We start from the raw sequence: 57,190 nt of genomic DNA, 5'->3' as shown, positions 1-57,190 counted from the left end.
CTCATCACCCTTGGCCGCGAAGCCTTCCTCTGGTTCGGCATCGGCCAATCCAAGGAAGAACGCGCCCGCCTGGAAGCCTTCTGGAAGAGTGAAGAGCGTTTCGAAAGCAACATCGAGGTCACCCTGGAAACGGAGGAGGGCATCCGCAAGACGCTAACGCTCTATCCGCTGCCGCATCCGTCGCCGTTGAATCAGACGTGGTATACGAGGTTTCCGGGGTTGTTGGAAGACAGAGTGAAGTTTTTGCTAAGTTAATCTGTGTCTATAGCATAAGAAAACTCTTCTCTTTGTAGAATTTCAAAAGCAAGAGAGGAAATGCTAGTTTCAGAGTTTTCACATTTTATATGAGCAATTCTTTTTCTGTTTGCATAAACAGCAATGCCGGCTGTTTGTACGGGGTCTAATGAAGCGGTGTCTTGCTGGGTTTTTGTAATATCGTATATGAAATAGCTATATATGCCATTGGTGAATGTAATTCTATTTTCTCCGCCTCCTGGGTAAGGGGTGGTACTTAGCTTAAATCTGTACTCGTTGCTTTTTGGAATTTGCGGGTAGGTGAAGTCCCTTTTAGCTTCTGTTCCAATACGGTATTGCATTCGGTTCTTTGTCTCGTTGAAACATAGTGAAGCATTTTTGCCCTTTAAATTGCAATTAAACAGGTTTATTTCATCTGCGCTACATAGGCCTTGATTGGGTGTTCCATTCGCATACGATATGCTATGAAAAAATAGTAGTGCCGTGATGCTGAATATTTTCATCTTTGAATATACAAATGGCTTTTTATTTTTTCTAAGCATTTTGCTCGATCCTTGAATCCGTTCAGGCCGCCATTGATAGCCTTGCTTAATGCAACCGTGTTGTCTGCATCGGCGAGCTTATTTGCATTAGCCATATCCCAATATACAAAAGCAGACTCGATACCGTATTGAAGCGAGTCGGTGATTAAGTCGGGCTGCTCCACAAAATCTCTAAAATCGTCAGGATTAGCCCGGTTATGGATTTCTGTGTAACGTCTGTAGGTATCTTTACCGGTCAGTTGTATAATGCCTCGTCCTCTATATTTATAGCCGTCTCCACTAGATTCATCGCCGTTCCCCATCCTTGAAGAGTAAACGAAATTCAGAAGCGCTTCGGCATTCATTACAAACTTTGATTCCTCTGACCAAAGCCTATCCCTTTGTCTTCCAAAACTACAGTCGTCATTCGCTTTGGAATAGTTCTTACTGCCACCCTTGCAGCCGAACATCTCTCTCATTCTCCTAGCGCTATAGCCTGCATTTTCTGATTTAACAATAAAGCCACTCTCATGGCCAGTCTGAGCTAGAAAATGAGCTATTCTAATTGGTGTGTTGACTTTGAATACTTTAGCGTACTTGTTTAGGTATGGAAGTACTTTTTCATAGTAGGCATTGTCACGTCTTGGGTTTATAATTTGTAACATGTCTAGCGTTATTAATTCTCTCTTTGTTTCGATAAAATGGTGAAAAAAGCTATCTGGGTTGAAGTACCAACATTTATCTGCATCCAGCCCTCTTATCTTTGCTGATGCAGCATTCCACCAAGACAGATTTTTTATAATTTCCTTTTGTAGTTTCCAGTGATTGTTTTTGTTGTCTCCGCCAAACATCAGGACATCTAAGGAATCCCATTTTTCCGCACTCCATGCCCACTCGATCTCATGCTGAATTACCAGCGCCCCTATTTTTTGAAATATCCAAGGATTTGTTAGGTTTTTGGTGAGGTCTGAGTTTCTCAAAGCTGTTGTAGGAGAAAGTATTCTAGATATTTTTGTAGTAAGCGAGCTTTGCTGGGCTTGTTGTATTTCAACTTCGAAGCGTGAGAGTTCTACTTTAGTAAGTTGGCGATTGGCGCAAAGGGAGTAGGCCAGTTTTGCCCTGTATGTAGTGGTCTCTTTAACTAGTTCGTAATCAGGGAAGTCCCAAGGACTATGCCGACTAGTAATAAAATCTCGCTCACAAAGCCATCCCTCTATCGGCTTCCCTTCACCATCCGCCAACAAACCCTTCAAATGCCACCAGCGCTGTTCCGGTGTACGAACGCCGCCTTCGTTACGCGCGGCGATCATGATCTTGTCGGCTGCAGGTAGAGCATCGAGTTGACCCTGGCTGAGAATCAGGTCTACCCCCACCTGAACGCCGGGATCGCTGATCCGTGGTGGATGGCTGCCGTCGATATCGGGCCTGTGAGTGATCAGCTTGCTCGCGCCGGCATGGATCTTCAGCAGGGTCTTGTCGCTTTCTGGTAGGCGGACGGCCCAGGCCCGGCTGCGCTCGATGAAGGCGGGAACGTCGTCGCAGCTGAAGGTTTCGAGGTGGATCTGCTGCCGACCTTCGTAGAGGCCTGGGTGGCCTAGCAGAGCGCCAGCCTTGATGGGGAAGGGCTGGTCCAGGACCACTACGATGTTCTGTGCCTTGGGTGCGGCTTCCGGCTTGAGGTAGCGGCGGGCGACGTAGCCCAGGCCGGGCTGGGTGTGCCCTGGGCGAAGGGTCAAGCCGTTGTCGAGGATCTCGATGATCTGGCACCAGTCGCCATCCCCGGCAATCCGTATCCGGCTACCGTTGTCGAGCTCGGCCTGGACTGGCGCATTACCGCGCGGCTCTTGGCGTACATTGAGCTTGCCGCCCTGGGTTTGCACGCGATAGCGATCATTGTCCCAGAAGGGCGGCCGGGGCAGGGTGGACGTGGCTTGGTAACTTGCCCAGTCCAGCAGGTGCATGTAGAGGCTGAAGAAGACCAGCGAAGGTGGCGTTTCGTTGCCGTTAGGCAACTGCGGAGCTTCCAGACGGTGGCGGATCAGGACGAAGCTGGTGGAGTAGGTCTTGCCTTCCGACGTCGAGTCCATGCCGGGGACGAAGCGATGAACCTTGTCGTCGATACGATAGGCGACCACCTCGCCGTCGGCGATGCAATGGATGCGGGACTGGTCCAGAAAGGCCGAGGTGCCTTCGTCGAAGTGCACGCCACCATGCCAGAGGCCATTGCTGCCCAGGAGATAGGTGCCACCTTGGGCATGGGCGAGCGCCTGTTGATAGAGCCAGGGATCGGTGACGTCCTGGCCGCCCTTCGCCTTGAAGGGATAGGCCCAGTTTTCCACCTTGGGTTGGGGTGCTGTGGGGTTGCTGGTCATGCTGCTGTCCTTCGCAGAGGCCGCGTCGCTGCGGTGGGTCCCTTGAGTGGCTGGATCAGACGGAAAAATTGAGCATCCGCTGACGTTTTGCCTCCTGATGCTGGGGTTCGTTGGTAAGCGCCAGCTGATTTGGATCGCCAGCCGTGCCTTGCTCGGTAGTCCCGGGTGGTCTTGGCAACTGCAGAGCGATGCCCGAACCTTGGCCTGGGGATCCGCCGGCATTGAGGCGGGCCAAGGGACCGACCAGGGTGATGCCGCTGGGGTCGAGCTTGATGAAGCTGCCGCCGGCGGTCAGGGTGAGTTCGCTACCGGCTTCGATGACGACACGATCGCCAGCCTTGATATGGATCTCCTGGCCGGCCTCGACGAACTGGCCGCTGCCCAGCTTGAGGTGCTGGCTACCGCTGATGAGCAGGTGATCGCTGGCCTTGACCTCGACCTTGCGCACGCCATGGACCAGACGGTGCTCTTCGGCATGTAGCTCGCTGTGGCTGTTGCCATGGATACGCTGATGACGCTCGTGACCGATCTCGCTGCGATGGTCGTGGCGGATGTGTTCGTCCCAATCGCGCTGGGCATGGATATGGATCTCCTCCTGTCCCTGGCGATCCTCGATACGCAGTTCGTTATAGCCATCACCGCCCGGGCTGCTCAGGCTTTTGAAGGCGCTCTGGGTCTTGCTGCCAGGCAGCTGCACAGGGGGCTGGTGCTCGGCGTGGTACAGGCAGCCGAGGACGAGGGGCTGGTCGGGATCCCCTTCGAGAAAGCCCACCAGGACCTCCATGCCGATCCGTGGCAGGGCCAGGGCGCCATGGCGATTGCCGGCCCAGCCACTGGCTACGCGCAACCAGCAACTGGTGCGTTCGTCCGCCTGTCCTTCGCGATCCCAATGAAATTGCACCTTGACCCGACCCAGGGCATCGCAATGAATCTCTTCTCCAGCCGGGCCGGTGACCACGGCGCTCTGCTGGCCGAGCAGGCGTGGTTTGGAGTGCCGGGGCAGGGGGCGGAAGGGCAGTTGCCAGGGGATGGCATGAAAGCGATTGCGATAGCCCTGGGTCCAACCCTCATCGCCTGGCAGCGTCAGCAGTGCAGGAGTGCCTAGGCCTTCTTCCAATACCTGGGGTTGGCGGCCCTGGTGATCGATGCGGGTGAGCAGCCACAGCTGGTTCCAGTCTGCGCGCGGATGCTCGGTCAGGCGTAAGAAATGACCGCTGGCCAGGCGTGGCTCATCGCCGTGGCCCTGGGCGACCTGGCTATCGACGCGCAAGGCTTCCAGGCCGCGGACACCGAGTTGCCTGCCGCGGCTGCGATCGCGGAAGCCGGCGGGAAAGCGGTAGCTTTCCAATGCCGGTTGCAGATCGAGGTCGCTGCGGGTCTCGAGGCGCAACCGCGGCTGCAAGGGATCCTGGTCACGCAGAGTCAACCGGGTACTGCGAGTCTGCAGTCCGACTTCGAATCCGTGAATGATCGGGTGATCGGCGACCTGACCGCTGCCCGGGTGGTAGGGCGTGGGGGCAAGGCGGGGAAAGCTGGTGGCGTCATCTCCGAACACCAGCAGGGCGCCGTCAGGCCGATGCTCGAAGTGGTAGTGGATACCTTCTTCTTCGCATAGCCGGTTCAGGAAATGCAGGTCACTCTCGCCGTACTGCACGCAGTAGTCGCGCACGGGATAGGGTGTCGGACCCAGCGCCACGCGATAGGCGCCTTCCAGGATTCCATGTTCTTCGAGCAGCTTGACGAGGATCTGGGGCACCGCGAGGTTCTGGAAGATTCTCGAGTTGGTGCGGTGGGCCAGATAGGCCAGGCGAGGAACCAGTTCGAGGCGATAGCGGGTCAAGCGCCGCCCTGAGTCGCCCTGAACGATGGCGCCCAGCAGCCCGTGCATACCGACGTCCGCCGGTCCCAGGCCGAGCCAGGCGGGACGATTGAGCAGGTCTTCCAGCACCCAGTCGGACTTTTCGCTGATCACCTCCACCTGGAGGCGATAGGGTTCATTTAGAGCCTCCTGTCCGTGGAACGCCAGCACCTGGAAATCATGGACCAGGCCCGGAAGGGTCAGGGTAAAGCGCGGAGCATTGGCAGGGCTGAACATGGGGTGTCTTCCTGACAGTGAGAGGTTTCACGTGGAACGCCTGAGCAGGCCCTGCCACCAGCGCTTTGGCGGCGCAGACGTCTGCCAGGCGGTGCGCCATTCACCAAGATCCTGTTGGCGTCGGGCGGGATCGATTTCCAGGGCCTTGCGAAGCACTTGCCAGGCCTCGGTAGGCATGACTAACGGCCGTTCGGGTTCGATCTGCAGGCTGCGCGCCTGCTTGGCGCTGAGGCGGCGATAGGGGTGCTTGCCGGTAGCCAGCTCGTAGAGCACGCAGGCGCAGGCATAGAGATCACCCGCCGGGGTCAGCCTTCCTTCCTCGAGCAACTCGAAAGCGGCATAGCGCACCGTCCAAGCATTGAAGCGTCCGCGACTCAACAGCGGCAGACCAGGTAGCAGGTGTTCGCGGGGCTGGCCGAGGCCGAAGTCGAACAGACGCAGACCGCTGTCGGTGAGGATCACGTTGCTGGGCTTGATATCGCCGTGCAGGACGCCGTTGCCGTGGGTGAATTGCAAGGCGTCCAGTAGCGGCAGAGCGACTTCCTGCAGCTCGGTCCAGTCGAGCCCCTCGGGACGATCGCAGAGCAGGGCGTCGAGCGTCGGGCCACGCAAGAGCTCCAGGGTGATGAAGGCGCGCTCGCTGGCGCGGTCGATCTCGAAGCCGTGCAGGCGGACGATATGCGGATGACGCAGCCGGACGGTCAAAGCGAACTCCCCATAGAGCAGGGCATTGGCATCGCTGTATTCGGCGAAATCGTCGTTGAGCACCTTGATCGCGACCTGGGGTGCCGGGTCGCCATACTGCTCGCGCAACAGGTCGCGGGCGCGGTAGACGGCGCCCATGCCGCCAACGCCCAGCAGACTTTCCAGTTGGTAGCGGCCGCCCAGCAGTTCGGGCAGCGGAGCCAAACGGCGGGTAACGGGCGTCGCGGTAGGCGTGGCAAAGGCGAAATGGGTGAGGCCGTTGGCGGTGGCTGGATCCTCAAGATTCATGCGGCCTCCTGAGGATGGATGACGATGGCCGTGAGATTGTCGCGCGCGGGCCCCTGCAGCACGCCATCGAGCAGGCGCTCCAGGGCCAGGGTCGGTGAAGGTAGGGACAGTGCCGCGCCCAGGGCGCGCTCTTCCAGAAAATCATGCAGGCCGTCACTGCTCAGCAGCAGGCGATCACCGGCCTGCAACTCGAAGCGGACGATGTCCAGGGCCAAGGCCTGCTGGGCGCCCAGCGCCTGGGTCAGGGCGCGAGCCCCAGGATGGCGGCCTGCCTGACGAGGACTAAGTCCCTCGATGTCGGTCAGGCGTTCCAGCAGGCGATGGTCGCGGGTCAACTGGTAGAGCCGGTCGCCACGCCAGAGATAGGCGCGACTGTCGCCCGCCCAGATGCAGGCCGCTGCGCCTTCGCCGATCAACAGCGTCACCACCGTGGTACCGATCAGGCGCTCGGGACCATCGGCCAGTACCGTAAGCTCCTGGGTGAGTCGTCGATTGACGTCGTGGAGCACCCGGCGTACCTGTTCCAGGCGCTGCTCGAGGCTACCGTTCAAGGGCGTTTCGGCCAGGCGCTCGACAACCAGGCGGCTGGCACGCGCGCCTTCCTGGTGACCACCCAGGCCATCGGCGACAGCCCATAAGCCATCGTTGGGACGCTCCAGCAAGGCATCCTCGTTGTGGGCGCGTACCTTGCCGGGATGGGTGCGGGCGATGCTCAGGGCCGTCACCATCAGAGTCGCTCCGGCAGTTTGAAGCCACGCAGGGTGCCCACGTCGAAGGGGTTGGGCGAACGCTGACTGGACAGCAGATAGCCGGCATGCCGGCCCTCCAGATCGGCCTGCACCAGCAGCACGTCACGGGCGCTGTGCTGTTGCAGCTTCATTTGGTCCAGCAGGCGGAACAGCGACCAGGCGCTACCGTCCTGCTCCAGGCCGACGCGGCGACCATCCAGCTCCTCCAGTACCAGCGTGGTCCTCAGCGCATCGCTTTGTGGCCAGCGGAAGGTGGCAGCGACGATGGGCCCGTGGCGATATTCCAGGCGCTCCTTGCCGATATTGAGGTCGGCGCGGGTCAGGCTTGGATCCAGCGAATAGGGCTCGAGCTTGAAGACGATGCCGGGCTCGGCCGGATTCTCGGCAAAGAAGCCGCGCCGGATCTGCTGGGTGCGGCTCATCTGGGCGAGGAAGTCCCGAGACAGCGGCAGGCTGTGGCCATCGATGCTGCGCGCGCGATAGGCGTCGCTCTCGCCGCGAACCACGAAGGGCTTTAGATAGGTCTCGAAAAAGCTGTCGGCGATACCCTGGGTCTTGAAGAATTCGCGGAAGTCGATTAAGGAGACATCGCTCTCGCTGTCGGCCTTGAACGGATAACGCTTGTCCAGGCCGTTGCGATAGCTCGCCAGCAATTCACTCTGGTAACGCCCATTGATGTAGTCGTAGGCGCCGGCCAGGATCAGATTCCAGCTGTCGTCGACCAGCAGGCCGAGCCAGCCGTTGACCGGGGTGGGCAGGCGACTGGAAGCGTTACGCAGGTTGCTCAGCGCATCGCGATTGCCGGCCATACGCGTCCTGGCCAGCTCGAAGGCCGCCTGCTCCGGTGCACTGGCATGAGCCAGACCTGCCAGTTGCTGCTGGAGATCGTTGAGTGCGGCCATGGCCGGGACGAGATCAGCCACCGCCGCGCCTTGGTCATCAAGTAGCCGGTGCAGATTCTCGAAGCGATTCTGCAGGCTCCTGCGCGCGGTGTCCGGCAGCGCTTCGCTCTGGTTGACCACGGCGCTGGCTGGCGCCGCGAGGCGGGTGTTGCTGCGCACTTCCGCCAAGAGTTGCAGCAGCGGCGAGTTGGCCGAGGTCAGCCCGGCGAGGAGAGTGGCGCCTTGGTTGGCGTCGCCCACGGGTTGCAGAGTGATCCGGGCGAGCGCATCACTCCACTGATTGGCGTAGTCGCGGAAGTAGAGCTGCTCGAGTTCCACCTGCAGATGGCGCAGGTCCATGCCGGTGATGCCATCGCCATCGCCCAGCACCCAGTTGTCGGCGGCCAGCGCTTGGATCACTGCCAGGCCTTGGGTGGAGAAGGTCTGCGCATAGCCCTGGCGGGTATAGAAACCAGGGATGGGGTAGTCCGCGCCTTCGAAGGCCGGTGCCTGGGTGCCCAGGTGCTGACTCAGCCGATAGATCGGCAAGCCACTGGCCTGGTCGCGCAGGATGCGATAGACCACGGCGGCGAGGGATTCGCTGCGTAGTACCTGGCGTGCCTGGGTCACCAGCTGGGTATCCACCGGATAGGCGCCAAAGCCTTGCTCCAGCAAGCGCGCCAGGTGGGTATCCAGGCTGTTCTGGGTAAGGGCGTCACCCGGATAGCGCTGGGACCAGTCGGCGGAAGCCCAATCGCGCAGGGTGCGGGCGTCGCGGCGTTCGGGCAGTTGCAGCATCAGGTAAGCCCGCAGGTGACCGATCAACCGCTCCCGGTCGCCGAGGCTGCCGCGGATGCGCTCTTCCAGCTGCGCCTTAAGCCGCGGCAGCAGATAGCGGTCGAGGGTCTGGTGATAGGCCGCCTCGGTGACCGGGCGTACGGCCTCTCCCTGATAGAGTCCGGTGCGTTCGCGTAGCGGCGTGGCCTCTGCGGCTGGAAAGACCTGGGTGCCTGCATAGGCGTTGTCCAGTACCGGCAGCACGGCACGGGCATCGGCGTTGACCTTGAGCTGGCTGCGGGCCTGTACTCCGTGCTGCACCAGCTCTTGCAAACGCTCCAGCCGCTCGTGATTGCCCGCAAAGCTACCGGTCCAGAGCGCTGCACCCAGGGCCAGGCAGGCCAGGGCCGCCGCATAGAGACCCCGCTGCCCCCAGCTCAGCCGGCGCAGTTCGCGCTGGTCGAGACCGGCCAGGGATGCCTCGGGAAAGATCACGCGACTGAACAACTGGCGGATGAAGCGTGGCTGGCCGTTGCGGTACTGGGGCAGCAGGCTGCTGGGTAGGCCGAGCTGGTCACCGATGCCCTGGGTCTGGGCGTCGAGCTGCTGGTTCAGTGCCGGGGTGCTGGTCAGGTAGAAGCCGCGCAACTGGGTCGCGCGCTGGTAGCGATTCCCGGAAGAGGCCAGTTCGACGAACAGGGTGAGGCCATCGCCCAGACGGCCCAGCTGATGGGGGAAATCGAGGATCTGGCCGCGGCGTTGGCCGTCGCGCTCCTGATGGAGACGCGGGATGACCTGGCTATTGAGACGGCGGAGCAGTTCCTCGAACTCCTGGCGTAGCACGCCGGGATCGGTACCGTTCTGGGCTTCACGGAAGGTAGTACCCAGTACCTGCTCGCCTTCCTCGCGAGAGAGGCCGTCGAAGAAGGCGTCGAAACCGGGTAGGCGATCAGCCTGGGTCAGCACCAGATAGACGGGCACCTCGACCTTGAGTTCGCGAGCGACCTCGTGCAGCCGGGCGCGCACCTGCCGCGCTAGGGTTTCCAGGGCCACCTCATTGCCACCGACCAATCGCTCCACCGGCAGGGCGACAAGGACGCCATTGAGCGGCCGGGTCCGTCGTTGGCGACGCAGCAATTGCAGCAGGGTCTGCCAGGCGCTGCCGTCCACCGGAGCGTCACCCTGGGTCAGGTAGCGGCCGGCGGTGTCCAGGAGCACACCCTGTTCGGCAAAGTACCAGTCGCAATGGCGGGTACCGCTTACATCGCGAGTCAGTCGCGAACGCTCCGCGTTGAGCGGAAATTCCAGACCGGAGAAGTCCAGCAGCGAAGTCTTGCCGGCCCCCTCCGGCCCCAGCAGGAGATAGTGCGGCAGCTCGCGCCGCCAGCGCTGACTGCGTCCCCGATAGAGACCGGCGCCATGCAGGGTGCGGTAGGCATCACGGGCGCGGGACTGCAGTTCGTGGGCCTCGTCGTCAATGCGCTCGGCGCGCAGCTGATCGTGCTGGCCCACTTCGGTGGCGAGACGCTGCCGCTGTTTGCGCTGCTGCCAGCCCTGCAGCAGCGCCATGACCAGGCCCCAGGCCAGGAACAGACTGCAGAGGGTGGCCAGGCGATGGGTAAACGAAGCCCAGGGGTTGTGGCCGGCAAAGGCCAGCAGGGGACCGAGGGTCCAGATGAGACCGCCCAGCCCCAGGGTCACCAGCAGGGTCCAGATCCAGGGACGGCGCAGCATGCGCCCGAGTGCAGTGATGAATCCTTTCATGAGTGCGCTTTCCGTATCAGGCGTGGGGTGGGGCGACCACTGGCGCGGTGCCCGCAGGACCACCGGGATAGCCTTGCAGCAGGCGGTCGCGCTGCTGTTCCAGCGCCAGACTGAAACCGCCATAGAGGCTGGCGAGGCAGATCAGGGTGAACAGCGCGACCAGCCACCAGGGCACCAGGCGAACCAGCCGCCGTGGCCGGGCATCCAGCCCCTGCCAGTGCGGCGACAACTCGCGCGGAACATCACCGCGCAGCTGGCGGAGTTGCCGATAGAGGCTGTCGCGGATGGCTTCCAGCTCGAGCATGCCGCGCGGCAGCACCCGGTACTTGCCTTCGAAGCCGAGCGCCAGACAGAGGTAGAGCAGCTCCAGCAGGGCGAGGTGCTTGGCCGGGTTGCGGCTGAGGCGTTCGAGAAGCAGAAAGAACTTCTCGCCGCCAAAGGTCTCGTTGTGAAAGCTGCTCAGCAGGCTGAATTGCGACCAGTCACCGGCGTTACCCCATGGAGTGGTGACCACCGCCTCGTCGACCGTGGTGCAGAGGGCATAGCGCGCGGCCATGACCTCACCGCTGTCGATCCCATCGGCCAGGGCGCGCTGTTCGAACAGCCGCAGGCTGGCTGCCAGGCGCTCCTTGAGCACATGCAGATCTTCCGCGGCGTAGCTCTGGCGCAGGCGCACCACCTCGGCCAGGAGTGGCGCGGCGGCGCCTATCATGGGGTTGATGCTCAGGTTCAGCGTCTCGCCCGGCCGCAGGCGTGCCGCCTGGATCATGCGTTCTTCCAACTGGGCGTAACGCGGCGGCTCGGCAAAGTCGGTGAGCGGGCTGCGAGGGGTGTCCGGGTCCATGGCATGGCGACTGAGCACCACGGTCCTGTCGTCCCGGCCAACGTCTTCTGCGGTCTGCATGCTTAGCTCCTGATCGCCCAGAAGGCGACGTCGAGGCCTGGAAAGGCCCCGGAGAGATGAAAGGCGAAGCCGCCGGATTGCTCGAGCTGGGCGATGTCGGTGGCGGTGAGTTCGAGGGCGAAATAGGCCTTGTCGGCATGGAAGGGCAGTTGCCGCGGCGCGACCGGCAGGGGTTTGAGGGCGAGACCTGGCAGGTGCAGGTTCACCAGCTGGCGGATGCGCTCCACCGGTCCCACCTTGAGGTGCGCCGGCAGGCGCTGACGCAATTCCTCGGTGCTGCATTCGGCTCCGACGATGAGCACGAAGCTGGCGGTGGCCAGGAGGCCATGATCCTGCAGGGGCGCGACCTGGATGCCATACTGACGCTGTTGCAGGGGCAGGTGCAGAGCATGCTGTTCGAGCACCATGGACAGTGCCTGACGCAGTGCCTGGAACAGCGGTGCGAAGCTGCCGGCCTGGTCGGCGTGGCGATAGTTCAGATTCAGACCAGGGCGCTTGTCGGCTGCCGCGAAGGTGGCTAATTCGCCGTGCAGGGCGAGCAGTTCGCGAAAGAGGCTGCGGGGATGCAATTGCTCGTAGTCCAGGCAGTGCCGCAGAACCGCTTCGTGACGATTGACCAGTTGCAGCAGCAGGAAGTCGCCGATCTCCGCGGTGCCCAGGCCGCCGGCCTGCCGCAGGCGCTGGGAGAGCACCTCGCCCCGATGGGCGAGCAGGGAGGCGACCTCCTTGAGACCTGCCAGCAGCGATTCGGCCGCCCGTACCTGGATGACACTGGGAGTAAAGGCGGTATCCAGCTCCAGGCTGCCGTCCGGCGCCACTTCCAGCAGTTGGCAGACTTGCAGGCGGACATAGGCGTCCAGCCGCGGATGCTCGTCGAGCAGCAGTCGAAAGTCGGGACGTCCGCAGGTGACCGCGCCCGGTTCCCCGAAGCCGGCATGGGAGTCGGCGATCTCGCTGTCGACGCTCAGGTAACGGGCGATGACGTCGTCCTGTTCCAGCGGACGGCTCTCCAGGCGCTGGCCGCTGGTGAGCGGTAGCGCCAGCCAGACCGCGCTGTCGCGCGTATCGGCCGGTACCTCGAGGGCCAGGGGCTCGCCGTCGGTGCCCAGCTCGAAAAGGGTGCCATCGGGCAGGATGCCACTGGCCTGGCTGACCACCACCTTGCCCATGGCGAGAAACTGGCGATCGAGGGTCAGTTCGAAAAAGCCCCAGGCCGGCTCGCCCAGGCGACAGGTGCGGGTCTGCAATTGCTGGGCGTGATAGCGGTCGTTCTGCTGGAAATGCTGCGGCCGGAGCAGCATGCCTTCCTGCCAGATCACCTTGAGTTGCTGCATGGCCTACTCCTTGATCGCTGGAGCGGCCTGGATGCCATCCGCCGCGAAATCCAGCCGGATCTGCGCCAGCGCCGCGGGTCTGAGCTGAATGACCTGCCGCCACTGGCTGCCACCCAGGTTGCGATAGGCACCATAGATGCCGACGTAGCGGCTGGCGTCCTGCACCCGGAGCTTGAGTTCGCGTGACTCGCCAGGTCGCAGCTCGACCTCTTCCTCGGCGACCCATTCGGGCGCCAGGGTCTGCTTGGCGTTCTCGTAGAGGGAGAAGAATTCGGCGTTTTCGAAGCCGACCGGATTCTTCAGTTCGATCAGGCGCACCACCAGCGGCGAGGGCCGGCCGTTGAGATCGGGGTTGAGGTCTTCGCCACCGTTCAAGGTCAGGTCGAGGCGGGTCAGATCAGGGGTTTTCTGGCTGGTGCAGGCGCCTAGCAGCAGGGTCAGGCCGAGGGCGCCAAGGCGCAGGAGAATGGTCATGTCAGCGTCCTTGCTGGCCAGGGTTGAGGGTGGCGATGAGGCGGACCTGATCGGTGTAGGCCTGAGCGAAGTGCTTGGCGAACAATCGGTCGCGCCAGTCATCATCCTGGCGCAACTCGCGATATTGGTGCTGCCAGGCGCGCCAGAGCTTGGCGTCGTGGCCCCAGCGCGGACGGCCACCCTCGCGTTCGAAGCGGGCCTCGCACTGGGTGGGTGCCAGCTGTTCGAGGGTGGCCAGCACCGCCTGACGGCTGGCGGCAACCAGGCCTACCTGGTGGGCCTGGAGTTCGCGGCAGGCGCGGAGCAGGGCCTGGTCCGCGGTGAGCTGGCCGGAGACACTGGGACGCAACAACTGGCCCAGCGCCGCGTCGCCGTCAGCCGCGAAGGCCAACGGGTTGTTACCGCTGCTCTGCACCGTGGTGAGCGGCAGCCGCAGTTCATTGCGCGTCTCGTTGCGGGTTCGCAGGCAGCCGTGCAGGCCCTGGATGGCGAGGCGTAGCAGGCGTGCAACCTCTAGTGCCAGGGCTTCGCGGGCCTTGTGGTCAAGGTCGGTGAGCTCCAGGCCCAAGACCTCGCCGAAGTCCTCCCAGAAAACCTGTATCTGCCGCTGCGGAGCGGCTGTCGGGCCCTCCACCGGTGCCGGGGCGGTGGCCTCTACCAGGGCAGGAATAGCCAAACTGTCCAGGTCGACCCGGGCGTAATCGCTGCGGGTGCTGTCGCTGGCGAAGACATCCAGGCCATCGAGTTCGTCGAGGCCATGGGGATCGCGACGCTCCAGCGCCTGTAATGGATCCAGCTCGAGAAAGGCGTCGTCCGGAATCAGTCCATGGCTGCGGGCTGGGACCCGGAAATCATCGGCGAACCCGGCCGGATCACGAATCAGCCGGGCGGCCAGGACAAAGCTGCCCAGGGCGAAGGTCTGACCATGCTGGATACGCCAGGGCTCACCTTTGAGCAGGCGCTGGCCATCGACGAGCTGGACACCATTGCTGCTCAGGTCGGTAAGGAAATAATCGCCCTCGCTATAGCTGATACGGGCGTGCTGCTGGGAGAGCACCCGCTGCGCATCCGGCAGATACCAGTCGCAGTCTTCGCTGCGGCCGATGAGGCCGCCGACGTGGCGAAAGGTCTTCTGGGTGAGCAATCCGGGTACGTGCGCTCGGCTACCGACCAGATCGAATACCAATTCCATGGTCTTGTCCTGTCCTAGGTGAGGCGGTGAGGTGTCTGGGGTTCGCCCAGGGGGCGATAGTCCTGCGGATCCCTGGGGGTCGAGGTGCAGGCCGCCAGGGCGAGCAACGTCAGTAGCAGCAGGGAGCGAAGTGGCGTGGGCATGAGGCGATCCTCTAGGAAAGTTGCAGATCGGCGCTGCGGATGCGCAGTCGTTGCAGGCGATAGAGCAGGGTGCGGCGGGGCAGTCCCAATTCCTGCGCAGCCTGGGTCTGGTTACCGCGGTTCTTGCGCAGGCAGTCCACCAGCAGGCCGCGTTCGAGCTGATCCAGGCGCTCGCGCAGCGTCAGGCCAGAGCTACTGGTGACCAGGGTGGTCGGGCGGATGGCAAGGTGCTCGGGCAACAGTTCGTTGCCATCGCACAAGAGAACCGCGCGCTCCACCAGGCCCTTGAGTTCGCGGACATTGCCGGGAAAGGCATAGCCAGCCAGCAGGTCCAGGGCTGCGCTGGACCAGCGGCAGCGCGAGCGTTGCAGGCAGGCGCAAGCCTGATCCGCGAAGTGTCGGGCCAGTAGTGGCAGATCCTCGCCGCGCTCACGCAGGGGCGGCAGCTGGATGGGAAAGTGCGTGAGGCGATAGTAGAGATCCTCACGAAAGGTACCTTGCTCGACCAGTCGCAACAGCTGGCGATGGGTCGCCGCGACGATGCGTACATCGACCCTGTGGGTTTCAGCACTACCCAACGGGCGGACCTCGCCCTCCTGCAGGACGCGCAACAGCTTGGCCTGCAAGGTCAGCGGCATGTCGCCAATCTCGTCGAGGAACAGGGTTCCGCCATCGGCTGCATCGAACAGACCGGCGCGATCGCGTTCGGCACCGGTAAAGGCACCCTTGCGATAGCCGAAGAGCTCGCTTTCCAGCAGATGCTCGGGCAGGGCCGCGCAGTTCTGCACCACGAAGGGTTGGGTCCGCCGCGAGCCCCGTTCATGGATGGCGCGCGCCACCAGCTCCTTGCCGGTGCCGGTTTCACCGGTCAGCAGCACGGTGATAGGGCTGTGCAGCACCTTGCCGATCAACCGATGGACCTGCCGTATGGCCCCGCCATCGCCGATCATGCCGAAGCCATCGACTGTGGCCGCGGTTCGCATCGCGGGCATCGTCGTCAGAGGGGCTGCCTGGGCGCGTTCCAGCAACTGGCTCTGCGCCAGGGTGAAGCGACCGAGCGCCATCAGTGGCTCAGCCTGGCCTTCCAGATCGCGCCTGACGCGACTGGCCTGCACCAGGAGCCCCTCGACCTGGCCACCGGGGCTGGTCAGGGGGATGCAGCCGAGACTGCGCCAGCCTTCGCCGGGCAGGAAGGCAGTGTCATGCAGCAGCGGATCCAGCTCGCGCAGATGCAGACGGCGATTCTGCGTCAGGCAGTACTGCAGCAGGCTTTCCCCTTCCAGGGATAGCGTTTCGCCATTCGGTACGGCGCAACCATCCAGCGCCTGGGCGAGTCGCACCAGCTGGGTGTGGGTGGCATCCAGACGGTAATACTGCACCAGATCTAGACGAGCCATTCGGCCCAGGCCGCCGACCAAAGCCAGCGCGAGCGCGGCGGGATCTTCACACTGCCCCAATTCGAGCAACAGCGGCAGGAGGACGTCGGGAGTGGTAGGCAGAGTCATGCCGCCACCTCGCAACTCAGTTCGCCTTCGGCATTGATGTCGAGGTGTAGTCGACGCAGGGTCCTGCCCATGGCCAGGGCCTCAAGCAGGTGATCGGTGAGCAGCGGCAGTACCCGCTGCTCCAGCAGCAGATCGATACGCCGGGCACCACTGTCGTCGTCCCGGCAACGTGCAGCCAGATCGTCCAGCAACGCCGGGGCATAGCTGAAGGCGACATGCCGCGCCAGCAGGCGCTGACTGACACATTCCAGTTTCTGCACCACCAGTTCGCGTAGCTGGTCGCTGTCCAGCGGGTAGTAGGGCACGACCCGCAGGCGGGCCAGCAGCGCGGGTTTGAAGTGTCGGGTCAGGATGGGGCGAATGGCTTCGACAAGGCTGGAGACAGCTGGTCTCGCCCCCCGGCACAGCCGCTGGATCTCGCTGCTGGCCAGGTTGGAGGTCAGCAGGAAGAGCACGTTGCGGAAGTCGATCGGCCGGCCCTCGCTGTCGGTGGCCTGGCCACGATCGAAGATCTGGTAGAAGAGGTTGAGCACCTCGGGATCGGCCTTTTCCACTTCATCCAGTAAGACCACCGCATAAGGCTGGCGGCGGACGGCTTCGGTGAGCAGACCTCCTTCGCCATGGCCGACATAGCCGGGTGGCGCGCCGATCAGGCGCGACACGCTGTGCTTCTCGGCGAATTCCGATAGGTTGAAGGTAGTGAGAAAGCGTTCGCCGCCATAGAGCAATTCCGCCAGCGCCCGGGCGGTCTCGGTCTTGCCGACCCCGCTGGGTCCGACCAGCAGGAAGACCCCGATCGGCGCCTCGGGTGCATTGAGGCCGACCGCGGCGGCGCGCAGGGCGCGATCCAGGGTGACCACCGCCTGCTCCTGACCACGCAGCCGTTCACGCAGATCGCTGGCGAAGCGGGCGAGGCGCTGGTCGTGGCGACGGGCGAGTTGGTCGACCGGAAGTCCGGTCCAGGCGCTAATCACCTCCGCCACCAGCTGAGGGCAGACTTCCGCGCTGACCAGGCGCTCGCCTTGGTCTTGCAGCCGCATGAGTTCGGTCTGGGTGGCAGCCAGTTCTTCACGGCTGGCCGTGGTGCGCAGCTCCAGGATGCGTTCGGCAAGGGCGCGCTGCTGTTGCCAGGCGTCCTGCAGGGCGGTCGCCGCCTGGCGATCAGCGACCAGACTGGAGGCCAGCTCATTCAGGGCCGCCGTCTCGACCGGTAGACCGTGGTCGGCATCGCGCTGGGCGGCGGTCAGAACGCTCTCGGTGGTGGCCAGGCGTTCGCGCAAGCCTTCCAGCGCGGCGGGCGGGCTGGCCAGGCTGATGCGCACCCGGGCGCAACAGGTGTCGAGTACGTCTACCGCCTTATCGGGCAGTTGGCGCCCGCTGAGATAGCGTGCGGCCAGTTCGGCGGCGGCGACCACGGCATCGTCGCGCAGATAGACGCCGTGGCTTTCGGCATAGGTCGGGGCCAGGCCGCGCAGCACGGTGATGGCTGTGGAGACGTCGAATTCGTCCAGCTTCACCGGCTGGAAGCGTCGCGCCAGGGCTGGGTCCTTCGCGAAGTATTTCTTGTACTCTCCCCAGGTGGTGGCGGCGATGGTGCGCAGCTCTCCGCGGGCCAACGCCGGTTTGAGCAGGTTGGCGGCATCGGAGCCGCCCGCCGGTGCTCCGGCGCCGATCAGGGTGTGGGCTTCGTCGATGAACAGGATGATGGGCTGGGGCGCTTGGCGCACCGCGTCGATCACGCCCTGCAGACGGCGCTCGAACTCGCCATTGACGCTCGCCCCGGCCTGCAACAGGCCGAGGTCGAGGGTACGTACCTCCACCCGGCGCAGGCTGTCTGGCACTTCCCCGGCGGCGATGCGCAATGCCAGGCCTTCGACCAGGGCGGTTTTGCCGACGCCAGCTTCGCCTACCACCAGGGGATTGTTCTTGCGCCGCCGCGATAGGATGTCCACCAGCTGACGAATTTCGGGGTCGCGGCCCAGTACGGGGTCTAACTGCCCGGCGCGAGCCTGGGCGCCGAGGTCATGGGTGAAGCGATTCAATGGCGAGTCGTTGGAAGCTACCGTGACTGCCGGCCGTCGGGCCTGGATGTCGTCCAGTAACCGGGCGGCATCCACCCGCTCCAGCAGGCTGCCGTAGCGGGTACCCAGGTGCCGTTCGGGATGGCGCAGCAGTGCCAGCAGCAGGGCAGCGCTATCGGTTTCCGGCTGCTCTAGCTCCAGACGTGCCAGCAGCACGGCGTCCTGCAACCACAACAGCAATTCCGCGCCGAACACCGGATCGCCACCTTCACCTTCACCTTCACCTTCACCTGCGTCTAGGCGCGGCTGCAGGGTGGCGGCGAAGGCCTGGTAGTCGACCTTGGCGGCGCTCAAGGCGCGGCCGAGCAAGCCATCAGGCGTGTCCAGCAGCATGGCGAGCAGGTCCTCGATGAGTATCTGCCGACCGCCGCGGCGGACGCAGCGCTGGGCAGCCTGTTCCAGGTCCTGGCGCGTCGTGGCGGACAGGCTGTTGATGAGGTGTTGCAGGTCCAGGGTGAGCATGTCGATCGTCCTTGATTAACGGTGGCAGGCCAGGGTGACCTGACCGTTGGCATGGTCTAGGCCTAGCCAGGTGGTCCAGCCCAGGCGGCAGGGGCTGGCGGCGCCGAGGCGCCATTCCCGCAACTCCTCCTGGCGCAGGTGCAGGCGCAGGTCGTAGTCCAGCTGGTCGCGCAGGGTGAATCGCAGCAGGGCACGCAGGGCGGCGTGCTGGGCACCGGCGGGCAGAAAAGCGTGGAAGGCATCCCAGTCCAGCTCCAAGAGGTGCAGCCGGAACTTGCCGCCACGATCCCGCACCTGCACCCCCAGCACCGCCGCCTGTCCAAGCCGGGCCGTACTCTGGCCCAGCCGTGACCGCTGGTCTGCGGGAATGGCGACGCGGCGTTCCAGGCATTGCTCGAGGCGCAGGGCAGGCTGTTCGAAGTAGTACCGCAGCACCGCCTCGATCAGTGGCGCCGAATGCACCTTGAGGCTGAGCAGACCGAGATAGGGCAGCAGACGCTTCCAGTTCAGCTCCGGCGCCTGGCGCAGACTGCTGTCGCCCAGGCCGATCAGGCTGAACAGCCGGGCGGACAACTCGTCACGCGCGCCTTCACGGAAGCGGACGTGATAGCGGTACTTGCGCCATATCGGCAGCAGCAGCCGATGCAGTCGGTGGTTGAACAGGTCGAGGAAGTCACGCGTGGTGCGGCCCTGCTCGCCATCGCTGAGCGCCTGTTCGCTGTAGAAGGCCGGCAGCGGTGAGCCACTGCCCATCAAGGCGCCCAGGTTGAGTTGCAGGCATGCCCGCAGGCCGTCGGTGCCCTCGACGAATTCCAGGCGCTCGATATCGCTACCGGGAAAAGCCAGGCTGGGGTTGGCATGGAACTCCAGCCGCTCATAGAGCTGCTCTTCGGAAAGGACCGGGGCCAGGCGATGCAATTGCAGGAGCACCTGTCCAATCCCCTGGAACAACGAGTACTCGCGAATTTCGCGGCACAGCGCCGAGCGATTCAGATCAACGGCTGCTGACCCATACGCGGTGTCCATAGATACACCTCTCCCTGCAGGCTGCGAACGCTGAGTTGATGGAAGGAATTCAGGCTGGCGTAGAGCGCGAAGAACTCGTTGAGTACGCTGGCGAACAGATAGAGCTCACCTTCGCTGCGAAAGCCGCTGGCATCCATGTCCAGCTGAGTGGCGATACCGCGGATTGGCAGGCCGCGATAGAGGCGATCCACCGGGCGGTGGCTGATGCCCTGCAAGGCGGCCAGGCGCTGGCGGCTGACGCGCTCAGCCTGGCGGTCGTGCTGGCGGGGCAGGTCGTAGCTGGCCAGTACCGTGCGCAGTGCCGCCACATCGGTGAGCGACAGATAGTTGAGCGACAGATTGGATACCAGCTGCCACAGCCGGTCGCCGGACAACACCGGCGCATGGCTGGCGGTCGGTGCGGCCAGATTGCGAAAGGCCAGGCCGCCTGGAGTGTTTTCGGTGGGCAGGCACAGATCGCCAGCGCGCAGGCGCTGGGGCAGGTTCTGGTTGGTGCAGGTCAGCTCGATGGAGAGGGTGTCCTGAGCGGTACCCGGATCGCCAAAGGCCAGATAGGTGTCGATGCCGCCGTGCAGCAAGGCGCTGCGCCGGCGTACGGCATAGTGCGGCCGGCGGCTCTGGCCGCCGAAGTTCAGGTCGTGGGCGAAGGACTCGAAGGGCAGATAGTCGCGATGGCCCAGGCCACCTGGTTGCCAGCCAGTCACCCGCTCCACGGCAAAGACACCCAGATGTTCGCGCCCGTGTCCGGCTGGAAACAGCGGATATTCATCGCGCTTGCCGTCGAGGCGGATCGGCAGGGCGTCATGGCCGAACAGATTGACCACCGGGACGCAGTGCAGGCGTAGGTTGTCGCGATCAGGCAGGCGCGGCTGCCGGGCGATCCGGGTGATGTCGAAGCGTAACTCGAGCCCGTGGGTCTGCCGGCGCACCCGCTCTCCCAATGCCTGCAGTCTCGTCAGTCCCTGAATCGAGACGAAGAGAAATTTCTCCGGAAAGGCAAAATATTCCTGCAGGTGGCGATAGCCGCGAAAGGCGTTGGACGGATAGGGCAGCAGCGCCTCGTCTTCGCCGAAACCCAGCGGTTGGATCTGGTCGCAGGTAAGAGATACCAGGTGTTCGCGGCCTTGGTCGTCAGTTAGCGGCTGGCAGCCGGCGTCTAGCGGCACCAGGCTTAGCCCGGCCAGGTTGTGCAGCAGCGCGAGGTAAAGATCCTGGCTGAGCGTGCGGTCGCCAGCCAGGTGCAGCGGCAGCTGACGCAGGTCCAGCGTGTCCAGGGTGCCATTGCCGGTGATCTTCAGGCGCAGTGTGAGGCGCGCCCCGCTTCCCTGCTGGGCGAGACTCAGCTCATCCACCCGTAGCGGCTGGATGTCAGTGGCGAAGCAGGTACGAAAGCGACAACTCACCTCGTCCAGCGGCCGGGACTCCATTTCCGTTCCACGTGGAACCTCGATCGCTGCACCTGGTGCAGGCAGGGGATCGAATTCGAGGATGGCGCAACTCGGCAGGGGCCGCAGATAGTGCGGCCAGAGCAGGTTGAGCAGCGAATGGGTCAACTCCGGCAATTCGTCATCGAGCTTCTGCCGCAGCCGACCGGTAAGGAAGGCAAAGCCTTCCAGCAGGCGTTCGACATCCGGATCCTGACCACTTTGACCGAGAAAGGGCGCCAGGGCGGGATTGCGTTCGGCGAAGCGCATGCCCAGTTGGCGCAACTCGGCCAGTTCGCTCTGATAGTAGTGATTGAAGGACATGCGCCTATCCTCGGCTGACCTTGACCTGACCGCTGCCATCCAGGCTGGCGGTGAATCTGATGGGGTGTCGCTGACCCTCGATCTCGAGCTGACCTTCCAGCGCGAAGGCCAGGGTCGTGCCCTCGCGTGGCAGCGGCAGCACCTTCACCCCGGACAAACGCGGCTCGTAGGTGGCGATGAAGCCCTCGATGGCCAGGCGCGCTCGCTGTAGCGAGTCGTGCAGCGACAGCCGCAAATCATTGAGATCGGGCAGTCCGTAGTCGGCCTGGATCGGGACGCTGCCGGCACGGGTGCTGAGCATCCTGGCCAGGTGCGCGGCCACCGAGGCGCTCAGGGTGTCGGCGGACGAGCTCCGCTTGAGTACGGTACCCGTGCTGGCCAGGCGTTCGAACAGACTGCCGTCGCTCATGATCCGTTACTCCTTGTCCAGCTTGCCGACCAGCGACAGGGTGAAATCGGCGCCCTGGTACTTGAAGTGCGGGCGTACGCTCAGGCCCACGCGGAACCAGCCCGGATTACCCTCGACATCACTGACGCGGATGCTGGCCGAGCGTAGCGGCCGGCGTCCGCGCACCTCGGCGCTGGGGTTCTCCTGATCGGCGACGAACTGGCGGATCCATTTGTTGAGCTCCAGTTCGAGGTCGGTGCGCTCCTTGGTGCCACCCAATTGCTCGCGCTGCAGCACCTTGAGGTAGTGCGCCAGGCGGCTGACGATGAACAGATAGGGCAGCTGGGTGCCGAGCTTGTAGTTCAGCTCGGCCGCCCGACCTTCTTCGCTGTTGCCGTAGAACTTGGGTTTCTGCGTCGAGCAGGCGGAAAAGAAGGCGGCGTTGTCGCTGCCCTTGCGCATGGTCAGGGCGATGAAGCCGGCATCGGCCAGTTCGTATTCGCGCCGATCGGAGATCAATACCTCGGTGGGAATCTTGGTCTCGATCTCGCCCATGCTTTCGAAGTGGTGCAGCGGCAGGTCTTCTACCGCACCACCGCTCTGCGGACCGACGATGTTCGGGCACCAGCGGTACTTGGCGAAGCTGTGGGTCAGCCGGGTGGCGAAGGCGTAGGCCGTGTTGCCCCAGAGGTAGTGGCCATGGCTCTGGCTGACGTTCTCGCGGTAGGCAAAGGTCTTGACCGGATTCTCTTCGGGATCGTAGGGGGTGCGCAGTAGAAAGCGCGGCAGGGTCAGGCCGATGTAGCGGGCATCTTCCTGTTCGCGAAAGCTCTGCCATTTGGCGAATTGCGGACCGTCGAAGTGATCCTTGAGGTCCTTGAGGTCGGGCAGGCCGGCGAAGCTTTCCAGGCCGAAGAAGCGCGGACCGGCGGCGGCGATAAAGGGAGCGTGGGCCATGGCAGAGACCGCTGCCACCTGTTGCAGGGTACGGATGTCCGGTGCGGTGGGATCGAAGTCGTAGTTGGCGATGATGGCGCCGACCGGCTCACCACCGAACTGACCGAATTCGGCGGTATATACATGTTTGTAGAGACCTGACTGGACGATGTCCGGCGAATCCTCGAAGTCTTCCAGCAGGTCCTGCTTGGAGACGTTGAGCATCTCGATCTTGTTGTTTTCGCGGAAATCGGTGCGTTCAACCAGCAGGCGCAGGCCGCGCCAGGCCGCCTCCAGAGACTGGAACTGGGCGTGGTGCAGGATCTCATCGACCTGCCGGCTGAGCTTGTCGTCGATCTCGGCGATCATGCGATCGACCAGCGCCTTCTTCACTGGTTGCTGGGCGTTGTGCGGCTTGAGCAACTCCTCGATGAGGGCGGAGATGCCACGCTTGGCCACACCATAGCCCTCGTCATGCGGCGCGAGGCGGGTCTCGGCGATGATGCGGTCGAGGATGCCAGGGTCTTCGACGATGTCGGCAGTCGGTTGCTGGAGCAGGGTAGCGGTCATGGTGGTCTTCCTGATCAGACGTCTTGATTGGGCAGGCCGAGTTCGCCGAGCACCGTGGCCCGAGCGACCGGATCGGCGAGCACCTGTTCGATCGCCTTGCGGAAGGCCGGGGCGTTGCCCAGCGGACCCTTGAGGGCCACCAGGGCATCACGCAGATCCATCAGCTGCTTGAGTTCGGGAACCTGCTGCACCAGCCGCGCCGGACTGAAATCGGCCATGGCCTTGAGGTCGAGCTGCACAGCCAGGTCGTCCTGGTTGCTGTCCTGCAGGCGATTGGGTACCGCCAGGGTCAGGCCCAGCTGCTGCTTGGCCATGACCTCGTCGAAATTGTCCTTGTCGACGGCCACCGGCTTGCGGTCTTCGAGCTTGCGGTCGTCGATGCGCTGGGTGAAGTCGCCCAGCACCATGAGCTTGAGGGGCAACTCGAGTTCTTCCTCGGTGCCGCCGCTGGCGGGTCGAACCGTGACGTTGATGCGTTCTTTCAGGGCAACCGAGCCTTCTTTGGCCATGTGTTTCTCCTTGGGTGCGAGGACGAGCCTCAGTCGAGAGCCGCTTCGAGGTCGAGGCGGCAGAGTCGTGGACGCAGCTGTTGCAACTGCGTCCGGCTGTCGGCGGTGGCGGGGAGGGCTTCCAGGCACTGGCGCCGGGCCTGGAGGATTTCCAGCGCCAGTCGTGGCTCCCAACGTCCCAGCAAGGCGCCGTGTTCGGCATCCAGCTCGACGAGCTGGAAGTGCGCCAGTTCGAATTGGCGGGCCTGGATGAGCAGCCGGACGCTGGCCAGGTCCCACAGCAGGCGCTGGCGTTCGCCCTGGGCGCTGCGGCGGCCCTGCTGCAGGTGGCGCACGGCGCTCTTGAGGCCGCTTGCGCGCAACGCCACCAGGGCTTCGGCCAGGGCGTCGTCCCAGGCATCCTGGCGCGCCTCGCTGGAGGCGGCGGCGGGTTGCGCCGCCTTTGTCTTCGTCAGGCCGGACAGCCAGAGTCGGGTCTGGGCATCGGCAAAGGGTTGGCCGTCGTGAAAGGCCAGGGCTTCGATGCCTGGCAGACGCTCCAGCAGCAGCTCCAGAGGCCACTCGATTTCCAGGCAGGCCGCCTCGACACCTAGGGTCTGCAGGCACTGCCAGGCCAGCCGCTGGCCATCCAGCCAGAAAGGTGCGCGTGTCAGACTGACCTCCAGCTCACCGAGTAGCAGGGCAAAGTCGCCAGCGGCCTCGCGCTCCTGGAAATATCTCAGGCGATCCGCCGGCAGGCCACGCAGGCCGGTGACGCCCTGGGCATCATGGGCGGGCAGGCTGTCGATGCCGCTCCACAACAAGGCCCGATTCAGCCGCAGGGCGCGGTGATCTCCGAGCCGCTGGCGTAGCCACCAGCTGCTCAGCGTGCGGGCGCCTTCCTGTAGCTGGCGCAGCAGGCGATGGGCCTCCTTGTCCGACTCCAGCGGGCCTTGGAGTGCCTGGGCGGTCGCGACCTGCGTGGGCGTGGGCGCCGTGGTGGCCGATTCCACCGGAGTAATGGACTGGACCTGGCGACGCCGTTGTTCGTCCAGGCGGCGCACCAACGGCAGCAGCAGCGGTGCGGCCTCATGCAGGCGTGGCTGGAGTAACGCTTCCAGCTGGCCGAGCTGGAGACTGAAGGTCTGCAGCCAGGACGCTTCCAGGGTAGTCAGGGTGGTGGTATCGAAGACACCTTCCAGGCGGAGCTGGAGCCACCCGAGCGCCGCCGCGCGGGTACGCTCCTTACGCGGGTGCAGATCCTCCCAGCGGGCCGTCAGTAGCCGCTCGAGTAGCGCCAAGCCTGCCTCCAGACCGGTCCAGCTCCGAGTGCAGTACAGGGCCCAGGTCAGCCAGGCGGCGACGCGCAGATCCTTGGAGTGCTCACGCAGAAAAATGGTCGCCTGCTCGGCCGTGGAGTCCCAGTCCGGCGTGACGTCGCGATGCAATGTCTGGGTGTTCTGGCAGACCGCTTCGAGTCGCTCGAACTCGAGACTATAGCGGCGATCTTCCCCGGCGAAGTTGTCCTCAGCAATAGGGTGATCGACGACCGCTATATAACTCTGGGCAAGTGAAGATACTAAAGTCATCCATGACCTCATTGGGTTTGAAGTTCATTCCTTGAACTTCCTGGGCGAAAATGGCTGGAGCAGTTTTCGTCCGATGCTGGGCAGCTAATGGCTCAGCCTGTCTGAGATGTGCATCCTAGAGCGGTTTAATTGGATTTGGTAGTAAAAATTTGTGACCGGAAGCTGATTTTTACTGCCGGATTTTGAATAAAAAATAAGCTTATTTTATGGGGTGACAAAAATTGTCAAATTCAAGCCCAAGCAACTGACGATCATCGTCAGTTTCAAGTGAGGGATAATTTGAGAATTATAAAGTTAGTCTTTAGGGTGGCTGGAAGTTGCTTGCTTGTGAAGGTATTAAAGCCACCCATATTCCGCCATCGACAGCGGCTCCCCATCCCCCACGATGAAATGATCCAGCACCCGCACATCGACCAGCGCCAGGGCGTCCTTGAGTCTCGTGGTGAGCAGGCGGTCGGCCTGGCTGGGTTCGGCGATGCCGGAAGGGTGGTTGTGGGTCAGGATGACGGCGGCGGCGTTGTGGGCGAGGGCGCGCTTGACCACCTGGCGTGGGTAGACGCTGGCGCCGTCGATGGTGCCGTGGAACAGGGCTTCGAAGGCCAGCACCCGGTGGCGGGTGTCGAGGAACAGGCAGCCGAAGATCTCGTGGGGTTCGTGGCGCAGGCGCGCCTTGAGATAGTCGCGGACCTGCTGGGGGCTTTCGAGGGCCGAGTCGCGCCTGAGGCCTTCGGCCAGGTGGCGGCGGCCCATTTCCAGCACGGCCTGCAATTGGCTGAACTTGGCCGGGCCGAGGCCGAGGTGGGCGCTGAAGGCGGCGAGGTCGGCTTCCAGCAGCGCCCTGAGGCTGCCGAATTCCCCGAGCAGCTGGCGGGCGAGGTCCACCGCGCTTTTGCCGGCCACGCCGGTGCGCAAAAAGATCGCCAGCAGTTCGGCGTCGGTGAGGGCCTGGGCGCCCCGTTCCAGCAGTTTCTCCCGCGGCCGTTCCTGGGCCGGCCAATCCTTGATGCTCATGGGGCGCTCCCTGTCTGGCGGGGCGCCTGCGTCCTGCAGGCGCTGTGCTATCTTAACCGGATCATTCGCGGGTGCGCGCAGGCCTCGATTGGCCGTGCGATGCCCGTTCTAGACGGTTCGAGAACGGAAAGGCTATATGCAGCGGCTCCATCGTAAACGCATCGTGCTGGGCGTCGGAGGTGGCATCGCCGCTTACAAGAGCGCCGAGCTGGTGCGCCGCCTCAAGGATCAGGGCGCCGAGGTGCGGGTGGTACTGACCCGCGGCGGGCGCGAATTCATCACGCCGCTGACCCTGCAGGCACTGTCGGGTCTGCCGGTGCATCTTGATCTGCTGGACCCGGCCGCCGAAGCGGCCATGGGGCATATCGAGCTGGCCCGCTGGGCCGATCTGGTCTTGGTCGCCCCGGCCACCGCCGATGTCATGGCGCGCCTGGCCCAGGGCGTGGCGGACGATCTGCTCACGACGATAGTGCTGGCCACCGATGCCCGGGTCGCCCTGGCACCGGCCATGAACCAGGCCATGTGGCGCGACCCGGCCACCCAGGCCAATGCCGAGCTCTTGCGCAGCCGTGGCATCAAGCTGTTCGGCCCGGCCAGCGGCAGCCAGGCCTGCGGCGACGTCGGCCCCGGCCGGATGCTGGAGGCCACCGACCTTGCCCAACTCGCCGCCGACTGCTTCCAGCGACTCGACCTGACCGGTCGCCACGTGGTCATCACCGCGGGCCCGACCCAGGAAAACATCGACCCGGTGCGCTACATCACCAACCACAGCTCCGGTCGCATGGGCTTCGCCCTGGCGGAAGCGGCGGCGGAGGCGGGCGCGCGCGTCAGCCTGGTGAGCGGCCCGGTGCACCTGCCGACCCCCGATCGCGTCGAGCGCATCGACGTTATCAGCGCCCGCGACATGCTGGCCGCCTGCGAGGCGCTGATGCCCTGCGACGTGCTCATCGCCTCGGCGGCAGTGGCGGACTATCGCCCCGAGGTCATCGCGCCGCACAAGCTGAAGAAGGACCCCACCCGCGGTGACGGTCTACTTTTGGAGCTGGTGCGCAACCCGGACATCCTCGCCACCCTGGCAGCGCGCCCGGATCGGCCCTTCAGCGTCGGCTTCGCCGCGGAAACCCAGAATCTGCTGGAGTACGCCCAGCGCAAGTTGCGCGACAAGAATCTCGACCTCATCGTCGCCAACGACGTGGCCAATCCGGCCATCGGCTTCAACAGCGAAGACAACGCGGTCACCGTGATCGACCGTGGCCTGCATGAGATCCGCTTCGAGCAGACCAGCAAGGGCAAGATCGCCCGCCAGCTCATCGCCCTGATTTCCACCCACCTGAAAGACACTGCCCAGAACCATGCATAGCCTTCAAGCCAAGATCCTCGACCCGCGCCTGGGGCGCGATTTCCCGTTGCCGTCCTACGCCACCCCCGGTTCGGCCGGCCTCGACCTGCGCGCCATGCTGCAGGAGGATCTGGTGCTGGAGCCGGGGCGGACCGTGCTGATTCCCACCGGGCTCGCCATCCATGTGGCCGATCCGTCGCTGGCGGCGCTGATCCTGCCGCGCTCGGGCCTGGGCCATAAGCACGGCATCGTGCTGGGCAACCTGGTCGGCCTGATCGACTCGGACTACCAGGGCGAACTGATGGTCTCCTGCTGGAATCGCGGCCAGACCACCTTCACCGTGAGCGTGGGCGAACGTATCGCCCAGCTGATGCTCGTACCTGTGGTCCAGGCGCACTTCGATATCGTCGAGAGCTTTACCGAGACCGAGCGGGGCGCTGGCGGCTTCGGGCACTCCGGTACCCGCTGACGCCGGACACGCAAGGCGCGCCGTGACATAAAGGAGAAGAACGGCATGGCAAGGGGCAAGAACGGCAAGGATGTGCGCAAGGCGGCCCCACGGGTCGCGGTTTTGCCCGGCCTGGGCGCGGGGCTGCTGCTGGCGCTCGCCGGCCTGCTGCTGGCCGCTCTGCTGCTGTGGTTCCTGGTGCTGCAGCCGCAGGGCGCGCGCAACCAGGAGCAGCAGGCGGACCAGGCGCTGCAGGCCCAGGCAGCCTCCCTCAATCAATTGCTGGTCGGCCTGACCCGTCGGCTGCAGGGCGTCGCTGGGGATGCCCTGGTGTTGCAGGCCCTGCAAGGCGATGACCCCGCGGCGCGTACGGCGGCCGAGCGCCAGCTGCGCGAGCGGCTCGGCGTGGTCGATGTGCTGGTGGTGCCGGCCGGCATGCGCCAGATCGAGGATGATCGCCCCGGTCCCCTCAACTATGCCGCCCTCGATCTGCTCAAGCGCCTGGAAAGCGGCCAGCGGACCCCGCCGGAAGCCTATCGCGTGGGGGATCGCTGGCTGGTCTACAGCGCCCAGCCCATCCGCCGCGGCGATCAGCTGCTCGGCAGCGCCGTGCTGGTGGAAGCGCTGCCGGACGTCTTGCAGAGCTTGGCCACACCACCGGTGAATGTTGGCCAGTGGCGCCTGCTGCAGCAATTCCCCGGCGGCAGTGCGCAGGTGCTGGCCAGTGGCGGCGCCCCGGGCGATCCGGCATTGATGCGCCGGCTCGCCACCGGCAGCCCGCTGTGGACACTGGAGCTGGCACCCGCCGCCGCGGCCGGTGCCGATACGCCCCTGGGCATTCCGCTGGTGGCGCTGCTGCTGGCGCTGTTTGGCGTGCTGACGGGCTTTTGGCTGTTTTCCCGGGAGCTGTCACGCCGGCTCCGTGACGACGTCCGCAGTCTGACGGCCTATGCCGAGGAACTTGAATCCAATCAGATAGCCAAAAGCCCGACTTTGCGCCTGGCGGTAATGGAACCCGTGGCCAAGTCGACGGCCCGATTGGCCAGCCGATCGGCCGGGTCGTCGCCGGACCTATATGCTGCGGCACCTAGCGATGCCGTGGCCAAGACCCTGGCGGAGTTTGCCGACAGAGGCCGCGCTCAGCAGAGCGAACCGCTGTTCCAGACCACCGACATCCTCGATATCAGTATCCTCGACGAAGACCAGGATCTCCTGGGATTGGAGAAACCCCCGATGAGCACTACCCCGCAAGCCCCCCAACTCAACGCCAGCATCTTCCGCGCCTACGACATCCGTGGCGTGGTGGGTGACTCCCTGACCGCCGAAGCCGCCTACTGGATCGGGCGCGCCATCGGCTCGGAGAGCCTGGCGCGTGGCGAGCCCAACGTGGCCGTCGGCCGTGACGGCCGCCTTTCCGGCCCCGAGCTGGTCGCCCAACTGATCAAGGGCGTGGCCGACAGCGGCGCCAATGTCAGCGATGTCGGCATGGTGCCGACCCCGGTGCTCTACTACGCAGCCAACGTGCTCGAAGGCAAGTCCGGCGTCATGCTGACCGGCAGCCACAACCCGCCGGACTACAACGGCTTCAAGATCGTCATCGCCGGCGAGACCCTGGCCAACGAATCCATCCAGCGTCTGCGCGAGCGCATCGAGACCGGCGACGTGGCCAGCGGCCAGGGCCAGATCAAGCAGGTCGACGTGCTCAAGAGCTACGCCGACTACATCCGCAACGACGTGGTGCTGGCCAAGAAGCTCAAGGTGGTAGTGGACGCCGGTAACGGCGTGGCGGCGGTCAATGCCCCCCAGCTGATCGAATCCCTGGGCTGCGAGGTCATCCCGCTGTTCTGCGAGGTGGACGGCAACTTCCCCAACCACCATCCGGATCCGGGCAAGCCCGAGAACCTGGAAGACCTGATCGCCAAGGTCAAGGAAACCGGTGCCGACCTGGGCCTGGCCTTTGACGGCGACGGCGACCGCGTCGGCGTGGTGACCAACGAAGGCAAGATCATCTATCCCGACCAGCTGCTGATGCTGTTCGCCAAGGACGTGGTCTCCCGTAACCCGGGCGCCGACATCATCTTCGACGTCAAATGCACCCGCCGCCTGAACAACCTCATCGCCGGCTACGGCGGTCGTCCCATCATGTGGAAGACCGGCCACTCGCTGATCAAGAAGAAGATGAAGGAAACCGGTGCCCTGCTGGCCGGCGAGATGAGCGGCCACGTGTTCTTCAAGGAGCGCTGGTTCGGCTTCGACGACGGCATCTACAGCGCCGTGCGCCTGCTGGAGATCCTCAGCCAGGAGAAGAACAGCGCCCAACAGGTGTTCGATACCTTCCCGGTAGACATCTCCACCCCGGAGATCAATATCCAGGTGACCGAAGAGAGCAAGTTCGGCATCATCGAGACCCTGCAGCGCGACGCCCAGTGGGGCGATGCCCAGATCACCACCCTGGACGGCGTTCGCGTCGATTACCAGAACGGTTGGGGTCTGGTGCGTGCGTCCAACACCACGCCGGTGCTGGTGCTGCGCTTCGAGGCGGAAACCCTCGAGGAGCTGGAGCGCATCAAGACGGTGTTCCGCAAGCAGCTGCTGGCGGTGGAGCCGGATCTGAATCTGCCGTTCTGACCTCGGGTCAGCGGTAGCACAGAGGGCGCCTAGGCGCCCTTTGTCTTTTCTTAGTCGACCTTGAGAGGTGAGCCATGACCCTGAGCCGCGAGGATGCCTCGCACGTCGCCGAGGTGCTGTCCGAGGCGCTGCCCTATATCCGCCGGTTCGTCGGCAAGACGCTGGTGATCAAGTACGGCGGCAACGCCATGGAGAGCGACGAGCTCAAGGCCGGCTTCGCCCGTGACATCGTGCTGATGAAGGCGGTGGGCATCAACCCGGTGGTGGTGCACGGCGGCGGTCCGCAGATCGGCGACCTGCTCAAGCGCCTGTCCATCGAGAGCCACTTCATCGACGGCATGCGCGTCACCGACGCCCAGACCATGGACGTGGTGGAGATGGTCCTGGGCGGCCAGGTCAACAAGGACATCGTCAACCTGATCAACCGCCATGGCGGCAAGGCCATCGGCCTGACCGGCAAGGACGCGGGCCTGATCCGTGCCACCAAGCTCAAGGTCAGCCGGCAGACGCCGGAGATGACCAAGCCGGAGATCATCGACATCGGCCACGTGGGCGAGGTCACCGGGGTCAACATCGACCTGATCAACATGCTGGTGCGCGGTGACTTCATCCCGGTCATCGCACCCATCGGCGTGGGTCCGGAGGGCGAGTCCTACAACATCAACGCCGACCTGGTGGCAGGCAAGGTGGCCGAGGCGCTCAAGGCCGAGAAGCTGATGCTGCTGACCAACATCGCCGGCCTGATGGACAAGCAGGGCCAGGTGCTCACGGGGCTTTCCACCGAGCAGGTCAATTCGCTGATCGCCGACGGCACCATCTACGGCGGCATGCTGCCGAAGATCCGCTGCGCGCTGGAAGCGGTGCAGGGCGGGGTGCAGAGCGCCCACATCATCGACGGCCGGGTGCCCAACGCGGTGCTGCTGGAAATCTTCACCGACGTCGGCGTCGGTACGCTGATTTCCAACCGCAAGCGCTAAGCGCTTTCGGTCGGACCAAAAAACGGCGCCCCAGGGCGCCGTTTTCATTGCTGGCCCGGACTCACTGCTCCCAGCTGGCCTTGGGCAACGTCAGGCCGTGCTGGCCGTTGTAGGCCGCCCGCTTGGGCGACTCCCAACCCTGCAGCAGCTCATCCTCGACCCGGTAGATCTCCACTCCTAGTGGACGGCAGACCTTGAGCGGGTCCTCGGCATCGGGCCCCCACATCGCCAGGGACAGGTCGCCGCCCGGGCAGGTGGACAGGGCGCAGAGCACGTCGATCTCGGCGAAGAACTCCAGGTAGTCGCCGGGCTTGGCCGGGCAGGCCTTCATGAAGTACAGGTCATCGTGGTTGAGACCGGTGCACTGGAAGATGTTCAGCACATCGTGGACATCGAATTCGGTGAGGCCGTGGGGCAGTACCGCGCGCGTCAGATTCGAATGGCAGTGGTGGTGGAAGTCCTCGCCGGTGAGCATCTTGTTGACGTAAGGGTCGCAGCGGGTGCCGAGCAGGTCATGCAGGCGACCACCGTGTTCGTCGATGCCATAGCCGGCCAGGCTGTCGTCGGTGATGGTCAGCAGCGGACGCAGGAAGGGCAGGTTGGACCAGAGACGGTCATGGGTGCTGACGTGGGCACCCTGCAGTTGCCGGGTGCGCGCGGCCCACATCCGTTCGCGCGGATCCTCGGCGTTCCAGACGTTGAAGTCGCCGACCTGAGGCCCGTGCGGGGTGGTGACGCGGAATAGATGGCCGGCGGGCACCTTCCAGGCGCGACCGGTACGGATCGGAATCTCGAATTGCTCGATCAGGGTGCGCCCGTCCTTGCGTTCGCGCAGCCGATCGTAGAAGGCCTGATCGACCTGCAGGGCGGAGCCCTGGGTGGACTGGTAGGCGGCGGGGTAGTCCTTGTACATGGGAGGTCTCCTCGGTCAGAGCGGCCTGGCTGCGCTGAGCAGGTCCAGCAGCCGGTTTTCGGAATCGTCGAGATAGCTGGCCATGGCCTCGCCCGCCACCTGGCGGTGCCCGGCGGCGAGCAGGTCGTGGAGCTGGCGGTCGCGGGCTATCCAGGGCCGCTGGAAGTGTTCCTCGTCGGGCGCGAGGGAAAACAGCAGGCGCATCTGGGCGGCGACGGTGGCGAAGAATTCATCGAACAGCGGACTGCGCAGCAGGCCGACGATGTGCTGATGGAAATGCAGGCTGTGGGTGCCAAGGGCGCGCCAGTCCTCGCGCGACTGCGCCAGTTCGGCCGCCTCCAGGGCATCCAGCATCCGATCGGACTGGTATTCGCGCAGCGGGCGGCTGGTGAGGATGGCCTGCAACTCCAGGGTGCGACGCACCTGGAAGATGTCGCGCACCTCGGCCAGGCCCAGACGCCGCACCATGACCCCCTTGTGGCGTACATAGGTGGCCAGGCCCTCGCGATCCAGCTGGTGCAGGGCTTCGCGGATGGAGTTACGCGAGGCGTTGTATGCCTTGACCAGCTCACCCTCGACCAGCGCCGTACCGGGCAGCAGGCGGCCGCCGATGATGTCCTCGCGCATCTCCAGGAGCAGCTGAGCCCCCAGGGACAGCGTGCCCGCTTCTTTGCCACCCATGAGGCTTCGCCATCCGATTGTTCAACAATGCGTTGCAAACGGGCTTGCATGGTACGTGCCAGAAACCTGCAGGCGAGTAAGCTAGTCGCCTGGGGCAAGGCGCCGGCTACTGGCAAGGGGAGGGGGCCTGATAGGCAGCCAGGTCTATGGCAGGTGTCAGGGGCAGGTCCGGGCGCTGCGCCCTAGCGGCTCAGCGATCCGCGTCGGGCGCGCCTTCCAGCCGCTGCATGCGCGCGCGATCGGCGTCGAAGGCGGCGCTAGTGCTGGTGCGCAATTCGGCGTAGCGCTGCAGATCGGCCTGCAGACGCACCTGATCGGCCGCCGCGGCGTCGAGTCGAGCCTGCAGATCCGCAGGGAGCGCCTGGCCATTGCGCTGCTGCACCGCCGCCTGCTCCATCAACTGGCTTTGCAGCTGGCACGTGGCCTCCAGGTTGGCCTTCTTGATCTGCATCAGGCCGTCGAGCTCCGTCAGCTTGCGCGCCTTGGCGCGGTCGACGTCCTCGACATTGCTGTAGAGCTTGCGCAACTGGCCATCGACCAGGGCCTGCTGGCGCTCGCGCGCCTGGCGATCGAGTTCCGCGGCGGGCAGCGCCGGAGCGACCTTACGGATCACCCGGCCCTGTTCGTTGAGCACGTCGTAGCCCTTGCCGGCGTACTCCGGCGGCACGCCCTGGCGATCGATGACCAGGGTGCCGTTACGGTCCAGATAGCGGTACAGCTCGGCCGCCTGGCTGGCCAGCGGCAAGGCGATGAGCAACAGGCTGGCAGCGGCGCGACGTACGACCATGGCCGTCTCTCCTGGGGCTGGCGGCTAGATGCCGTATTGGGCGCGATAGTCCTGGACGGCGGGCAGGTGACGCTTGAGCTCGGCATCCTCGGCCAAGTATTCGAGCACCTGATCCAAGGCGACGATGCTGAGGACCGGAATGCCGTAGTCACGCTCGACTTCCTGGATGGCCGACAACTCGCCGCGGCCACGCTCCTGGCGATTCAGGGCGATGAGCACCCCGGCCGCGCTGGCACCCTGGCCTTCGATGATCTGCATGACCTCGCGGATGGCGGTGCCGGCGGTGATGACGTCATCGATGATCAGCGCCCGACCGGTCAGGGGCGCGCCCACCAGCAGGCCGCCTTCGCCGTGATCCTTGGCTTCCTTGCGGTTGAAGCACCAGGGCACGTCGCGGCCATGGTGCTCGACCAGGGCCACCGCCGTGGCCGCGGCCAGGGGGATGCCCTTGTAGGCCGGGCCGAAGAGGACGTCGAACGGCAGGTTGGCCTGGACCAGCGCATCGGCGTAGCAACGGCCGAGCTGGGCCAGCGCCGAACCGCTGTGGAACAGGCCGGCGTTGAAGAAATAGGGGCTGATGCGACCCGATTTCAGGGTGAATTCACCAAAGCGCAGAACTCCGCGCTCGATGGCGAAACGAATGAAATTACGCTGATACGCCTGCATATAAGTCCTTGCGCGGCTTGTATTTAGCTAAACCGGTTTAGCTCGGGTATCATACATCCACGATTTTTTGGGGGCCATTTATGCGGATCATCAGCTTGAACGTCAATGGTATTCAGGACGCTGTGGAGCGGGGCCTGTTGCCTTGGCTCAAGGCGCAGAATGCCGACGTGATCTGCTTGCAGGATACCCGCGCCTCTTCTTACGACATGGACGACCCGGCCTATGCGCTGGAGGGGTACATCCTCTATGCCTGCGACGCCGAAGTGCCGTCCCAGGGCGGTGTCGCGCTCTATACGCGGGTCCAGCCGAAGGCGGTGATCAGCGGCCTGGGCTTCGAGTCCTGCGATCGTTTCGGTCGCTATCTGCAGGCGGACTTCGACAAGGTCAGCATCGCCACCCTGCTGCTGCCTTCGGGCAAGCGCGGCGATGAAGATCTGAACATGAAATTCAAGTTCATGGACGACTTCACCCACTACCTGAACAAGCAGCGCCGCAAGCGCCGCGAGTACATCTATTGTGGCTCGCTGTACGTGGCGCACCAGAAGCAGGACGTGAAGAACTGGCGCGACTGCCAGCAGATCCCCGGTTTCCTGGCGCCCGAGCGGGCCTGGATGGACGAGGTGATCGGCAACATGGGCTATGTGGATGCCCTGCGCGAAGTGAGCCGCGAAGGCGACCAGTTCAGCTGGTGGCCGGACAGCGACCAGGCCGAGCACCTGAATCTGGGCTGGCGCTTCGACTACAACATCCTCACCCCGGGTCTGCGCCGCTTCGTCCGCTCGGCGCGCCTGCCGCGGCAACCGCGCTTCTCCGAGCACGCGCCGCTGATCATCGACTACGACTGGACCCTGAGCATCTGATCCGCTCGGTGCCTTGAAACGAAAAACCAGCCCGCGGGCTGGTTTTTTGTTGGGCGGTTATTTCACCAGGATCACCGGCAGCGGCACCTGATGGACCACGCGGTGCGCCACCGAGCCGAGCAGCAGGCCGCTGAGCGACCCCAGGCCGCGGGTGCCCATCACCACGGTGTCCACTGCCAGGCGCCGCGCCGTCTCGCCGATGGTCTCGGCGATGCCGCCGAAGCCGACGTGGGTCTGGGCCTCGATCCCGGCTTCGAGCAGGGCAGGGCGCGCCCGCACCAGGATGTCCTCGGCCTTGTCCTGCAGGCTGCCGCGCCATTCGCGCAGGATGCGGTCATCGAAGGGCGCGCCATAGATCTCCGGCTCGTTCTGCACGTTGAGCAGGTGCAGGTCCAGCGTCAGGCCGGCCTTCACCAGGTCGAGGACATAGCGCAGGGCGTTGTCGGCGCTGGGGGAACCGTCGTAGGCGACCAGGACAGTGTGCATGGGGCATCTCCACGAGAGGGGTATGCCTTCATGCTAGACCCTGGCTACCAGGGTCGCTTGATCCCGATCAAGTACGCGGCCTCAATGCCCCACCCAGTTGCGCGCACCCTTGGGAATCACCTCGGATTCGTCCAGCTTGCTGGCGAACATGCTCACGGCTTCCACGGCGTCGCTGGCGCCGTCGCGGATCTGCACGATCACCGCGCCGGCCTGGTCCGCCAGCTCGACGCCCTTGACCGCGCGCCCCTGGGTGCTCTCCATGCTGGCGACCGCCTGCTGGGTTTCGTTGAGAATCCGCCCGATCATCTCGGCAATCTCTGCCGTGGCGCTGCTGGTGCGTCCCGCCAGCTGACGAACCTCGTCGGCGACCACGGCGAAGCCACGGCCCTGGTCTCCGGCGCGGGCCGCTTCGATGGCGGCGTTGAGCGCCAGCAGGTTGGTCTGGTCGGCGATGCCGCGGATGGTGTTGACGATGGCGGTGATCTGCTCGGAACGCTGGCCCAGCTGGCCGATCACCTCGGCGGAGGCGCTGACGTTGTGCGCGATCTCGCGCATCTCGCCCGCGGCGGCCTGGATGATCCGGGTGCCGTGCTCGGCGACCTTCTCGGTCTCGGCGGAGATGTGATAGGCCCGCGAGGCGCTGCGGCCGTCGCTTTCGTGCTTTTCCACCCGCTCGCTGATGTCGCTGGCGTACTTGACCACCTTGTACAGCCGGCCGGTGGCGTCGTACACCGGGTTGTAGCTCGCTTCCAGCCAGATCACCCGGCCATGCTTGCCCAGGCGCTTGAACTGGCCGCGAAAGAACTCGCCGGCGTTGAGGCGGCGCCAGAAGTCGGCGTATTCGCTGCTGTTGACCAGGACGGGCTCGCAGAACAGCCGATGCTGCTGGCCCTGGATCTCCTTCAGGCTGTAACCCAGGGTGGCCAGGAAGTTGTCGTTGGCGTCCAGGATGCGTCCGTCCAGGTCGAACTCGATGCGCGCCAGGGCGCGGTCCAGCGCCTTGAGCTTGCTCTGGGCTTCGCTGTCGCGTTCGACCTGGGCGGTGACGTCGAGGGCGTACTTCACCACCTTGGCGATCTTGCCGCTGCTGTCGGGCAGCGGGTTGTAGCTGGCTTCCAGCCAGAGCGTACGGCCCTGGGCGTCCAGGCGCTGAAAGGTGCCGGAGACGAAACCGCCACGCTTCAGGCGTGTCCAGAAATCGCCATAGTCTCGACCCTGGACCACGCTGGCGGGGCAGAGACGGCGATGGTGCTGGCCGACCAGGGCGTCGGCGCGGTAGCCGGTCAGGCGGAGGAAGTTGTCGTTGGCGCGCAGGATGGTGCCGTCGAGATCGAACTCGATCACCGCCATGGAACGCTCCAGGGCCTGGGTCAGGCCCTGATTGGCATGCTGCTCGGCCTCCAGCCGAGCGATGGTCTTCTTTAGATGCGCATTGAACATGGCAGAACTCGCTGGCTGGGACAAAGACGTAACCAGCCTATCGGCGCCAACGGAGCCGACTTGATAGGGCCCGGCGAACGGCAGAACTCGCCCGTTGAGTGGCTGTCGCAAACGCGCCGGCCCGGGGCGTAAACAGGCATCTTGGGGTCTGGGGCGGGGCCTACCATCGCGGCAAGGGGGTGGTTTTCACCGCCACAGACTTTAGGAGCGCCGCGATGTTCAGCAAGCAGGACCAAATCCAGGGCTACGATGATGCGCTGTTCGCCGCCATGGGCGAGGAAGCGCGGCGCCAGGAGCATCACCTGGAACTGATCGCCTCCGAAAACTACACCAGCCAGCGCGTCATGGAAGCCCAGGGCAGCGTGCTGACCAACAAGTACGCCGAAGGCTATCCGGGCAAGCGCTACTACGGTGGCTGCGAGCATGTCGACAAGGTCGAGCAACTGGCCATCGAGCGCGCCAAGCAGCTGTTCGGCGCCGACTACGCCAACGTCCAGCCGCACTCCGGTTCCCAGGCCAACTCGGCGGTCTACCTGGCGCTGCTGCAGCCCGGCGACACCCTTCTCGGCATGAGCCTGGCCCACGGCGGTCACCTGACCCACGGCGCCAAGGTCAGCTCCTCCGGCAAGCTCTACAACGCCGTGCAGTACGGCATCAACACCGACACCGGGCTGATCGACTACGACGAGGTCGAGCGCCTGGCCCAGGAGCACAAGCCCAAGATGATCGTGGCGGGCTTCTCCGCCTACTCCAAGACCCTGGATTTCCCGCGCTTCCGCGCCATCGCCGACAGCGTGGGTGCCCTGCTGTTCGTCGACATGGCTCACGTGGCCGGTCTGGTCGCCGCGGGTGTCTATCCGAACCCGGTGCCCTTCGCCGACGTGGTGACCACCACCACCCACAAGACCCTGCGCGGCCCGCGTGGCGGCCTGATCCTGTGCAAGGCCAACGCCGACATCGAGAAGAAGCTCAACGCCGCGGTGTTCCCGGGCGCCCAGGGCGGCCCGTTGATGCACGTCATCGCCGGCAAGGCCGTGTGCTTCAAGGAAGCCCTGGAGCCGGGCTTCAAGACCTACCAGCAGCAGGTGATCAGGAACGCCCAGGCCATGGCCGGCGTGTTCAAGGCACGCGGCTACGACGTGGTCTCCGGCGGTACCGACAACCACCTGTTCTTGGTCAGCCTGATCAAGCAGGGCATCACCGGCAAGGACGCGGACGCCGCCCTGGGGCGCGCCTGCATCACCGTGAACAAGAACGCCGTGCCCAACGATCCCCAGTCGCCCTTCGTGACCTCGGGTCTGCGCATCGGCACCCCGGCCCTGACCACCCGCGGCCTGGGCGTCAGTGAAAGCGAACGCGTCGCGGGCTGGATCTGCGACATCCTCGACCACCTCGGCGATGCCGATGTGGAAGCCCAGGTGGCGCGCCAGGTGGCTGCGCTGTGCCGCGACTACCCGGTTTACCGCTAGTCGCCGCGCGCCTGACGCAACCCTTATCCAACCCCTTTCCCCCTCGCGGAAAGGGGCGTCGTCTGCAGGAGTCTCCAGATGCAACGCTATTCCGGCTTCGGCCTCTTCAAGCATTCCCTGAGCCATCACGAGAACTGGCAGCGGATGTGGCGCACCCCGACGCCCAAGCCGGCATACGACGTGGTCATCGTCGGCGGTGGCGGTCACGGTCTGGCCACCGCCTACTACCTCGCCAAGCAGTTCGGCGTGAAGAACGTCGCGGTGATCGAGAAAGGCTGGCTGGGTGGCGGCAACACCGCGCGCAACACCACCATCGTCCGCTCCAACTACCTGTGGGACGAGTCGGCGCACCTCTATGAGCACGCCATGAAGCTGTGGGAAGGCCTGTCCCAGGACCTCAACTACAACGTCATGTTCTCCCAGCGCGGCGTCTACAACCTCTGCCATACCCTGCAGGACATGCGCGATTCCGAGCGCCGGGTCAGCGCCAACCGCCTCAACGGCGTGGACGGCGAACTGCTCGACACCCGCCAGGTGGCCGAGGAGATTCCCTACCTGGACTGCAGCAAGAACACCCGTTACCCGATCTTCGGTGCCACCGTGCAGCGCCGCGGCGGCGTGGCCCGCCACGACGCCGTGGCCTGGGGCTTCGCCCGCGCCGCCGACGCCCTGGGCGTCGACCTAATCCAGCAGACCGAGGTCACCGGCTTCCGCAAGCAGGACGGCAAGGTGATCGGCGTGGAAACCAACCGCGGCTTCATCGGCGCCCGGCGTGTCGGCGTGGTCACCGCCGGCAACTCCGGGCACATGGCCAAGCTCGCCGGCTTCCGCCTGCCGCTGGAATCCCACCCGCTACAGGCGCTGGTGTCCGAGCCGATCAAGCCCATCATCGACAGCGTCATCATGTCCAACGCGGTGCACGGCTACATCAGTCAGTCCGACAAGGGCGACTTGGTGATCGGCGCCGGTATCGACAGCTGGGTCGGCTACGGCCAGCGCGGCTCCTACCCGGTGATCGAGCACACCCTGCAGGCCATCGTCGAGATGTTCCCGATCCTTTCGCGGGTACGCATGAACCGCCAGTGGGGCGGCATCGTCGACACCTCGCCCGACGCCTGCCCGATCATTTCCAAGACCCCGGTGGAAAACCTGTTCTTCAACTGCGGCTGGGGTACCGGCGGCTTCAAGGCCACGCCTGGCTCGGGCAACGTCTTCGCGGCGTCCCTGGCCTCCGGCGAGATGCATCCGCTGGCCAAGCCCTTCTCCATCGACCGTTTCCACACTGGCGCGCTGATCGACGAACACGGCGCAGCGGCCGTCGCGCACTAAGGAGCCCGAGCATGTTGTACATCCATTGCCCCCACTGCGGGGAATTGCGCTCCGAAGAAGAATTCCACGCCGCTGGCGAGGCGCACATCCCGCGTCCGCTGGACCCCGAGGCCTGCAGCGACGCGGAGTGGGGCGATTACATGTTCTTCCGCGACAACCCGCGCGGCCTGCGTCACGAGCTGTGGGTCCACGCGTCGGGCTGCCGCCAGTACTTCAACGCGACCCGCAACACCGAGACCTACGAAATTCTCGAAACCTATCCGATCGGCGAGCAGCCCCGCTTCACCGCCGAGCGAGGAGAGCGCACATGAGCCAGGTCCATCGACTCACCCAGGGCGGTCGCCTGGACCGCAGCCAGGCCATCACCTTCACCTTCAACGGTCAGACCTACCAGGGCTTCAAGGGTGACACCCTGGCCTCGGCGCTGCTGGCCAACGGTGTGGACGTGATCGGGCGCAGCTTCAAGTACTCCCGGCCGCGCGGCATCGTCGCCGCCGGTGCCGAAGAGCCCAACGCCATCATGCAGATCGGCGCCACCGAGGCCACCCAGGTGCCCAACGTGCGGGCCACCCAGCAGGCGCTGTACCAGGGCCTGGTCTCCGCCAGCACCAACGGCTGGCCGAGCGTCAACAACGACCTCATGGGCATCCTCGGCAAGGTCGGCGGCAAGATGATGCCGCCCGGGTTCTACTACAAGACCTTCATGTATCCGCAGAACCTGTGGATGACCTACGAGAAGTACATCCGCAAGGCCGCCGGCCTCGGCCGTGCGCCGACCCAGGTCGATCCGGATACCTATGACAACTTCAACCAGCACTGCGACGTGCTGGTAGTGGGCGGTGGCGCCGCCGGTCTGGCCGCGGCCCTGGCCGCCGGTCGCAGCGGTGCCCGGGTGATCCTGGCCGACGAACAGGAAGAATTCGGTGGCAGCCTGCTGGACAGCCGCGAGCGTCTCGACGGCGCCCCGGCCGCCGACTGGGCCGCCAAGGCGGTGGCCGAGCTGCAGGGCCTGGACAACGTGGTCCTGCTGCCGCGTGCCACGGTCAATGGCTACCACGACCACAATTTCCTCACCATCCACGAGCGGCTCACCGATCACCTGGGTGATCGCGCGCCCCATGGCCAGGTGCGTCAGCGCCTGCACCGAGTTCGTGCCACCCGCGTGGTACTGGCCACCGGCGCCCACGAGCGGCCGCTGGTGTACGCCAACAACGACCTGCCGGGCAACATGGTGGCCGGCGCCGTGTCCACCTACATCCGTCGCTACGCCGTGGCCCCGGGTCAGCGCCTGGTGCTGTCCACCAACAACGATTACGCCTACCGCGTTGCCCTGGACTGGCTCGAAGCCGGTCGCCAGGTGGTGGCCGTGGCCGATGCGCGGCCCAACCCCCGCGGCGCCTGGGTCGAGGAAGTGCGCAAGCGTGGCGTGCGCGTCATGGGCGGTACCGCCGTGAGCGAAGCCCGTGGCAACACCCGCGTGACCGGGGCCAAGATCGCCACCATCGACCTGACCGCCTTCCGCACCCTGGGTGGCGGCGAGTGGGTCGATTGCGACCTCATCGCCACCTCCGGCGGCTACAGCCCGGTGGTCCACCTGGCCTCGCACCTGGGCGGTCGTCCGCAGTGGCGTGAAGACATCCAGGCCTTCGTGCCCGGTCCGGCGCCGCAGAAGCGCGTCTGCGCCGGCGGCGTGAATGGCGTATTCGCCCTGGGCGATGTCCTGGCCGATGGTTTCGAAGCGGGCGCCACTGCCGCGGCCGAAGCCGGCGCCAAGGTGGTCAGCGGCGAGCTGCCCCAGGCCGAATTCCGCCAGGAAGAGCCGAGTCTGGCGCTGTTCCAGGTGCCCCATGACAAGCCGTCGTCGCGAGCGCCCAAGCAATTCGTCGACCTGCAGAACGATGTGACCGCCGCCGGCATCGAGCTGGCCTGCCGCGAGGGCTTCGAGTCCATCGAGCACGTCAAGCGCTACACCGCCATGGGCTTCGGCACCGACCAGGGCAAGCTGGGCAACATCAACGGTCTGGCCATCGCCGCCCGGGTGCAGAGCAAGGCCATCCCGGAAGTCGGCACCACCATGTTCCGCCCGAACTACACGCCCATCACCTTCGGTGCCATCGCCGGACGGCATTGCGGCCACCTGTTCGAGCCCAAGCGCTACACCGCGCTGCACGCCTGGCACCTCAAGCAGGGCGCCCTGTTCGAGGACGTCGGCCAGTGGAAGCGCCCCTGGTACTTCCCCAAGGCGGGCGAGGACCTGCATGCCGCGGTCAACCGCGAGTGCCTGGCCGTGCGCCGCAGCGTCGGCCTGCTCGACGCCTCGACCCTGGGCAAGATCGACATCCAGGGCAAGGACGCGCGGGAATTCCTCAACCGCGTCTACACCAATGCCTGGACCAAGCTGGACATCGGCAAGGCCCGCTATGGCCTGATGTGCAAGGAAGACGGCATGGTCTTCGACGACGGCGTCACCGCCTGTCTCGCCGACAACCACTTCCTGATGACCACCACCACCGGCGGCGCCGCGCGCGTCTTCGAATGGCTGGAGCTCTACCACCAGACCGAATGGCCGGAGCTGGAGGTGTACTTCACCTCGGTCACCGACCACTGGGCGACCCTGACCCTGTCCGGCCCCAACAGCCGCAAGCTGCTCGCCAAGCTGACCGACATCGACCTGGACAACGCCGCCTTCCCCTTCATGGCCTGGAAGGAAGGCCAGGTGGGCGGGGTGCCGGCGCGGGTGTTCCGCATCTCCTTCACCGGCGAGCTGTCCTACGAGATCAACGTGCCGGCCAACTACGCCATGGGCGTACTGGAGCAGGTGGTCGCCGCGGGCAAGGAATTCGACCTGACCCCCTATGGCACCGAGACCATGCACGTGCTGCGGGCGGAGAAGGGCTTCATCATCATCGGCCAGGACACCGATGGTTCGGTCACCCCCCAGGACCTGGGCATGGGCTGGGCGGTGAGCCTGAACAAGAGCTTCTCCTTCATCGGCAAGCGCGGCATGCATCGCGTGGACTGCGTCCGCGAGAATCGCAAGCAACTGGTCGGCCTCAAGCCCCTGGATGCCCGCGACGTCCTGCCGGAGGGCGCGCAGCTGGTGTTCGAGCGCAACCAGCCGATCCCCATGGACATGGTCGGTCACGTGACCTCCAGCTACCACAGCGCGACCCTGGGCTACGGCTTCGCCATGGCCATGGTCAAGGGTGGGCTGGGCCGCATGGGTCAGACCGTCTACGCCCCGCTGGCCGATGGCCGCTACATCGCTGCCGAGATCGTCTCGCCGGTGTTCTACGACCCCAAGGGTGAGCGGCAGAACGTCGCCTAACGAGGATAGCGCCCCATGAACAACATCAATGTGTACGACCAATACTCCGCCAAGGCGCGCGCCGAATCCCCGCTGTTCCACGCCGAGCTGAACAAGCTCGTCGGCCGTGGCCCGGCCACCGCCGGGGTGACCCTGCGCGAGCGGGCCCTGCTGGGGCACCTGGTGCTACGTGGCGATGCCCATGACGAAGGCTTCACCGGCGCCGTGCAGAGCGTGGTCGGCCTGGAAGTGCCCGGTCCGCTGGCGATCACCCAGAAGGGCGAGAGCTCGCTGCAGTGGCTCGGCCCGGACGAGTGGCTGCTGGTGGTACCCGGTGGCAGTGAGTTCGCCACCGAGCAGGCCCTGCGCCAGGCGCTGGGCGAGCGCCATGTCGCCATCATCAACGTCGGTGGCGGCCAGACGCTGGTCGAGCTCAAGGGACCCAAGGTGCGTGAAGTGCTGATGAAGTCCACCTCCTACGACGTCCACCCGGACAATTTTCCGGTAGGCAAGGCCGTGGGGACGGTGTTCGCCAAGTCCCAGCTGGTGATCCGCCACACGGCGCCGGACACCTGGGAGCTGGTGGTGCGCCGCAGCTTCGCCGACTACGTCTGGCTGTGGCTGCAGGACGCGAGCGCCGAGTACGGACTGCGCATCGAGGCCTGATCGGTCGCTGCGTTCAGTCGCTCCATCGAACCCGACCTGCGTTGCGCGCAGGTCGGGTTTTGTGATTCTGGCTTCATCTCCATGCAAAGGAATTCATCATGAGCCGCACGCCCGATACCTGGATCCTCACCGCCCAGAGCCCGAGTCGCCTCGGCACCGTGGACGTGGTCACGCGCTACCTCTTCGAGCAGGGCTGCTACGTCACCCAGCACCACAGCTTCGATGACCGCGAAGCCCAGCGCTTCTTCATCCGGGTGGAATTCCAGGTGCCCAGCGACTTCAACGAGGGCCTGTTCCGCGTCGGCCTGGACCTGCGCTTCACGCCCTTCGACATGACCTTCGAGCTGACCCCGCCCGGCTATCGCGCCAAGGTCGCCATCATGGTCTCCAAGGCCGACCACTGCCTCAACGACCTGCTCTATCGCCAGCGCATCGGCCAGTTGCCCATGGACGTGGTGGCGGTGATCTCCAACCACCCGGACCTGGAGCCCCTGGCGGCCTGGCACGGCATTCCCTATCACCACTTCCCGCTGGATCCCCAGGACAAGCCGGCCCAGGAGGCCAAGGTCTGGCAGGTGCTGCAGGAGACCGGCGCCGAGCTGGTGATCCTCGCGCGCTACATGCAGGTGCTGTCGCCCGAGCTGTGCCGCCGCCTCGATGGCTGGGCGATCAACATCCACCACTCGCTGCTGCCCGGCTTCAAGGGCGCACGGCCCTATCACCAGGCCTATGCCAAGGGCGTCAAGCTGGTGGGCGCCACCGCGCACTACATCAACAACGACCTGGACGAGGGCCCCATCATCGCCCAGGGCGTCGAGTCGGTGGACCACGCCCACTACGCCGAAGACCTGGTGGCCCGCGGCCGTGACATCGAGTGCCTGACCCTGGCGCGCGGGGTGGGCTATCACCTGGAGCGCCGCGTCTTCCTCAACGCCGGGCGAACGGTGGTGCTCTAGGTCTTCTCGCGACCTCCCCAGGCTGGCTGCGAGCTCGCCGAGACGCTCGCAGTCGGCCTGTCTGGTGTCCCCCCGATCATTTTACAGTCGCTTGGCAACACCCATGAGGCGCTGCCAGGCAGGGTGTCTGCGCGTCTATTGCCCAAGGGCCATAGGCGTAGCTGTGAGGATCACCGGAGGCGGGAGGCGGGAGGCGGATTGGCGAGCCAGGCGGGCTTTGCCGGCATTGGAGCAGGAGGGCGCGCACCCGCCTCAGTGGAGAGGCGGGTGCTGGAGAGTCAGCCCGCCTGGGACAGGGTCGAGCGGACTGCCGGCGGGACGACGTCTTCGCCGGCCTTTTCCAGATTCTTGCCCAGCAGGGCGTGGTAGAGCTCCTTGTCACCGAGGATGCCCACGGCGCGGCCGTCGGTCTCCAGCACCAGCTTGTGCCCGGTGTGGTAGCGGATCTCCAGGGCGTCGCGCATGCGGATGTCGGCCGGTGCCAGGGTCGGTTGGCGCTGCAGGCTGGTGACCGGCATGCCCGGGGTCCAGCGTTGCAGGGCCAGGCTCTCGCCGCCGCGGCGCAGGGCCTTGACCGTCTGGTTGTCCAGGGCCAGCCAGATGTCGTGGCTGCGCTCCAGGCAGATCTCGTTGCCCTCGCGACCGCACTTGTCCAGGCCGCGCATCAGGCTGTAGCCGCTGAGCACGTTGAGCGGATTGGTGTGGGCGACGAAGGTGCGCACGTATTCGTCCGCCGGATTGAGCACGATGTCCTCGGGGCGGCCGTGCTGGATGATGCGACCGTCCTTCATGATGGCGATGTTGGTGCCGATCTTGAGGGCTTCGTCGAGGTCGTGGCTGACGAAGACGATGGTCTTGTTGACCTTGGCCTGCAGCTGCAGCAATTCGTCCTGCAGTTGCTGGCGGATCAGGGGATCAAGGGCGGAGAAGGGCTCGTCCATCAGCAGGATGTCGGCGTCCATGGCCAGGGCGCGGGCCAGGCCGACGCGCTGCTGCATGCCGCCGGAGAGGGAGTCGGGTTTCTTGTTGCGCCACTGGGTCAGGCCGACCAGCTCGAGCTTCTCGTCCACCAGCTTCTTGCGCTCGGCGGCCGAGCGGCCCTGCATCTCCAGGCCGAAGCCGACGTTCTCGGCCACGGTCAGCCAGGGCATCAGCGCGAACTTCTGGAACACCATGGCGATGCGCGTGGTACGCATGTCCTTGAGCACCGTGGGCGAGCAGTTGGCGATGTCCACTTCGCTGCCTTTGTGCTCGATCAGCAGCTTGCCGCGGCTCACGGTGTTGAGGCCGTTGATGCAGCGCAGCAGGCTGGACTTGCCCGAGCCGGACAGGCCCATCAGCACGCAGATCTCGCCCTTCTGGACCTCCAGGCAGGCGTCCTCGACACCCAGCACCTGGCCGGTTTCCTGGAGGATCTCGCTGCGACCCTTGCCCTGGTCGAGCAGCTCCAGGGCACGCTTGTTCTGCTTGCCGAAGATGACGTCGACGTGTTCGAAACGAATGGCGGTCATGACTTATTTAACCTCGCGAGGGGCGGGTTGCTTGCACACCCGGTCGAGCAGGATGGCGATCAGGACGATGGACAGGCCGGCTTCGAAGCCCAGGGCGATGTCCGCGGTGTTGAGGGCGTTCACCACCGGCTTGCCGAGGCCGTCGGCGCCCACCAGGGCGGCGATCACCACCATGGACAGCGACAGCATGATGCACTGGGTGATGCCGGCGCCGATGCTGGGCATGGCGTGGGGCAGCTCGATGCGGGTCAACAGCTGCCAGCGCGAGCAGCCGAAGGCCTTGCCGGCGTCCATCAGCTCGGCGGGAACGTCCTGGATGCCCAGGCAGGTCAGGCGGATCGGCGCGGCCACGGCGAAGACCACCGTGGAAATCAGCCCGGGTACCACGCCCAGGCCGAACAGCGTCAGGGTCGGAATCAGATAGACGAAGGTGGGGACCGTCTGCATCAGGTCCAGGACCGGGCGCAAGCCGGTGTAGAACCAGGGCTTGTGCGCGGCGATGATGCCCAGCGGCACGCCCACGGCGATGCACACCAGGGTGGCGAAGACCACCTGGGCCAGGGTTTCCATGGTTTCCTGCCAGTACCCCAGGTTGAGGATCAGCAGCAGGGAAATGAGGGCGAAGATCACCAGGCCGATGCTGCGTTGCAGCAGATAGACCCCTACCGCGACCAGGGCAATGAAGGCCAGCGGGTTGAACCACATCAGGCCGGCGGTGAGGCCGTGGATGAGGCCGGACAGCACATCGGAGATCTTGTCGAAGACGCTGGCGCCATGCAGCGTCAGCCAGTCGATGAAGTCGGCGATCTGCTGGCCGAGAGGGAGCTTGTGGTCGGTGATTAACATAACGGTGCCCGTCAGGTAGGAGTGGACAGGTCGAAGCACGAGAACCGCTGATTCGTGCTTCGGCTGTGGCAGTACCCGCCCGAACTGGCGCGGGACAGTCGAATGTTAGTGTTCGATCAGGGTGCCAGGGCGGTCTTCGCCGCCTCCAGCGCAGGCTTGCCATCGCGGGTGGTCACGCCGGCCAGCCACTGGTCGAGCACCTGCGGATGCGCCTTGAGCCAGGCCTTGGCGGCGGCGCTCGCGGCTTGTTTTTCGTTGAGGACCTTGTCCATCAGCTGGTTTTCCATGTCCAGGGTGAAGGACAGGTTGGTCAGCAGCTTGCCCACGTTGGGGCATTCCTGGACGTAGCCCTTGCGGACGTTGGTGTAGATGGTGGCGCCGCCATAGTTGGGGCCGAAGACATCGTCGCCGCCCTGGAGATAGGCCATCTTGAAGCGGGTGTTCATCGGGTGGGGTTCCCAGCCGAGGAAGACCACCCACTGCTGGCGCCGCTCGGCGCGCTGGATCTGCGACAGCATCCCGGCCTCGCTGGACTCCACCAGCTTGAACTTGCCCAGGTCGAAGGTGTTCTTGTCGATCATGCCCTGGATCAGGCGATTGCCATCGTTGCCCGGCTCGATGCCGTAGATCTTGCCGTCGAACTTGTCGGCATTCTTGGCGATGTCGGCGAAGCTCTTGACCCCGGCGTCGTAGACATACTGGGGCACGGCCAGGGTGTACTTGGCACCCTCCAGGTTGGCGCGCACGGTCTCGACGCTGCCGTTGTCGGCGTAGGGCTTGATGTCCGCCGCCATGCTCGGCATCCAGTTGCCGAGGAAGACGTCGATGTCCTTGTTCTGCAAGGATTTGTAGGTAACCGGTACGGAGATCATGTTGGTCGTGGTCTGGTAGCCGAGGGCATGCAGCACCTCGCTGGTCACGGCCGTGGTCACGGTGATGTCGGTCCAGCCGACGTCAGCAAAGCGCACCTTGGCACAGGAAGCCGGCTCGGCTGCCTGAACAGCGAGTGGCGCCAGCAGGGCAACACTCAAGAGCCAACGGGAACAACCTTTCATGGACACATCTCCTTGCGTTTGGCGGGGTACCTTTCGGTGCGCCCCACGTGTATTTATCTGTAACCCATCCCCCCAGGCTCGCCTACCGCCTGCGTCGCTACCAGTGTACGCGGCGTCGTAACCAGAAGCGGAAATGTCGTATCCAGCGTGAGCCCCCGGACACGTCCGCGTCCGGCGCGCGGCGGCCGAGCGAGAGAGGCGGGCAGTGGCGCCCTGCGCCGCGGCGGCCCGCTACCCAGAGGTGTTGGCGACGGCTGGAGCGCTCGCGAATCAGTTGGCCAGACTGGCCTTCACCGCGACGTTGCCCGGTGCGCCGCTGCGGGTGGCGACACCCTTGAGCCAGGCGTCGAGCCGTTCGGGATTGCGCTTGAGCCAGTTGCGCACGGCGCGGCGCGGATTGTCCTTTTCGTTGAGCACCCGATCCATCAGCTGGTTCTCCATGTCCAGGGAAAATTCCAGGTTGCCCAGCAGCCGGGCCACGTTCGGGCACTCCTGGGCATAGCCCTTGCGCACCACCGTGTAGACCGTCGCTCCGCCCTGGTTCGGCCCGAAGTAGTCGTCGCCGCCGTCGAGGTAGGCCAGCTTGTGCCGGACGTTCATCGGATGGGGTTCCCAGCCAAGAAAGACGATCCACTGGTGGTCTAGCAATTCCTTCATCCGCACCTGGGTCAGCATGCCCTGCTCGCTGGATTCGTCGAGCCTGAAGTCGCCCAGGCCGAAGGCGTTGCTGGCGATCATCTTCTTGACCAGGGCGTTGCCGTCGTTGCCGGGCTCGATGCCGTAGAGGGTGTGGTCGAAGCGGTCGGCGAAGCGGGCGATGTCGGCGACGTTCTTGACCCCGGCGTCATAGACGTACTGGGGCACCGCCAGGGTGTAGCGGGCGCCTTGCAGGTTGGCGTGCAGGCGTTCGACCGCCCCCGCATCGACCAGCGGCTGGCTGAGCTTGGCCTGTGCCGGCATCCAGTTGCCGAGAAAGACATCGGCCTCGCCCGCGGCCAGGGCGTCGTAGGTCTGCGGCAGGGACAGGCGCAGCACCTCGGTCTCGTAACCGAGGGCGCTGAGCAGATAGCGGGCCGTGGCGTTGGTGATATTGAGATCCGACCAGCCGACATCGGCCAGGCGCACCTGCTGACAACTTTCGGCCTCGCCCGCCTGCACGGTCGAACTCAGCAACAGACCGGACAACCACAGCGCTTGGAAGATTTTCATCCTGAACTCCAGGGTTCGCGAAGGGAAGGGCTGGGCCACTGCACGTACCGGTCCGTCTGGCCCGCGCCTTGGTGGCTTTTCGCCACAAGTAGCCAGAAGGGCGACAGACGGTTGAAACGCCTGACCTACAACCGTGCCCACTGAGTCGCCATGCCACATTTTGGCGCGCGTCGGTTACGTCCCGGTGTTACCGATGGAATACATCTGGCGAAGTGCCATCGGCAAGAGGTCGGTCTCAGACCAGAAAGGTCGCTATTAAAAACCCTATCTAATCAACGCCATTGACCGCTGCTGAATGGGTTATTCGCGCCAGACAGCCTGCTTGAATCGAGGTTCACCCATTTTCGGCATGGGAATTGCGACATGACTTATGCGTCCGCGACACATTCTTCGCTCTTAGTCGTTTGACGGACCTTATTAGAGCCCAGTAAAGGGCCTCAGCCTGCGTGAAGGAGATTCACACCATGTCGCCCGTTCCCACCTCGTCACAGGCCCGTGCGGTTCAGTCCATCGGCTTTCTGCTCTTGGATAATTTCACGCTTATCTCTCTGGCTTCGGCCGTAGAACCGCTGCGTATGGCCAATCAGTTGTCGGGGCGGGAGCTCTACCGCTGGTGCACATTGAGTCTGGACGGTCGTCCCGTGCGGGCCAGCGATGGCCTGCAGATCACCCCGGACAGCGCCGTGAGCGCCGCCCCGGTGATGGACATGGTGATCGTCTGCGGCGGCGTGGGCATCCAGCGCAGCGTGTCGCGTGAGCATTGCACCTGGCTGCAGAGCCAGGCGCGCCAAGGGCGCAAGCTGGGCGCGGTCTGTACCGGCAGCTGGGCCCTGGCCCGGGCCGGCCTGCTCGACGGCTACGACTGCAGCGTGCACTGGGAAACCCTGGCGGCCCTGCAGGAAGCCTATCCGCGCGTGGTGCTCAGCACCCGGCTGTTCACCATCGACCGCAATCGCTGCACCGCCTCGGGCGGTACCGCGCCGATGGACATGATGCTGCACCTGATCGGTCGCGAGCATGGCCGCGAGCTGTCGGCGGCGATCTCGGAAATGTTCATCTACGAACGCATCCGCAACGAGCAGGATCATCAGCGCGTCCCGCTCAAGCACATGCTGGGCACCAACCAGCCCAAGCTGCAGGAAATCGTGGCGCTGATGGAGGCCAACCTCGAAGAGCCCATCGACCTCGACGAACTGGCGGTCTATGTGGACGTGTCCCGGCGCCAGCTGGAGCGCCTGTTCCAGAAGTACCTGCATTGCTCGCCGTCGCGCTACTACCTCAAGCTGCGGCTGATCCGCGCCCGGCAGCTGCTCAAGCAGACCACCCTGTCGATCATCGAGGTGGCCTCGGTGTGCGGCTTCGTCTCCACCCCGCACTTCTCCAAGTGCTACCGCGAATACTTCGGCATCCCGCCGCGCGACGAGCGCCAGGGTCCGACCATCCAGCAGCCCATCGCGCTGATGCCGTTGTCCCAGGAGCTGTCGCTGATGCCGGCCTCGTCCGCGCTGGCGGCCCTGAGCCAGGCCCAAGGCGAATCCACCTTCGCCAGCGTGCGGCTGTAAGCCGCCTCCGGCCGCCTAGCGAGCGCTGGGCAGGCTGAGCAGCAGCGCCGCCGTCTGCAGATCCGGCTGGCCGTCGAAACGGCCCGGCCGGTATTTCATCTGGAAGGCACCGATGACGTCGCGGGTGGCCGCATCGAGTACAGCGGTGCGCGGTACCGCATAACCGATCCGCGCCAGCTGATCCTGGAACCAGGCCGGCGGCGGCAGTATGCCGCCCAGGCTGGCCTGGCGCTGGGCGACCACTGCCGGATCCGGCCAGTTGATCAAGCCTGCTGCGGCCAGACGCGCCCAGGGAAACAGCGGCCCCGGATCCTGCTTGCGTCCCGGCGCGATATCGCTGTGGCCGACGATGGCGCGACGATCCAGGCCGTGGCGTTGTTCGATGTCCTTGAGCAGCGGAATCAGCGCCTGGATCTGGGCTTCGCTGAAGGGATACCACTGGCGCCCGGCCGAGGTGTCGCGAAAGCCCAGGTTGACCATCTCGATGCCAATGGAGGTGGAGTTGAGCCAGGTGCGGCCTTCCCATTCGCTCACGCCGGCGTGCCAGGCGCGGCGATTCTCGTCCACTAGGCGATAGATGGTGCCGTCGGTGTCGATCAGGTAGTGGGCGCTGACGCCGGCCTGGGTCAGTAGCTTGAGCGACTGCTGGGAGCCGGCCGCGGTGTAGTGCAGCACGATGTACTGCACCCGGCTGTCCTGATCGCGGGCGGTGTAGTCGTCATTGATGCGGGGACCGCTGGAGCAGCCGGCCAGGAGCAGGCCGCAGAGCAGCCAGGGGAGGAGCTTGAAGGGCTTTCGCACGATTACCTCGCGAACGTGGAAGGGGTCAGGCCACGTCCAGGCGATCGCGTCCGGCGCGCTTGGCGCGGTAGAGCGCCTGGTCGGCACGCTCGAATACGGTATCGGCATCCTCGCCTGGCGCAAAGGCCGCGAGACCAGCGGACAGGGTGATCACCACCCGTTCGCCCTTGAAATGGAAGGGGCAGGCGGCGACCGCGGCCCTTAGCTGCTCGATCAGGGTAACCCCGCCGGCGACCGGCGTGGCACCGAGTAGCATGACGAATTCCTCGCCGCCGAAGCGAGCGATGAAGTCGGTCTTGCGCAGGCGGCGCTGCAATTCGCTGGCGATGATCTTGAGCACCTTGTCACCGGCCAGGTGGCCATAGCCATCGTTGATGCGCTTGAACAGATCGACGTCGAGCACCGCCAGCAGCAGGTCGCCGCCGTGGCGCTGCCAGCGGGCCACCTCCAGCTCCAGGCGCTCGCTCCAGGCGGCGCGATTGGGCAGCCCGGTGAGGGGATCGCAGAGGGCCTTCTGCCGCTGTTCTTCCAGGTGGCCGCGATACTGCTGGGCCTCGCGCTCCATGCCGGCGACGCGCTCGGTGAGGGCGCTGAGCCTTTCGCTAGCTTCCTGCTCGCGGATCTCGCGCTGGCTCTGCTGGTCGGCCAGGCTGGTCAGCAGGCCTTCCAGGCGGCTGTCGAGCGACAGCTTGAGGCTGTCCAGGTCAGTTGCCTCCTGCACCTCGTTCTGCAATTCATTGACCTGGCCGCGCAGGGCGTCGCCAAAGGCGCGCTCCTGGGTCTGGCCGTCCTGGCGCCCGACGTGGACGTCCTGCAGACCGGTCTGGAAGGCGGCGAGGCGCTCGTTGAGGCGGCGCAGGTAGAGCTGGAATTCACTCTGCCCGGAATGGTTGAGCGCCAGCACCAGCACCGACAGGTCATCGAGCACGGGTACCAGTTCGTACCAGTTCAGGCTGCCCTGGATGCGCTGGCGCAGGTGCTCGGCCTGGGGCTTGTGGCTGTCCGGCAGCGCCAGGTCGTCGAGCAGCCGCAGCAGGGTGGCTTCCAGGTGTGGGGCAATGGCGCTGTAGCCGGGCTCGGGCACCGGGGGCAGGGCATAGGCCGGATCGGCCTGGGTCACCAGGGGTTCTACGGGGGGCTCAGAGGGCGCGGCGGGCGTACCCTCGACCGGCAGCGGCGGCAGGTCGGGCGTTGCCGGCGGTTCCGCCGCTGGCGCGGCTGCTGTCGCCGGCGAGGCGTCTTCTACTGCCGGACCCGACGTTGTCGCCGGCGCCTCTTCCGCAGCCTCGCCACGACCGCCCAGCAGGCGCTGCAGAAAGCCGGCACGGGTGGGCTGTTCAGGGTGCAGCTGACTCAGGGCCTGTTGCTGCAGACGACTGAATTCGCCGAGCAGCGCGGGCAATTCCCCTGGTTGGTCGGCAGCGGCCTGGGCGCGCTTGGCAAAGCCCTTGAGTGCCTTGCGCTGGTCGCGCGGCAACTCCAGGGTCTGCAATAGCCGGCAGAGTTCGGCGAAGGCCTCGGCCACCTGACGCGCGCGCAATTCCCGGCGCTGCTCGGAGTCGAGCACGGTGCGCTCCAGGCGCGGAATCAACCTGGCGAGATCGGCGTCGCTGTCGTCACGGCGGAGGATGTCGCGCAATTCGACCAGGCAGGCGTCCACCGCCGCGTCGTTGCCTTCGGCGGCCAGGCTGCTGCGCACGAGGCCACGACGCACCAGGTCCAGGCGGTTTTCCCACCGGCTTTCCAGGCGCTCGAGGTTCTCGAGGCTCTCCAGGTATTTGCTTTTCCAGCGTTCGACGTCCGCGCGCTCCATCCGCCCGCTCCAAAGGCTTGAGGCTGGCCAGCAGGCAGGCACCACGGGGCCGCCAGCCGACTTGATAGTGGCTAGGGTATCGGCGGTTACGGGGAAAGTTTGAGCAGGACGACCGGAGGCCGCTTGAGAGGGACGAGCTGAGGGGCCGCCGCCGCGGGGCGCGGCGGCGGTTGGCGCTTACTTGGCGGCGCGTTCTTTCTGGATCAGGAAGTCGGCGACCTTCAGGGTTTCGTCCGGACCACCCGAAGAGCCCAGGTCGAAGCGGTATTTGCCATTGACCACCATGGTCGGCACACCGGTGATCTGGTAGGCCATGGCCAGTTTCTTGTCCTTTTCCACCTGACCCTTCACGGCGAAGGAGTTGTAGGTGCTGAGGAATTTTTCCCGATCCACGCCCTGGGTGGCGAGGAAGTCGGCCATCTCCTCGGGGGTGGCCAGCTTCTTGTGCTCCTTGTGGATGGCGGCGAAGACGGCGTCATGCACCTTGGCTTCCACGCCCATGGCTTCCAGGGTCACGAACAGCTGACCGTGGACGTTCCAGATGCCGCCGAACATGGCCGGCACGCGCTTGAAGGAGACGTCGTCGGGCAGCTTCTTGGACCAGGCGTTGAGGGTGGGCTCGAAGGCGTAGCAGTGCGGGCAGCCGTACCAGAACAGCTCAACCACTTCGATCTTGCCGGGTTCGGACACCGGAACCGGACTGCTCAGTTCGGTGTACTGCTTGCCGGCCTGGATGTCGTCGGCATGGGCGGCCGCGCCGAACAGACTGGCGGCGGCGAACACGGCGGAGAAAAGCAGGTTGCGCATGGGACTACTCCTGGAAGAAGACACGCCCACCAACCGGGCATGACGGATTGCGGGCATTGTAGCCGGGTGCATCGCCGCGCCTAGTCGCCGCAGCGCCCGAGGCCGGCCATGTTCAGGCTTCGTTCAGGTTACCAGGGGCGCGGCTCTCGCCCGGCGCATCCGATATACTGCTGGCTTTGCCGCGCGCTCGCGAGTACCCCCATGTCCAGCTTCAAGAATCCCATCGTCGGTCTGTGCCAGCAGGCGTCCTTTCTCATCAGCGCCGCCAAGGTCGATCAGTGCCCGTTCGACAGCGGTCGCGAAGTGGCCTTCGCCGGTCGCTCCAACGCCGGCAAGTCCAGTGCGCTTAACACCCTGACCCACGCCAACCTGGCGCGCACCTCGAAGACGCCCGGGCGTACCCAGCTGCTCAACTTCTTCACCCTCGACGACGAGCGGCGCCTGGTCGACCTGCCCGGCTACGGCTACGCCAAGGTGCCGATCCCGCTCAAGCAGCACTGGCAGGAGCACCTGGAAGCCTATCTGAGCAGCCGCAATTCGCTCAGCGGCGTGGTGCTGATGATGGATATCCGCCATCCCTTGACCGAATTCGACCGCCTGATGCTGGACTGGGCCCAGGCCAGCTCCATGCCGCTGCACATCCTGCTGACCAAGGCCGACAAGCTGGCCTTCGGTGCGCAGAAGAACGCCCTGCTCAAGGTGCAGCGCGACGTGCGTCAGGGATGGGGCGATACCGCCAGCATCCAGCTGTTCTCGGCGCCCAAGCGCCAGGGGATAGAGGATGCCCAGCGCGTGCTGGCCGGCTGGCTGGGCCTCGACGAGTCCGCCGCCGAGGCATAAAAAAACTCCGGACTTCCATCGGGGGAGGGGAGAAGTCCGGAGTTCAAGACTGGACCGCCAAAGCAGGGGTCCAGCATCTGCCAACACTAAACAGCAAAGGAGCAGAACGGTTATCCGAACCGTTCAGCAATTCAGACGGGGCGCCTTGAGAAAGGTTCGCCCCGCCCGGGAAGAAAGCCGGCGCCCTGACTAGCGGCCGCTGGCGAGACCCAGACCCTCGTCGACACCCAGGTGCACGTTCATGCACTGAACGGCTGCGCCGGCGGCGCCCTTGCCCAGGTTGTCCAGGCGCGCCACCAGCGTCATCCGCTCGGCGTTGCCATAGACGAAGAGATCGGCGCGGTTGGTGTCGTTGCTTGCCTGGACGTCGAAGAAACCATTGTCCAGCTCCTCCTCGGCCGCTACCGACGCCACGCGAATGAAGGCTTCACCATCATAGTGACGGGCCAGCGCCGCCTGCAGATCGGCCGCGGTAGTGCCCGGACGCAGCTGGCTGGCGTGCAGGGGGATAGTGACTGCCAGGCCCTTGAGGAAGGGACCGACGATGGGGCTGAACACCGGCGCGGCGGCCAGACCGCTCTGCACGCGCATTTCCGGCAGGTGCTTGTGGCCCTGGCCCATGGCATAGGGACGCGGACTCAGCAGGCGGGCGTCGCCGCCGGCTTCGTAGGCGGCGATCATCTGCTTGCCACCACCGCTGTAGCCGGTCAGGGAAAAGGCCGACAGCGGGGTGTCGGGGGCCAGCAGGCCCGCGTCCACCAGCGGTCGGGCCAGCAGGATGAAGCCGGTGGCGTGGCAGCCGGGATTGGCGATGCGCTTGCTGGCGCGCAGCGCTTCGCGCTGACCGGGCGCCAGTTCCGGCAGGCCGTAGGTCCAGCTGCTGTCGGTGCGGAAGGCGGTGCTGGCGTCGATGATGCAGGTGTTGGGATTGGTCACCAGGCTCACCGCTTCGCGAGAGGCGGCATCGGGCAGGCAGAGAAAGGCCACATCGGCGGCATTGAGGAAGCGCGCGCGTTCGGCCGGGTCCTTGCGCTTGCTCTCGTCGATGCGCAGCAGTTCGATGTCCGAACGACCGGTCAGGTAGTCCAGCAGACGCAGGCCGGTGGTACCTTCCTGGCCGTCGACGAAAACTTTGAAGCTCATGGCGGTGCCTCTCGCGAATGGGCGCTGAAAGCCTCGATTGTAGCGACTCAGGCAGATCAGGCATACGCCGCGGAAAGCGGATACAGCCGTAGCTCGTCTGACCGGCGCAGTGAGCCGGATCAGCGCGGTTCAGGCAGGATCGACAGGTACAGATATAAAGCTGAATGATTTGTACGGATACAGTGCTTTACAGCTGTAGGTGGTCTGGTCCTGCGTCAGCGGCGAAGCTGGGGTTCCTCCACCGCTTCGCCGGATATCGCCATGGATCGCCTCTCGCCCGACACTGCCATTACCCGCTTCGTCTCCCCTCGGCGCGGCTGCCACGCGTTATTCGCGCTGCTGGTCCGCTGGCGCGTGCGGGCCCAGGGCCGGCGGCAACTGCAGCAGCTGGAC

Annotated in this window: 48 protein-coding genes and 2 pseudogenes (2 of these 50 cut by a window edge); 15 read left to right on the top strand and 35 right to left on the bottom strand. The window is 65.0% G+C overall.

Annotation, left to right across the window (positions count from 1 at the left end):
• Window positions 1-255, top strand: the 3' portion of a protein-coding gene (locus tag QE393_RS19470) for a uracil-DNA glycosylase family protein (protein ID WP_310045126.1). 417 nt of this gene lie to the left of the window's left edge; only the last 255 of its 672 coding nucleotides appear in the window; the start codon falls outside the window, past its left edge; the stop codon is at window positions 253-255.
• Here QE393_RS19470 and QE393_RS19465 read toward each other — a convergent pair.
• The 20 genes from QE393_RS19465 to radC all read right to left on the bottom strand — a co-directional run bounded on the left by QE393_RS19465 (window position 252) and on the right by radC (window position 26,258).
• Window positions 252-596 carry a hypothetical protein gene (locus tag QE393_RS19465; RefSeq protein ID WP_310045125.1) on the bottom strand — a complete coding sequence of 115 codons (345 nt, stop codon included), beginning with the start codon at window positions 594-596 and terminating at the stop codon, window positions 252-254. The genes QE393_RS19470 and QE393_RS19465 overlap by 4 nt on opposite strands.
• 158 nt (window positions 597-754) lie before the next feature.
• Window positions 755-3,148 (bottom strand): hypothetical protein, encoded by a 2,394-nt coding sequence (locus QE393_RS19460; protein ID WP_310045124.1) that lies wholly within the window; start codon window positions 3,146-3,148, stop codon window positions 755-757.
• A gap of 55 nt (window positions 3,149-3,203) precedes the next feature.
• Window positions 3,204-5,243, bottom strand: coding sequence for a type VI secretion system tip protein TssI/VgrG (tssI, locus tag QE393_RS19455; protein ID WP_310045122.1), 2,040 nt, complete (start codon window positions 5,241-5,243; stop codon window positions 3,204-3,206).
• 27 nt (window positions 5,244-5,270) lie between these two features.
• The gene (locus tag QE393_RS19450; RefSeq protein ID WP_310045120.1) at window positions 5,271-6,236 is read right to left on the bottom strand and encodes a serine/threonine-protein kinase; all 966 of its coding nucleotides are present in this window, start codon (window positions 6,234-6,236) and stop codon (window positions 5,271-5,273) included.
• Entirely contained in the window at window positions 6,233-6,964 is a 732-nt protein-coding gene (locus QE393_RS19445) for a serine/threonine-protein phosphatase (RefSeq protein ID WP_310045118.1), read from the bottom strand. Before QE393_RS19445 ends, QE393_RS19450 begins: the two co-directional genes overlap by 4 nt.
• Window positions 6,964-10,407 carry a type VI secretion system membrane subunit TssM gene (gene tssM / locus QE393_RS19440; protein WP_310045116.1) on the bottom strand — a complete coding sequence of 1,148 codons (3,444 nt, stop codon included), beginning with the start codon at window positions 10,405-10,407 and terminating at the stop codon, window positions 6,964-6,966. The genes QE393_RS19445 and tssM overlap by 1 nt, the downstream gene beginning before the upstream one ends.
• A gap of 16 nt (window positions 10,408-10,423) precedes the next feature.
• A complete protein-coding gene (icmH, locus tag QE393_RS19435) occupies window positions 10,424-11,311 on the bottom strand; it encodes a type IVB secretion system protein IcmH/DotU (protein ID WP_405046266.1) in 888 nt (295 codons plus the stop codon).
• A gap of 2 nt (window positions 11,312-11,313) precedes the next feature.
• A complete protein-coding gene (gene tssK / locus QE393_RS19430) occupies window positions 11,314-12,645 on the bottom strand; it encodes a type VI secretion system baseplate subunit TssK (RefSeq protein WP_310045115.1) in 1,332 nt (443 codons plus the stop codon).
• 3 nt (window positions 12,646-12,648) lie between these two features.
• Window positions 12,649-13,119 carry a type VI secretion system lipoprotein TssJ gene (gene tssJ, locus QE393_RS19425; protein ID WP_310045114.1) on the bottom strand — a complete coding sequence of 157 codons (471 nt, stop codon included), beginning with the start codon at window positions 13,117-13,119 and terminating at the stop codon, window positions 12,649-12,651.
• 1 nt (window position 13,120) lies between these two features.
• Entirely contained in the window at window positions 13,121-14,311 is a 1,191-nt protein-coding gene (gene tagH, locus QE393_RS19420; protein WP_310045113.1) for a type VI secretion system-associated FHA domain protein TagH, read from the bottom strand.
• A 14-nt stretch (window positions 14,312-14,325) separates the two neighbouring features.
• Complete coding sequence (locus QE393_RS19415) at window positions 14,326-14,454, bottom strand: type VI secretion protein (protein ID WP_310045112.1); 129 nt, start codon at window positions 14,452-14,454, stop codon at window positions 14,326-14,328.
• Between the two features lie 11 nt (window positions 14,455-14,465).
• Complete coding sequence (locus QE393_RS19410; RefSeq protein ID WP_310045111.1) at window positions 14,466-15,959, bottom strand: sigma 54-interacting transcriptional regulator; 1,494 nt, start codon at window positions 15,957-15,959, stop codon at window positions 14,466-14,468.
• On the bottom strand, window positions 15,956-18,502 hold the full coding sequence (tssH, locus tag QE393_RS19405; RefSeq protein ID WP_310045110.1) for a type VI secretion system ATPase TssH: 2,547 nt from the start codon (window positions 18,500-18,502) through the stop codon (window positions 15,956-15,958). Before tssH ends, QE393_RS19410 begins: the two co-directional genes overlap by 4 nt.
• A gap of 15 nt (window positions 18,503-18,517) precedes the next feature.
• Window positions 18,518-19,528, bottom strand: a complete 1,011-nt coding sequence (gene tssG, locus QE393_RS19400) for a type VI secretion system baseplate subunit TssG (RefSeq protein ID WP_310045109.1) — start codon at window positions 19,526-19,528, stop codon at window positions 18,518-18,520.
• Window positions 19,492-21,276: a type VI secretion system baseplate subunit TssF gene (tssF, locus tag QE393_RS19395; RefSeq protein ID WP_310045107.1), complete on the bottom strand. Its 1,785-nt coding sequence runs from the start codon at window positions 21,274-21,276 to the stop codon at window positions 19,492-19,494. The genes tssG and tssF overlap by 37 nt, the downstream gene beginning before the upstream one ends.
• 4 nt (window positions 21,277-21,280) lie before the next feature.
• On the bottom strand, window positions 21,281-21,685 hold the full coding sequence (gene tssE / locus QE393_RS19390; protein WP_405046265.1) for a type VI secretion system baseplate subunit TssE: 405 nt from the start codon (window positions 21,683-21,685) through the stop codon (window positions 21,281-21,283).
• Window positions 21,686-21,691: 6 nt separating this feature from the next.
• On the bottom strand, window positions 21,692-23,170 hold the full coding sequence (tssC, locus tag QE393_RS19385) for a type VI secretion system contractile sheath large subunit (RefSeq protein ID WP_310045106.1): 1,479 nt from the start codon (window positions 23,168-23,170) through the stop codon (window positions 21,692-21,694).
• Window positions 23,171-23,184: 14 nt separating this feature from the next.
• The gene (gene tssB, locus QE393_RS19380; protein ID WP_310045104.1) at window positions 23,185-23,679 is read right to left on the bottom strand and encodes a type VI secretion system contractile sheath small subunit; all 495 of its coding nucleotides are present in this window, start codon (window positions 23,677-23,679) and stop codon (window positions 23,185-23,187) included.
• A 29-nt stretch (window positions 23,680-23,708) separates the two neighbouring features.
• Complete coding sequence (tssA, locus tag QE393_RS19375) at window positions 23,709-25,247, bottom strand: type VI secretion system protein TssA (protein ID WP_310045103.1); 1,539 nt, start codon at window positions 25,245-25,247, stop codon at window positions 23,709-23,711.
• Window positions 25,248-25,583: 336 nt separating this feature from the next.
• Window positions 25,584-26,258, bottom strand: a complete 675-nt coding sequence (gene radC / locus QE393_RS19370; RefSeq protein WP_310045102.1) for a DNA repair protein RadC — start codon at window positions 26,256-26,258, stop codon at window positions 25,584-25,586.
• A gap of 136 nt (window positions 26,259-26,394) precedes the next feature.
• On the opposite strand from radC, the gene coaBC reads away from it, so the two are divergent.
• From coaBC to argB, 4 genes are all read left to right on the top strand, one after another.
• On the top strand, window positions 26,395-27,618 hold the full coding sequence (gene coaBC / locus QE393_RS19365) for a bifunctional phosphopantothenoylcysteine decarboxylase/phosphopantothenate--cysteine ligase CoaBC (protein WP_310045101.1): 1,224 nt from the start codon (window positions 26,395-26,397) through the stop codon (window positions 27,616-27,618).
• Window positions 27,611-28,066, top strand: a complete 456-nt coding sequence (gene dut, locus QE393_RS19360) for a dUTP diphosphatase (RefSeq protein ID WP_310045099.1) — start codon at window positions 27,611-27,613, stop codon at window positions 28,064-28,066. The genes coaBC and dut overlap by 8 nt, the downstream gene beginning before the upstream one ends.
• A 1,212-nt stretch (window positions 28,067-29,278) precedes the next feature.
• Window positions 29,279-30,673 (top strand): phosphomannomutase/phosphoglucomutase, encoded by a 1,395-nt coding sequence (gene algC, locus QE393_RS19355; RefSeq protein WP_218568701.1) that lies wholly within the window; start codon window positions 29,279-29,281, stop codon window positions 30,671-30,673.
• 74 nt (window positions 30,674-30,747) lie between these two features.
• A complete protein-coding gene (gene argB / locus QE393_RS19350; RefSeq protein WP_273805573.1) occupies window positions 30,748-31,650 on the top strand; it encodes an acetylglutamate kinase in 903 nt (300 codons plus the stop codon).
• Between the two features lie 61 nt (window positions 31,651-31,711).
• Here the strand turns inward: argB and QE393_RS19345 are convergent, their stop codons facing one another.
• The 4 genes from QE393_RS19345 to pyrE all read right to left on the bottom strand — a co-directional run bounded on the left by QE393_RS19345 (window position 31,712) and on the right by pyrE (window position 34,697).
• The gene (locus tag QE393_RS19345) at window positions 31,712-32,563 is read right to left on the bottom strand and encodes a DUF1989 domain-containing protein (RefSeq protein WP_310045097.1); all 852 of its coding nucleotides are present in this window, start codon (window positions 32,561-32,563) and stop codon (window positions 31,712-31,714) included.
• A 15-nt stretch (window positions 32,564-32,578) separates the two neighbouring features.
• Window positions 32,579-33,244, bottom strand: coding sequence for a GntR family transcriptional regulator (locus tag QE393_RS19340; RefSeq protein ID WP_310045096.1), 666 nt, complete (start codon window positions 33,242-33,244; stop codon window positions 32,579-32,581).
• A gap of 190 nt (window positions 33,245-33,434) precedes the next feature.
• Window positions 33,435-34,031 carry a DUF4124 domain-containing protein gene (locus QE393_RS19335; protein WP_310045094.1) on the bottom strand — a complete coding sequence of 199 codons (597 nt, stop codon included), beginning with the start codon at window positions 34,029-34,031 and terminating at the stop codon, window positions 33,435-33,437.
• 24 nt (window positions 34,032-34,055) lie between these two features.
• Window positions 34,056-34,697 carry an orotate phosphoribosyltransferase gene (pyrE, locus tag QE393_RS19330; protein WP_158890670.1) on the bottom strand — a complete coding sequence of 214 codons (642 nt, stop codon included), beginning with the start codon at window positions 34,695-34,697 and terminating at the stop codon, window positions 34,056-34,058.
• 80 nt (window positions 34,698-34,777) lie between these two features.
• On the opposite strand from pyrE, the gene QE393_RS19325 reads away from it, so the two are divergent.
• A complete protein-coding gene (locus QE393_RS19325) occupies window positions 34,778-35,557 on the top strand; it encodes an exodeoxyribonuclease III (RefSeq protein WP_310045093.1) in 780 nt (259 codons plus the stop codon).
• Between the two features lie 57 nt (window positions 35,558-35,614).
• Here QE393_RS19325 and QE393_RS19320 read toward each other — a convergent pair whose 3' ends face one another.
• The 3 genes and pseudogenes from QE393_RS19320 to QE393_RS22655 form a co-directional block, all read right to left on the bottom strand.
• Window positions 35,615-36,043, bottom strand: coding sequence for a universal stress protein (locus QE393_RS19320; RefSeq protein WP_310045092.1), 429 nt, complete (start codon window positions 36,041-36,043; stop codon window positions 35,615-35,617).
• Between the two features lie 81 nt (window positions 36,044-36,124).
• Window positions 36,125-36,601 (bottom strand): annotated as a pseudogene (locus QE393_RS22660) (methyl-accepting chemotaxis protein); the annotation flags it as partial.
• Between the two features lie 111 nt (window positions 36,602-36,712).
• Window positions 36,713-37,483: pseudogene (locus tag QE393_RS22655) on the bottom strand (PAS domain-containing protein); the annotation flags it as partial.
• A gap of 215 nt (window positions 37,484-37,698) precedes the next feature.
• On the opposite strand from QE393_RS22655, the gene glyA reads away from it, so the two are divergent.
• The 6 genes from glyA (at window position 37,699) to QE393_RS19285 (ending at window position 45,210) form a co-directional block, all read left to right on the top strand.
• Window positions 37,699-38,952 carry a serine hydroxymethyltransferase gene (gene glyA / locus QE393_RS19310; RefSeq protein ID WP_308708680.1) on the top strand — a complete coding sequence of 418 codons (1,254 nt, stop codon included), beginning with the start codon at window positions 37,699-37,701 and terminating at the stop codon, window positions 38,950-38,952.
• 78 nt (window positions 38,953-39,030) lie between these two features.
• Window positions 39,031-40,281, top strand: a complete 1,251-nt coding sequence (locus tag QE393_RS19305; protein ID WP_059316711.1) for a sarcosine oxidase subunit beta family protein — start codon at window positions 39,031-39,033, stop codon at window positions 40,279-40,281.
• 11 nt (window positions 40,282-40,292) lie between these two features.
• Window positions 40,293-40,592 (top strand): sarcosine oxidase subunit delta, encoded by a 300-nt coding sequence (locus QE393_RS19300; protein ID WP_017639232.1) that lies wholly within the window; start codon window positions 40,293-40,295, stop codon window positions 40,590-40,592.
• Complete coding sequence (locus QE393_RS19295) at window positions 40,589-43,609, top strand: sarcosine oxidase subunit alpha (protein ID WP_187980813.1); 3,021 nt, start codon at window positions 40,589-40,591, stop codon at window positions 43,607-43,609. The genes QE393_RS19300 and QE393_RS19295 overlap by 4 nt, the downstream gene beginning before the upstream one ends.
• Before the next feature lie 15 nt (window positions 43,610-43,624).
• Window positions 43,625-44,254 carry a sarcosine oxidase subunit gamma gene (locus QE393_RS19290; protein WP_158890323.1) on the top strand — a complete coding sequence of 210 codons (630 nt, stop codon included), beginning with the start codon at window positions 43,625-43,627 and terminating at the stop codon, window positions 44,252-44,254.
• 98 nt (window positions 44,255-44,352) lie between these two features.
• Window positions 44,353-45,210, top strand: coding sequence for a formyltetrahydrofolate deformylase (locus tag QE393_RS19285; protein ID WP_133860137.1), 858 nt, complete (start codon window positions 44,353-44,355; stop codon window positions 45,208-45,210).
• 278 nt (window positions 45,211-45,488) lie between these two features.
• Here QE393_RS19285 and choV read toward each other — a convergent pair whose 3' ends face one another.
• The 4 genes from choV to choX form a co-directional block, all read right to left on the bottom strand.
• Window positions 45,489-46,721: a choline ABC transporter ATP-binding protein gene (gene choV / locus QE393_RS19280; protein WP_208693277.1), complete on the bottom strand. Its 1,233-nt coding sequence runs from the start codon at window positions 46,719-46,721 to the stop codon at window positions 45,489-45,491.
• Window positions 46,722-46,724: 3 nt separating this feature from the next.
• On the bottom strand, window positions 46,725-47,567 hold the full coding sequence (choW, locus tag QE393_RS19275; protein ID WP_059316705.1) for a choline ABC transporter permease subunit: 843 nt from the start codon (window positions 47,565-47,567) through the stop codon (window positions 46,725-46,727).
• A gap of 116 nt (window positions 47,568-47,683) precedes the next feature.
• A complete protein-coding gene (locus QE393_RS19270; RefSeq protein WP_310045087.1) occupies window positions 47,684-48,622 on the bottom strand; it encodes a choline ABC transporter substrate-binding protein in 939 nt (312 codons plus the stop codon).
• Between the two features lie 270 nt (window positions 48,623-48,892).
• A complete protein-coding gene (choX, locus tag QE393_RS19265) occupies window positions 48,893-49,831 on the bottom strand; it encodes a choline ABC transporter substrate-binding protein (protein WP_310045086.1) in 939 nt (312 codons plus the stop codon).
• A gap of 464 nt (window positions 49,832-50,295) precedes the next feature.
• On the opposite strand from choX, the gene QE393_RS19260 reads away from it, so the two are divergent.
• A complete protein-coding gene (locus tag QE393_RS19260; RefSeq protein ID WP_133860134.1) occupies window positions 50,296-51,393 on the top strand; it encodes a GlxA family transcriptional regulator in 1,098 nt (365 codons plus the stop codon).
• Between the two features lie 15 nt (window positions 51,394-51,408).
• Here QE393_RS19260 and QE393_RS19255 read toward each other — a convergent pair whose 3' ends face one another.
• From QE393_RS19255 to QE393_RS19245, 3 genes are all read right to left on the bottom strand, one after another.
• Window positions 51,409-52,194 (bottom strand): N-acetylmuramoyl-L-alanine amidase, encoded by a 786-nt coding sequence (locus QE393_RS19255; protein ID WP_310045083.1) that lies wholly within the window; start codon window positions 52,192-52,194, stop codon window positions 51,409-51,411.
• A 25-nt stretch (window positions 52,195-52,219) separates the two neighbouring features.
• Window positions 52,220-54,007, bottom strand: coding sequence for a GGDEF domain-containing protein (locus QE393_RS19250; protein ID WP_310045082.1), 1,788 nt, complete (start codon window positions 54,005-54,007; stop codon window positions 52,220-52,222).
• Between the two features lie 177 nt (window positions 54,008-54,184).
• Entirely contained in the window at window positions 54,185-54,814 is a 630-nt protein-coding gene (locus QE393_RS19245) for a thiol:disulfide interchange protein DsbA/DsbL (RefSeq protein ID WP_133860131.1), read from the bottom strand.
• 201 nt (window positions 54,815-55,015) lie between these two features.
• On the opposite strand from QE393_RS19245, the gene yihA reads away from it, so the two are divergent.
• Window positions 55,016-55,654: a ribosome biogenesis GTP-binding protein YihA/YsxC gene (gene yihA, locus QE393_RS19240; protein ID WP_310045081.1), complete on the top strand. Its 639-nt coding sequence runs from the start codon at window positions 55,016-55,018 to the stop codon at window positions 55,652-55,654.
• 189 nt (window positions 55,655-55,843) lie between these two features.
• On the opposite strand, the gene argC is transcribed toward yihA, so the two are convergent.
• Window positions 55,844-56,797: an N-acetyl-gamma-glutamyl-phosphate reductase gene (argC, locus tag QE393_RS19235; RefSeq protein ID WP_310045078.1), complete on the bottom strand. Its 954-nt coding sequence runs from the start codon at window positions 56,795-56,797 to the stop codon at window positions 55,844-55,846.
• Between the two features lie 261 nt (window positions 56,798-57,058).
• On the opposite strand from argC, the gene QE393_RS19230 reads away from it, so the two are divergent.
• Window positions 57,059-57,190 carry the 5' portion of a DUF1127 domain-containing protein gene (locus QE393_RS19230; protein WP_310045077.1) on the top strand. 78 nt of this gene lie beyond the right edge of the window, so only the first 132 of its 210 coding nucleotides appear in the window; its start codon is at window positions 57,059-57,061; the stop codon falls past the right edge of the window.

This window comes from Pseudomonas sp. SORGH_AS_0211 (genome assembly GCF_031453455.1).
GTDB lineage: Bacteria > Pseudomonadota > Gammaproteobacteria > Pseudomonadales > Pseudomonadaceae > Chryseomonas > Chryseomonas aestiva.
This window is presented reverse-complemented; position numbering and strand designations above follow the sequence as displayed.

Coding starts and splice junctions, on each gene's coding strand:
- tssF (WP_310045107.1), bottom strand. CDS start 21,276: ATGTCCTTCAATCACTACTATCAGAGCGAACTGGCCGAGTTGCGCCAA.
- algC (WP_218568701.1), top strand. CDS start 29,279: ATGAGCACTACCCCGCAAGCCCCCCAACTCAACGCCAGCATCTTCCGC.
- QE393_RS19340 (WP_310045096.1), bottom strand. CDS start 33,244: ATGGGTGGCAAAGAAGCGGGCACGCTGTCCCTGGGGGCTCAGCTGCTC.
- QE393_RS19460 (WP_310045124.1), bottom strand. CDS start 3,148: ATGACCAGCAACCCCACAGCACCCCAACCCAAGGTGGAAAACTGGGCC.
- QE393_RS19260 (WP_133860134.1), top strand. CDS start 50,296: ATGTCGCCCGTTCCCACCTCGTCACAGGCCCGTGCGGTTCAGTCCATC.
- yihA (WP_310045081.1), top strand. CDS start 55,016: ATGTCCAGCTTCAAGAATCCCATCGTCGGTCTGTGCCAGCAGGCGTCC.
- choW (WP_059316705.1), bottom strand. CDS start 47,567: ATGTTAATCACCGACCACAAGCTCCCTCTCGGCCAGCAGATCGCCGAC.
- tssI (WP_310045122.1), bottom strand. CDS start 5,243: ATGTTCAGCCCTGCCAATGCTCCGCGCTTTACCCTGACCCTTCCGGGC.
- QE393_RS19245 (WP_133860131.1), bottom strand. CDS start 54,814: ATGCGCAACCTGCTTTTCTCCGCCGTGTTCGCCGCCGCCAGTCTGTTC.
- QE393_RS19290 (WP_158890323.1), top strand. CDS start 43,625: ATGAACAACATCAATGTGTACGACCAATACTCCGCCAAGGCGCGCGCC.
- QE393_RS19415 (WP_310045112.1), bottom strand. CDS start 14,454: ATGCCCACGCCACTTCGCTCCCTGCTGCTACTGACGTTGCTCGCCCTG.
- tssE (WP_405046265.1), bottom strand. CDS start 21,685: ATGAGCGACGGCAGTCTGTTCGAACGCCTGGCCAGCACGGGTACCGTA.
- icmH (WP_405046266.1), bottom strand. CDS start 11,311: ATGCAGACCGCAGAAGACGTTGGCCGGGACGACAGGACCGTGGTGCTC.
- QE393_RS19320 (WP_310045092.1), bottom strand. CDS start 36,043: ATGCACACTGTCCTGGTCGCCTACGACGGTTCCCCCAGCGCCGACAAC.
- tssC (WP_310045106.1), bottom strand. CDS start 23,170: ATGACCGCTACCCTGCTCCAGCAACCGACTGCCGACATCGTCGAAGAC.
- QE393_RS19450 (WP_310045120.1), bottom strand. CDS start 6,236: ATGAATCTTGAGGATCCAGCCACCGCCAACGGCCTCACCCATTTCGCC.
- choX (WP_310045086.1), bottom strand. CDS start 49,831: ATGAAAATCTTCCAAGCGCTGTGGTTGTCCGGTCTGTTGCTGAGTTCG.
- QE393_RS19335 (WP_310045094.1), bottom strand. CDS start 34,031: ATGGTCGTACGTCGCGCCGCTGCCAGCCTGTTGCTCATCGCCTTGCCG.
- tssK (WP_310045115.1), bottom strand. CDS start 12,645: ATGCAGCAACTCAAGGTGATCTGGCAGGAAGGCATGCTGCTCCGGCCG.
- radC (WP_310045102.1), bottom strand. CDS start 26,258: ATGAGCATCAAGGATTGGCCGGCCCAGGAACGGCCGCGGGAGAAACTG.
- tssA (WP_310045103.1), bottom strand. CDS start 25,247: ATGACTTTAGTATCTTCACTTGCCCAGAGTTATATAGCGGTCGTCGAT.
- QE393_RS19410 (WP_310045111.1), bottom strand. CDS start 15,959: ATGACTCTGCCTACCACTCCCGACGTCCTCCTGCCGCTGTTGCTCGAA.
- QE393_RS19300 (WP_017639232.1), top strand. CDS start 40,293: ATGTTGTACATCCATTGCCCCCACTGCGGGGAATTGCGCTCCGAAGAA.
- pyrE (WP_158890670.1), bottom strand. CDS start 34,697: ATGCAGGCGTATCAGCGTAATTTCATTCGTTTCGCCATCGAGCGCGGA.
- choV (WP_208693277.1), bottom strand. CDS start 46,721: ATGACCGCCATTCGTTTCGAACACGTCGACGTCATCTTCGGCAAGCAG.
- tagH (WP_310045113.1), bottom strand. CDS start 14,311: ATGGAATTGGTATTCGATCTGGTCGGTAGCCGAGCGCACGTACCCGGA.
- tssM (WP_310045116.1), bottom strand. CDS start 10,407: ATGAAAGGATTCATCACTGCACTCGGGCGCATGCTGCGCCGTCCCTGG.
- QE393_RS19465 (WP_310045125.1), bottom strand. CDS start 596: ATGCAATACCGTATTGGAACAGAAGCTAAAAGGGACTTCACCTACCCG.
- argB (WP_273805573.1), top strand. CDS start 30,748: ATGACCCTGAGCCGCGAGGATGCCTCGCACGTCGCCGAGGTGCTGTCC.
- tssH (WP_310045110.1), bottom strand. CDS start 18,502: ATGCTCACCCTGGACCTGCAACACCTCATCAACAGCCTGTCCGCCACG.
- QE393_RS19345 (WP_310045097.1), bottom strand. CDS start 32,563: ATGTACAAGGACTACCCCGCCGCCTACCAGTCCACCCAGGGCTCCGCC.
- QE393_RS19250 (WP_310045082.1), bottom strand. CDS start 54,007: ATGGAGCGCGCGGACGTCGAACGCTGGAAAAGCAAATACCTGGAGAGC.
- QE393_RS19325 (WP_310045093.1), top strand. CDS start 34,778: ATGCGGATCATCAGCTTGAACGTCAATGGTATTCAGGACGCTGTGGAG.
- argC (WP_310045078.1), bottom strand. CDS start 56,797: ATGAGCTTCAAAGTTTTCGTCGACGGCCAGGAAGGTACCACCGGCCTG.
- QE393_RS19295 (WP_187980813.1), top strand. CDS start 40,589: ATGAGCCAGGTCCATCGACTCACCCAGGGCGGTCGCCTGGACCGCAGC.
- glyA (WP_308708680.1), top strand. CDS start 37,699: ATGTTCAGCAAGCAGGACCAAATCCAGGGCTACGATGATGCGCTGTTC.
- QE393_RS19305 (WP_059316711.1), top strand. CDS start 39,031: ATGCAACGCTATTCCGGCTTCGGCCTCTTCAAGCATTCCCTGAGCCAT.
- coaBC (WP_310045101.1), top strand. CDS start 26,395: ATGCAGCGGCTCCATCGTAAACGCATCGTGCTGGGCGTCGGAGGTGGC.
- tssG (WP_310045109.1), bottom strand. CDS start 19,528: ATGGACACCGCGTATGGGTCAGCAGCCGTTGATCTGAATCGCTCGGCG.
- tssJ (WP_310045114.1), bottom strand. CDS start 13,119: ATGACCATTCTCCTGCGCCTTGGCGCCCTCGGCCTGACCCTGCTGCTA.
- QE393_RS19285 (WP_133860137.1), top strand. CDS start 44,353: ATGAGCCGCACGCCCGATACCTGGATCCTCACCGCCCAGAGCCCGAGT.
- QE393_RS19445 (WP_310045118.1), bottom strand. CDS start 6,964: ATGGTGACGGCCCTGAGCATCGCCCGCACCCATCCCGGCAAGGTACGC.
- dut (WP_310045099.1), top strand. CDS start 27,611: ATGCATAGCCTTCAAGCCAAGATCCTCGACCCGCGCCTGGGGCGCGAT.
- tssB (WP_310045104.1), bottom strand. CDS start 23,679: ATGGCCAAAGAAGGCTCGGTTGCCCTGAAAGAACGCATCAACGTCACG.
- QE393_RS19270 (WP_310045087.1), bottom strand. CDS start 48,622: ATGAAAGGTTGTTCCCGTTGGCTCTTGAGTGTTGCCCTGCTGGCGCCA.